The sequence below is a fragment of the Oligella ureolytica DSM 18253 genome, assembly GCF_000373745.1.
GTDB classification, from domain to species: domain Bacteria; phylum Pseudomonadota; class Gammaproteobacteria; order Burkholderiales; family Burkholderiaceae_B; genus Oligella; species Oligella ureolytica.
Window position 1 is genome coordinate 1 of sequence record NZ_KB892280.1, and the last position, 57,671, is coordinate 57,671.

A 57,671-nucleotide genomic window follows, 5' to 3' on the forward strand; every position below is an offset into this window, starting at 1 on the left:
ACTAACGCACTTTTACGCTTGGCTGTCCAACGACGATTCTCTGACTTCATCTCTGTACTCATGGTCAAATTTTCTCCATAATATCAAATTAAGACCTGAGCAGGTTTTTACTGGGTCATTACATTCTACTTCTAATTGCTATGGTTTTGTGGGAGGATTACCGGTGCAGTCCGGCACTCACATTGATCTGACTGGAAGCTACACGCCTGACATGCACGAAGCTGACGATACATTAATGGCCAAAGGTAGCATATTTGTAGATTACCGCGACACAACGATCCAATGCGTGGGTGATCTGACTCAACCGATTGCTAATGGAACCATCACAGCGGCAGATATACGCGGGGATCTTTATGATCTGGTTAATGGCTCTGCATAAGGACGAAGAAATTCTTCAGACATCACCATTTTTAAAAATGGAGGTGGCGCACATAGCTAACAAGCAATAACCCAAATGCAATAAAACTCGCACGACGGCGAGTTTTATACTTATAGATTAACAAAGCTCAAATATCAATGACGACTGATACTCAATGACTTTATATGCTTTAGCCAATCAGCTTTTTATAGAATGCCTCGTGATCTAAGACCTCACCGTCTTTGTCCATGACGCGCATCGCATCGGCTGACACTTCGTCTATAACTACGACTTGACCATCAACTAAACCAAGCTCGATTTTCATATCGATCAGGATAAGCTCTTTATCCTTTAGGTCTTTCTCAACCAGCTGGCATACTCGTCGAGTGATATCCTTAGCCTGCTCAAGATGAGCTGAACTGACAAGATCTAGAGCAACAATCGTGTCATCGTTAATTAGTGGGTCACCGCGCTCATCATCTTTGATTGTAATTTCAACAAGGTGATCAAGTGAGCGCTCAGGATTTTCTATATAGCGCTGATAACGGCGCATAAAGCTGCCCCAAGGACGAGTACGACAAACAAACTCCAATCCACCCACTCCGTCGATATCCTTACCAAGAGGTTCAGCACGACGAACTTCCATCGTAGCAGCATCAAGATCTAAGGCCACAAGATGGGTAGGAATATTGGCTGCATGCAGGCGTTGGAAAAAATAATCCGTCATGGCAAGCGACTTACGACCTTTGCCTTCAACCTGACCAATCACTGTATTAGCGCCCGGGTCGACAACACCGTCAGTACCTGTGACGTCGTCTTTAAATACAAGGAGTACATTACCGCTCGGCAAAGCGTATAAATCTTTAGTTTTACCTGAATAAATCTTTTGCTTAGAATTCATTTTTTAACTCGTTGAGAATGTCAACATCTTAATTCAAATAAGGACAGCGCACCGAATGAGCGCCCTGTCCCTCACTGCTTACTATTCCCACTCAATGGTAGACGGTGGTTTACCCGAAATATCGTAAACAACACGGCTAATACCGGCGACTTCGGTGATGATGCGATTTGAGACATGAGCCAACAAGTCATAAGGCAAAGGTGCCCATCTTGCACTCATAAAGTCATTGGTCTGAACCGCACGCAAAGAGACCACATATTCGTATACGCGAGCGCCTTCTTTAACACCGACCGACTTAACCGGCAAGAAGACGGCAAAAGCCTGCGCTGTTAGGTCATACCAGCTCTTACCGGTTTCTGCATCAATCGTATTACGCAACTCATCAATAAAAATTGCATCCGCACGGCGTAAAATATCAGCGTAATCCTGATTGACCGTCCCTAAGATTCGCACGCCCAGACCGGGGCCGGGGAATGGGTGTCGATACACCATCTTTTCGGGCAGACCAAGAGCCACGCCTAACTTACGCACTTCATCTTTGAATAAATCACGTAAAGGCTCCAAAAGTTGCATACTCAAGCTGTCAGGTAAACCGCCTACATTATGGTGCGATTTAACCGCCACGCCATTTTTATTGGCAGCGGATTCAATGACATCGGGGTAGATCGTGCCTTGGGCTAACCATTTTGCATTAGAAAGTTTGGCTGCTTCTTCTTGGAAAATCTCGATGAATTCACGGCCAATGATCTTACGCTTCTGCTCCGGATCGGTGACACCCTCAAGATGCCCCATAAACTGCTCCGTCGCATTAACATGGATGATATTAAGACCTAAATTCTCGTGCATCACATCCATCACCTGCTTAGCCTCAAAGAGGCGTAACAGGCCATGGTCAACAAAGACACAAGTCAATTGAGAGCCAATGGCACGGTGAATCAGCACAGCGGCAACTGAAGAGTCTACACCACCGGATAAGGCAAGGATAACCTGGTCATCACCGACTTCCTCACGGATACGCTCAACCATTTCATCAGCATAATCCGCCATATTCCAATCACCGGCACAATCACAAATATCAAGCACAAAGCGACCTAATAGCGCTTTGCCCTGCTTCGTGTTGCTCACTTCAGGATGGAACTGGACACCGTAAAAAAGACGAACCTCATCCGACATAGCGGCGATTTCACAATGCTTAGAAAAGCCAATTCTCATGAAACCGGCAGGTAACTCAGTCACCTGAGTACCATGATTCATACAGACATCTAATTGATTATGACCTTCAGCAGATTTGCTATCAGACAACGTTGCAAATAAAGGGCTATTACCCTTTACTGAAATATGCACCTGAGCAAATTCCTGATTACCGGAAATAGCAACCTCGCCACCTAAATGCTTAGCCATCGTATGCATGCCATAACCGATGCCCAATACCGGCACACCGGCTAAAAACACAAAAGGAGAAATCTCCATATCAGGCGCTTCGATATTGCTCTCGGCAGAACCTCCCGAGAGGATAATCCCCTTGACCCCCTTGTTTTTGATTTGATCACGTAAAAAAGCTTCATCCACATCTGCTGGATAAACCTCACTAAATACGCCAACATCACGGACCCGACGGGCAATCATTTGGGTGACTTGTGAACCGAAGTCGAGGATTAGGATCTTTTCATGCATAATGATTTACAACTCTAAAAGAACGGGATTAGTGATTAGTCAGCCCGATAATTCGGTGCTTCCTTAACAATTTGTACATCATGAACGTGTGACTCGCGTACACCCGCCGCCGTAATTTCAACAAACTGTGATTTAGTGCGCATCTCTTCGATTGATGCACAACCACAATAGCCCATTGAAGCACGGACACCACCAATTAATTGATAAATAATCGCCAATACACTGCCTTTATAAGCTACACGCCCCTCAATGCCTTCAGGGACCAGCTTATCTGTGTTATTAGACGGGTCTTGGAAATAGCGATCAGCAGAGCCCTTTTCCATGGCGCCTAAGCTACCCATACCACGGTAGGACTTATAGCTGCGACCCTGAAATAAAATCACTTCACCCGGTGCTTCTTCAGTACCGGCAAACATACCGCCCATCATACATGTAGAGGCACCGGCAGCAATTGCTTTGGCCACATCGCCTGAATAACGAATACCGCCATCAGCGATAAGAGGAACACCTGTGCCCTCTAATGCTTTAGCTACATTAGAAATGGCAGTCACCTGAGGTACACCAACACCGGCAACAACACGAGTGGTACAAATAGAACCCGGACCGATACCGACTTTAACACCATCGGCACCTGCTTCTACTAACGCTAAGGCAGCTTCACCGGTTGCGATATTACCGCCAATCACCTCAAGCTTAGGATATTTTTCCTTGGCCCAACGTACACGTTCAATCACACCTTGTGAGTGGCCATGAGCCGTATCAATGATGATCACGTCAACACCGGCAGCGACTAATTTCTCAATGCGCTCCTCGGTACCCTCACCCACGCCGACCGCTGCGCCAACGCGCAACTGACCAAACTCATCCTTACATGCATGTGGGTTTTCTGTGCTCTTGTAAATATCCTTGACGGTGGCAAGACCACGTAACTCAAAGTTATCATTAACAATCAAAACTCGCTCTAAGCGATGCTTGTGCATCAAGCTTTGAGCTTCTTCAAGGCTACCACCCTCTGACATCGTCACTAAACGATCCTTGGGTGTCATCACCTCGCTAATCTTAGCGTCTAGACGCTCTTCAAAACGTATATCACGGTTAGTCACGATACCGACTAACTGCTTGCCCTCAACCACCGGCAAACCTGAAATACCATGCTCTTTTTGAAGAGCAACGGCATCGCGAACAGTCATGCTCGGAGTTAAGGTATAAGGATTAATAACAATACCAAACTCGTGACGCTTAACGCGAGCGACTTCGATAGCCTGCTCATCGGCAGTCATGTTTTTGTGAATAATACCAATACCGCCTTCTTGGGCCATTGCGATCGCAAGACGCGCTTCTGTTACGGTATCCATAGCCGCAGAAACTAAAGGTATATTTAAGCTGATATTACGAGTAAGTTGAGTTTTTAAAGACGTGTCGCGTGGTAACACATTTGAATACGCTGGAACCAATAATACATCATCAAAGGTCAACGCTTTTTGAAGTAAACGCATGAATCTCTCCTGGCGCAAAAGAGAATTATACTACTTTCCACACATGAAATATAACAAAAAGCCAAATCCCGACAATTTATGTCAAGGTTTGGCTTTCTTTGTAAAGCCGCCGTATACGACAGCTTTTATTAAGTAATGATTAGTGTAAAAACTTAATCAATAAATACCCTAGCGTTCATAAACATACGCATCCAAGGCGTTTGATCGCCACCACTGTCTTTGGATCCCCAAGACTCAGGAGCCCAAGACATCATAGCTCGACGGACTGTGCGCTCAGGATGTGGCATCATGGCAGTAAAGCGACCATCGGCTGTGGTAACAGCAGCGATACCATTAATACTGCCGCTCGGATTAAACGGATAAGCTTCGGTAATCACACCGCTATTGCTGGCATAACGCATGGCAGAAATGACATTATCCAAATCTCCATGGAGAGAGAAATTAGCAAAACCCGCACCGTGCGATACTACGATAGGTGCCCGAGTGCCGGCCATTCCCTTAAAGAAGATAGAATTTGAATCACTCACCTCTACCATCAATAAACGAGCCTCATGACGTGCTGATTTATTTTTAGTAAAACGTGGCCAATTCTCTGTTCCCGGGATAATATCACTTAAGCTTGTCATCATCTGACAACCGTTTGATACCCCAAGTGCAAACACATCATCACGCGCAAAGAACTTACTGAACTGATCGAATAGCTTCGGATTATGGCGAATTGTTTTTGCCCAACCCTCACCCGGACCAAGCACATCGCCGTAGGTAAAGCCACCGGAAGCAACTAAGCCTTGTACATCATCTAAATCAATACGTTCCTCTAAGATATCGGTCATATGCACATCATGCACAGCGAAACCGGCCTTATTAAGTGCCCAAGCCATTTCCACTTGACTGTTTAATCCCTGCTCACGAATCAGAGCAACGGCCGGACGGCCTTTATTGAAATAAGGAGCGGCAATATCCTCTTGAGGGTCAAAATCCACCTTGGCATTCAGGCCCGGATTAGCATCCTGAGTATCGCTCCAACGCTCAAACTCAGCTTTGGCAGTAATTGGATTCTCACGCAGCTTGGCAATTTCATAGCCCACTTCGCTCCAAGCAGCACCTAACTCAGCACGTGGGTACTCTAAAACAACAGCGCCGTCACGGAATACTTCAATCGTGTCTTTGTCATTTAACGTACCAATAGCATGGCTACATAACGATAAGCCGACCTCACGCAACAACTGTAAAACAGCATCACGATCCTCTGCACGAACTTGAATGACCGCACCCAACTCTTCATTAAATAAAGCCTTGATTGTGCTCTCATCGCGCTGAACTTGAACTTGCTCCGGACGAATTTTATAGTCACCCCAGTCCTGTACAGCGCCATCAAAAGTCAGCATATCCACATTAATCGATACGCCTGTATGACCGGCAAAAGCCATTTCAGAAACGGTCGCAAATAATCCGCCATCAGAACGGTCATGGTAGGCCAAAATAGTACCTTCATCCGCTAAGCTGCGAATCACAGCAAAGAAGGTGCGAAGCTTTTCAGCATCCTCAATATCAGGCACCTGATCACCAAACTGACCTAGAGTATGAGTTAGGACTGAACCGCCTAAACGCTGCTTACCCTCACCCAAATCAATCAAAATCAACGCTGTTGGACCTTGATCAGTGACAAGCTGTGGTGTTAGGGTCTTGCGTACGTCCTCAACCTGCGAGAAAGCAGTCACAACTAATGAGACAGGAGCGGTCACCTCTTTTTCTACTGCACCATCCGGTCCATTTTCAGTCCACGCAGTACGCATGGACATGGAATCCTTACCTACCGGAATAGAAATATCTAAGGCCTGGCAGAACTCACTGGCTGCTTGCACCGCTTTGTAAAGCGCAGCATCTTGGCCCGGTGTACCGCAAGCCGCCATCCAGTTAGCGGACAGCTTAATACCATCTAAATGCTTAATATCAGCGGCAACAATATTTGTAATTGACTCAGCAATTGCCATGCGGCTGGCCGCTGCACTGTCCAAAATAGCCAAAGGTGAACGCTCACCCATTGACATGGCTTCACCGTGGAAATGCTCAAAATCAGCCAAGGTGACAGCACAATCCGCAACCGGTACTTGCCATGGTCCAACGAGTTGATCTCTCGCTGTTAGGCCGCCCACATTACGATCGCCTACGGTAATTAAGAAGGACTTACTAGCCACTGTAGGATGACGCATAACAGAAAGACCTAAGGCCTTGAGATCTTGGCCGACTACATCAACCGGTTCCACCTCAACGGCTTCACTTTGGACATCGCGGTGCATCTTAGGTGTTTTACCTAAAATGACATCAATAGGCACATCAACAGGACGCAGTGCACTTGCTGCCTGCTCACTCGTTGCGCCCTCTTCGCCCGGCAAACCCTCGCCCTCAACCACGCGTAACACGCGCTCTTCTGTCGCCACGCCAACCACCGTATAAGGGCAGCGCTCACGACGGGCAATATCATCAAACAGTGCTAGACTCTCAGGCTCAATGGCCAACACATAGCGCTCTTGAGACTCATTACTCCAAATCTCTGCCGCAGACATACCCCTGTCTTCGATGTGTACGCGCTCGAGATCAAAAATCGCTCCACGCTTGGCATCATTAACCAACTCCGGGAACGCATTAGAGAGACCGCCTGCACCCACATCATGAATCGCAATGATCGGGTTGTTTTCAAACATTTGCCAGCAGGTATTAATTACTTCTTGGGCTCGGCGCTCAATTTCCGGGTTACCACGCTGCACTGAATCAAAATCCAATGCCTCAGTGTTGGTACCGGCAGACAAACTGGACGCAGCACCGCCGCCCATACCGATGAGCATACCCGGACCACCTAATTGAATTAATAGCGCACCAGCGGGAATTTCTTTTTTGAGACACAACTCCGCATCAATATTACCCAAACCACCGGCAATCATAATCGGCTTTTGGTAACCCCAGCGGCGACCACCGACTGTCTGCTCATAGGTACGGAGGTAACCTAAAATATTGGCACGACCAAACTCATTATTAAACTCGGCTCCGCCTTGAGGTCCTTGAATCATAATATCCAAAGCAGAGGCAATGCCGCCGGGCTTGCCGTGAGAGTCCTGCTCCCACGATTCCTTGAGATTGTCCAACTGAAGATTGGCAACGGTATAACCTGTCAAGCCGGCTTTGGGATTGGCACCACGGCCTGTCGCGCCCTCGTCACGGATTTCACCACCGGCGCCAGTAGAGGCTCCTGGGAAAGGCGCCACTGCCGTTGGGTGGTTGTGCGTTTCAACCTTCATTAGAGTATGAGTCAAACGCTTTTTGCTTTGATAAACAAAACTGCCATCAGCACGCTTTGGCGCAAAGAAACGAGTCGACTCGGCACCTTCCATAATGGCGGCGTTATCTGAATAAGCGACTACCGTACCGCGGGGGTTATGTTTGTGCGTATCACGCACCATACCGAATAAGGTTTTGTCTTTAGCCTCACCATCGACAGTCCATGCAGCATTAAAGATTTTATGACGGCAATGCTCACTATTAGCCTGCGCAAACATCGTCAGCTCAACATCGGTTGGGTTGCGCTGCAATTTGACAAACGCATCAACTAAATACTCAACCTCATCGTCAGATAACGCCAAGCTCCACTCCACGTTAGCCTTTTCTAAGGCACTAGCCCCTTCTTCTAAAATGGCGACAGTACGCAAAGGCTTTGGCTCTAAATCCACGAACAATGCCTGTGGATTGAACTCATCACCCACCACGACGGTTTGACTCATACGATCGTGAACTAGCTTGATAAACTTCTGTAAATGCTCATCCTTGAGACCGCTCCCCGACCAGAAACTCTTCTCCGGTGTCAGCGCCATATAGATGCCGCGCTCGATACGACTAATACCCTCTACGCCGCAATTACGAGCAAGGTCTGTCGCTTTTGATGCCCAAGGAGAAATAGTACCTAAGCGCGGCAAAATGCGTAATTCCACATCATGCCTTGCAATCTGTATGTCTTTTAATTTGACATCACGTGTCAAGAACTCTGTCACAGCTGCTCGCTGCTGATCTGATAATGGTTCTTCGCTATACACGTAATACTCAAAACGCGTAAAAATCTTATCAATTGCTAAGTCTAAGGATTTAACTTGCTCTTTAAGACGAGCTTTAGTCGATTCTGGCAGTGCTATCGCACCTGGGACAATCATATATGATGACACGTGATTTACCTAATACAAGGATAATTAAAATAAAAGAAAGCTTCTTTAAAAAAGATCAGACTCTATTAAGGAGCTTTATTACAAACAACAGCTGTATTTTAGCCTTTTTTCGGCTTTTACTCTACGTTTCTTTTTCTAGTCTTTATTTTGTAAATGATTGTTAATTGAAAAGCGTTATCGATTAGGCTTTTAAACAACAAAAGCGACAATCTCAAAAATTACGCTTACATATCAACTACTTAAGCAATTTAAACTTGACCTACAAACACTCTTAAGAGTTTGCCCTAAGCCATTAATAAATAAAGACATTTAGTAACTCTATATGTATAATAGCTTGAGCCTATATCACAACACACTTTAATAAATATATTATGTTGACTTTGCACAAATCCTCTTTTAAGCAGCTCGGCGCGGTGATGCTTGCGCTTTGCTGCGGCTTTGCGAGCTCCGCAGCTCATGCACAGCACGCGACCGGCATCAATACAGCACCGATCATTGGCCAAGTAGACAATGGCGGAGCGATTCTTAGCTCGGAAATAGCGTTGGTCGTGAGCCTGGATGATAATCAGGTAGTTTACTCAAAAAATGCGGATGTCATCCGTCCCATTGCGTCAATCAGTAAACTCTTATCGGCTTTGGTCATTACCCGCTCGGGATTGCCGCTAGACGAGAAAATCACCATTTCCTCAGATGACATCGATCGCGTCAAAAAATCCAGCTCTCGTTTGAGTGTTGGCACCACGCTAACCCGTCGTGAGATGCTTTTATTATCTTTAATGTCATCTGAAAACCGTGCTGCTCACGCCCTAGGCCGTACCTATCCGGGTGGCATGACTGCCTTTGTCAATGAGATGAATGCTACCGCACGCCAACTTGGTATGACGCGCAGTCGCTTTGTCGAACCAACCGGCTTATCGCCAATGAATGTGTCTACCCCAAGAGATCTGGTCCGCCTGCTTCAAGCAGTTGAAAAAGACAGCACGATCAAACGCTTTTCTACAAGTGATGATTACAGTGTGATCACCAGCAACGGTCGGACAGAAAAATACCGCAATACTAACCGCTTAATTCGCAATCAAGACTGGGATATCAGTATTTCTAAAACCGGTTATATTCGTGAATCAGGTCAAAACCTAGTGATGTACACAGAAATCGACAAACGCCCAATGGCCGTTGTTTTGCTCAATGCAGATAATCGACTCAATCGTTTTGCTGACGCTGTCCGCATCCGCCATTTAGTACAAAACGACTATCCAAGCTTATTCTAATCGACACCGATTAGATTGCTTCACAAAACACGCAAGGCCTGCAGACAATTAAACTGCAGGCCTTGTTTTATGGGTCGTGCTTAAGAGTCATGCTTAAGATTAGTTAAGGCTTAATAGCGATCTTTAGCACTCCATCCTCTTGATTCATAAACATATCATAAGCAGCCACAATATCATCCAATGATCGTGTATGAGTTACTAATGACTCTAAATCCACGGCACCTGACTCAATCACATTAAGAAGACGACGCATACGCTCCTTGCCGCCCGGGCATAGCGCAGTTTTGATCGTATGATCACCTAAACCGGAAGCAAAGACATTGATCGGAATAACCACATCCTCAGAATAAACACCCAAGCTGGATAAGGTACCACCCGGTTTCAACACACGCAGAGCCTGCTCCCAAGTCGACTGCAAGCCTAAACACTCAATGCTGGAATCGACACCGCGCCCCTTGGTGAGCTTCATTATTTCATCAACCACATCCACTTCTTTGAAGTTGAGTGTCACGTGAGCTCCCATCTTTTTAGACACGGCTAAGCGCTCGTTATTACCATCAATCGCAATAATTAAGCTGGCACCACGCAAGCGCGCACCCGCTGTTGCGCATAAACCTATAGGACCTTGTGCAAAAACCGCCACCATATCACCAATCTTAATATTGGCATTTTCTGCACCAACAAAACCGGTGGACATAATATCCGGGCACATCAGTACCTGCTCATCGGTCAAATTATCAGGAACCGGCGCTAAATTAGCCTCGGCATCAGGTACTAAAACATACTCTGCTTGCGTACCATCAATCCAATTACCAAAACGCCAACCGGCTGTTGCCTTGTAACCATGGCAAGAACACGTACCGTCATCCTTGATCCAAGCACCATCCTGAGAAGGAAAACCGTCTTGGCACGGGTAAGAAATAAAGCTTGGACAAATTGCACCGGCAATCACTCGCTGCCCTTCTTGATAGCCACGTACATTACTGCCTAACTTCTCAATGATACCCACCGGCTCGTGCCCGATAGTCAAGCCCTTTTCTACCGGGTACTCACCCTTTAGGATATGGATATCAGTACCACAAATAGTTGTTGTTGTAATACGAATCAAGGCGTCATTAGGCCCCACATCAGGGATAGGCTTATCAACTAACTCAATACGACCTGGTTCAATAAATACTGCTGCTTTCATCATTGCCATACTATCTACTCCTTTTTTAGTAGATTTAAATTTTGATGCTTAGGCTAAAAAACATCAAAACCAAGAAAAATAACAACATAACAATAACTTAGAAGGTATTAACCTCTTAAAACCAGCTTAACTGAGCGCAGAAACAGAGGTCAATCAACTGTTTAGTTTACTCCTGTCTTATATCAATCTTATGACTAATAATCAGCAAAACTTCTATTTTTGCTGTATATTTATACAGCATACGATTTATTTATCCATCGTTAAAAAAGTGATTTTTGATGAAAGTAAGCTTACTTGGAAAGAGCCTAGACATAGAGCGACTGAGCACCCTCAGTCAGCATCTTCCTCTATTTTTAAGTCATGTTCCTGCAGGATTTCCCTCGCCAGCACAGGATTATATTGAGCAAAGCCTAGATCTTAATGAGCTCTGTATTACACACCCTGAAGCCACCTACTTCGTTCGTTGTGAGGGTGACTCCATGATAAACGCTGGCATCCGGAGTGGTGATATTTTAGTAGTTAATCGTGCTTTAACTGCTGCTCATGGTGATATCGTCATCGCCGCACTATATGGTGAGCTCACCGTTAAGGAGCTCCGTCTGCACCCTCGGCCTGGGCTATTTCCTCACAATCCAGATTATCAACCCATCATGCTTAGGGAGTCAGACTCACTGGAGTTATTTGGGGTCGTCACCTACGCCTTTCATGATCTACGTCGCAAACATGGTTAAACAACATGAAGCAACAGAAGCTGTTTTTGCCTTAATTGATTGCAATAGCTTTTATGCAAGTTGCGAAAAACTCTTTCGACCTGATTTACGCCACCGACCTGTCGTCGTTCTCTCCAATAATGACGGCTGTGTGGTTGCACGCTCTGAGGAAGCTAAGGCACTCGGCATCCCCATGGCCGTACCTTTTTTTAAAATCAAACCTTTAATTAAACGCCATCGAGTCAGTTTTTTCTCATCAAACTACGCACTCTATGCGGATATCAGCAAAAGAGTCATGTCCACTCTGAGCAAACTAGCACCAGACATTGAGATTTACTCAATTGATGAAGCTTTTTTAGAACTATCAAGACTATCAAGCTTGCATACTATGGAGGATTTTAATCACTACGGTCATTTGATTCGCAGACAAGTCCACCAATGGATTGGCATTCAGATAGGTGTCGGCATTGCACCAACTAAAACCTTAGCTAAACTGGCAAACCATGCCTCTAAAAAGTACCCAGCAAGTAAAGGGGTGGTTGTTTTACTAGAGTCTCAACGTCGTGAAAACCTCTTAAAAATCACACCAGTTGAAGACATTTGGGGAGTAGGCAGGCGTTTATCACAAAAATTAAAGCAACTAGGAATTAAAACGGCTTGGGATCTGTCTCGTCTAGAGCCTGAACATGCTCGCCAACAGTTTTCCGTCGTTTTGGAGCGTACTATTAGAGAGCTCAACGGTGAATCTTGTCTGGAGCTCGACAGTATACAAAGTAAAAAACAAATTATTAGCAGTCGCACTTTTGGTCGACATATCACCACCCTGAGAGAGATGGAGCAAGCAATCAGTGAGTACACAGTACTAGCTGCTACTAAACTCCGGCAACAAAATCAGCAAGCAAAACACGTGAGTGTATTTATACAAACTCACCGCTTTAATGCCGCTGACAAGTACTACTACAATAGTGCCTCTGGTGATTTGTTATTGCCAAGTAATGACACCCGCGAGCTAAATGCCTTAGCTTTACGCTTATTAAAGACCATCTGGCGTTCCGACTATCGCTATAACAAAGCAGGTGTTATGCTGAGCGACTTTTATGATGCGCAGCTTTATCAGACACAACTTTTTGATGATGAAGTGCAAAATACTCGTGGCCGCTATTTGATGCAAACTATTGATAGGTTAAATCTCCAGCAACCAGGCAGCATCCGCTTTGCTAGCCAAGGTTTAAGTCAGGACACTCAATGGACTATGCAACGTCGCTACCTATCCCCTGCCTACACCACCAACTGGAAAGCGATTCCATGCGTACGCTAAAACCTTAGCCTCTTCGACACTTTAAAAATAGCCTAATAAGCACTACGCTATAATTAAAACTTTCATCAGCTTAATTCTAGCCTCAGTGTTATAAATTACCTGATGTCCTAACTAAAACCCTCATCTAACTATTATTCGGTATCAAGCGATTATGGACAATAAAATTTATGACGTAGTGATTGTCGGTGGCGGCATGGCTGGTATATCTGCAGCCTATCGTCTTGCCCCCCACCGTTCAGTTCTGATTTTAGAGCAGGAGTCACAACCGGCATACCACACAAGCGGTCGCTCCGCTGCTATGTATATGGAAACTTACGGCACCGAGCAAATACAGGCCTTGACTCGAGCTGGTCGGCAGTTTTTTGACAAGGCCGTTAGCTCTAACTTCTCAGACACAGACATCCTGACACCACGCGGCTGTATTTATGTGGCTGCTCCTGAAGACAAAGAACGCTTACACGAGCTGTACGCCGAACTGCAAAGCAACTCACCAGATAATGTCCAACTCATTGATAAAAACAAAGTCATGCAGCTGGTTCCCTTCATGCGCCCCGAAAGAGTTGAGGGCGCAATTTATGAAGAGCATGCCGAAGACATCGATGTCCATACCCTACTACTCAGTTTTTTAAGTGGTGCTCGTAGCCATGGTGCAGAGCTCCGGGCTTCGACCTCTCTAGAGTCCGCTGAACGCATTGATGGAGTCTGGCATATTCGCACCAATCAAGGTGACACTATACAGGCTTATACACTAGTCAATGCAGCTGGTGCTTGGGTTGACACAGTAGCTGAACGCAGTGGAGTCAAAGCTATCGGCTTTGTCCCATGCCGTCGCAGTGCCTTTACCTTTGATGCTCCTGCGGAAGTTGATCTGAACAGTCTAGTCTTAGTCGTAGGCATCATGGAAAACTATTATTTTAAACCCGATGCTGGTCAACTCTTAGGCTCCCCTGCTAATGCCGATCCGACCGAAGCACATGATGTAGTCGCCGAAGAACTGGATATTGCTACCGGTATCTATCACATTGAAGAAAATACTACCTTAAAGATTCCACGCCCTAATCATACCTGGGCGGGTTTACGTACCTTCGCACCTGACAATGATCTAGTCATCGGTGAAGACCCTGAGGCTGAAGGTTTTTTCTGGTTAGCCGGCCAAGGAGGCTATGGCATCCAGTCAGCCCCCGGCGTATCTGAACTAGTCGCTTGCCTTATTCTAGACAAGCCGCTCAGTGATACTCTGAAAAATGAAGGCGTAAAACCAGAAGTCATCAATCCAGCACGCTTCAGAAAGTAAATATCATTAACAATTCCAGCCAAGTAATGACCTTACTTGGCTGGAATTAAACTCCCTTACTAATACTACCTGATTGGCTTCATACTAAATATGGCCTATGGTGGCTTTGTTGTAGACTGTTCTAGACAAAATAGCTAACACCACAGCCATACCAATATAACCAGCAAAGGGATAAATCGTACCGATCAGTGTACCAAAAGGTAATGAACCGCCCGCCATAAATAAAACACCTAAGATTATAGTGGTCAACTTGTCTACTGAATTGGGTAAAAAACGCATCAACTCATTTTTAACTAACCAGTACATCGGCGCTGCTGTCGAATAAACCCCCAGCATAATCACAATTGCAAAGAGAAAAGCAACTACTGGACTAATCGTATTGCCCAATAATAGATTCGGCACCTGAGTCCCTATAATCAGCTCATAGTTACTCAACATACTGATAACCATAAAGAGTACAGCCACCGCTAATGCCAAACCACCGAGCACCCCTGCTATGCCCGCTTCCTTAGCTGAATTCGCCTCTTTACCCAACTGAGTATAAAATACAGCGCCAGCAAGAATGTTATAACTAAAAAATAAAATTGCCGACATAAAAACATTAGCAGCTGGGCGTATTTCATATGCTTTGTCCGGCATCACATCATAAATCGGTTGTTCACCTAACAAACTAAGGTCGCGGAAAAATATCCACCCTCCAATAACGACGGTAAAAACCACAATCACTGGCCCAATTGCACCAATAATATCTACTAATCGATTTAAGCCTAGCAGAACTGTAAGAGCACACAAAACGCCCATTCCGATAAAACCAACTTCTGAAGGCAGCTTAAAGTGCTCCTCCACCAAGGCACCCGAACCGGAAATCATGATAACAACAATTCCCACTACAAAAATTAAGGTAAAAAACTCAATCAAGCGCCCTAGGACCGGACCCGTGTAGTAATGAAAAATTTGAGAAGGTAATGCTAACTGTAACTGATGCCCTTTTACCATCACGACAAAACCAAATATCGCAAATAAAATAGCAATGATAAGGACACCCCATAGGCCCTGAATCCCATAAGATGCAAAAAACTGCAGAATTTCTTGTCCCGTAGCAAATCCTGCACCAATTAAATAGGCGGCAAACGCGCCAGCCATTTTTATTACATTTTTAAAATCAACTTTTTGGTTCATCGGTGTCTCCTGATTAAAGATAGTCATTATATAAGAGACACGATGATTTTAAAATTAGAGAATACGCTCCTACGTACTACACACTACGCGTAAAACGCTACTCACCGATAAAAGCAGGACTAGCTCCAGTGTAGTTCATGAACTTAGTATGTTCACCAACGAAGGTCAGTCGCACCGTACCAATCGGACCATTACGCTGCTTACCGAGAATAATTTCCGCCACACCCTTGTCAGGGGAGTTTTCGTTATAGACCTCATCCCTATAAATGAAAATAATCACGTCAGCATCCTGCTCAATTGCTCCGGATTCACGTAAATCCGACATGATTGGACGCTTATTAGGTCTATTCTCTAAGCTACGATTAAGCTGCGAAAGCGCGATCACCGGGCAGTTTAATTCGCGCGCCAAACCTTTGAGAGAACGGCTAATCTCTGAAATCTCATTTGCTCGATTATCACTACGACTGAGGCCACTACCTGACATTAACTGTAAATAGTCAACGACGATTAAACCTAGGCCGCCATGCTTGCGACTCAAACGTCGTGCACGCGCACGCAAGTCGATGGGATTAAGACCCGGAGTTTCATCAATAAAAATTTGTGCATGCTGCAAACGATCAACCGCACGGGTCACCTTGACCCAATCCTCATTATTTAGCGTCCCCTTGCGCATACGCTGCTGATCAATTTTGCCGACAGAACCCAACATACGATGAGCAAGCTGTGCAGCCCCCATCTCCATCGAAAACACGAGCACCGGTTTTTTTTCAACCAGAGCCACGTGCTCAACAATATTCATGGAAAAAGAAGTTTTACCCATGGCCGGTCGTCCGGCCACAATCGTCAGGTCACCACCATGTAAACCGGCTGTTTTAGCATCCAGATCGACAAAGCCGGTCGGCGTACCGGTCACTTCTGAATCACTACCACGCTGTGATAGCTCCGTCAGGTTATTGATGACCTCAAGCATCGCATCACTGATCGCCACAAAATCAGCATTTTTCTTATTGCTATCTTCAGAAATGCGATAAATCTTGGCCTCAGACTCATCTAAAATCTCACGCGCAGAGCGCCCTTGGGGATTGAGCGCTGTTGTACCAATTTCATCAGATGCTGTAAGCAAGCGGCGCAAAATCGCTCGCTCACGAACGATTTCAGCATAGGTACGAATATTAGAAACCGATGGCGTGTTTTGAGCTAATGAGTTTAGATAAACTAAGCCGCCTATGTCCTTATCGGTACCCTCTAGCTTTAATGCATCATATACCGTCAAGACATCAGCAGGACGATCCATACTAATCAGGTTTTGAATATGGCGCCAAATAATTCGATGATGATGACGATAAAAATCATCCTCACTGAGGACATCACCTACTTGCTCATTAGCCAAGTTATTAAGCAATAAACCACCCAACACCGACTGCTCTGCTTCAATTGAATGCGGCGGCAAGCGTAAATTATCTAATTCTTGCGGTTCCTGAGAGCCCAAATTAAACAAATCTGTCCCTATGGCAATCTCTTGAGAGGACGGCATCACAACATCTTGGGCTGGAGCCTCCTCAAAGGGAACATCAGGATAAATATCCTCCGAAAAATTGAGATCGTGACCCTCTTCCAGGCTCTCAGCAATTTCTACGAAAGAATTTTCTTCTTTATTTGGCATAATTAAATGAGCAAAATTTCAGTGATTAAAAGCAAAATAGCAGTAACGATTATATCGCTACTGCTACTTTTTTACAGACTTGTTTAATCTTAAAATAGATTAAAACTTATGCCATTTCACCGATTACGTTAACAGTGATATCGGCAGTAATGTCTGCGTATAGATGTAATGAAACCGGATGCTCACCAACTGCTTTTAAAGCACCGTCTTGCATACGCACTTGGCTTCTTTCAACATCAAAACCGGCTTCTTGCAACAAGCGAGCGATATCGATATTGGTTACTGAACCGAATAAACGACCATCAACACCGGCTTTTTGAGTAATGTCCAGTTTGTAGTCAGCTAACTTAGTTGCTAACGTTTCAGCAGCGGCTAAGCGCTCAGACTGAGCTTTTTCCAACTCAGCACGACGAGCTTCAAACGCCTGAATAGCAGCGTCAGTAGCACGCTGAGCTTTACCTTGAGGGATTAAGTAGTTACGAGCGTAGCCATTACGTACACGAACTACGTCACCTAACTCACCTAATTTACCGATTGTTTCTAATAAAATAACTTGCATGTTAGCCACCCCTGATTATTTATGACTGTCAGTAAATGGTAACAAAGCTAAAAAGCGAGCGCGCTTGATGGCTGTATCTAACTGACGCTGGTAGTGAGCTTTTGTACCTGTTAAACGAGCTGGGATAACTTTGCCAGTCTCAGTAATAAAATCGCGTAGTGTGTCGATATCTTTATAATCAATCTCTTCAACACCGGCTACCGTGAAACGGCAGAATCTGCGACGCTTAAATAATGGATTTTGTTGTGGGAAACGACTTTTTCGGTCTCTTCCTCTTCTTCCTTGTGCCATGATAATTACCTTTAATATTGGTGGGAAATCATTCCCTAAATTCTTAAAATCAAACGATGATTGGGTTGCCACGTTGTTTTTTAAAAGCTTGGATATGAAGTAATACTCTGCGAGTATTTTTACGAGTTGTTGTCAAAAAACCTTCAATCTCTAAGTAGCTGCCTAACTCAACTAAGCTTAAGGCCTCAGCCACTTCTCCAACAGCTCTCGCTTCTAATTCAAAATCAAGTTGCCTTGGGTGTCCGGCCTCTACAACTTCCGACTGATGTGCTAAAACAACATCTAAAACACTAATGCCGGCGGGCGTATATCTGAGCGCGTGGATCTCACTTAAGATAACCTGCAACTGAACTTTATTCATAAAACAAAATGACGCAAGCGCTAAATGGCAAAATATATACCACTCAGCTTAAGGAATTACTCCTCTGCTACGCTCTCATCTTCTTCGTCTTCGCTTTCAACTTCTTGAGATGCGTTGTCATCTGCAGAAGCTACTTTACGAGCTTCATCACGCTCAACTGACTTCATCATGATAGATGGCTCAGTAACAGCGCGTTTAGTTTTGATGATTAGATTACGAAGAATCGCATCGTTATAGCGGAAAGAATGCTCTAGCTCGTCTAGAATATCCTGGCCACCCTCGATATTCATGCAGATGTAGTGCGCTTTAACTAACTTTTGGATTGGATAAGCTAGTTGACGACGACCCCAGTCCTCTAGACGATGAACTTTACCACCTTTTTCAGCAATCATGGACTGATAACGCTCAACCATGGCCGGCACCTGCTCGCTTTGATCAGGATGCACAATAAACACTATTTCATAGTGACGCATATTAACTCCTATGGATATTTAGCGGGGCTCACATATGCTAAACCAAGCCCCACATAAAAAGCCCGCCTCTACACAACATAAAGATCGAGCAAGAAACCGATAATTATATATAGGTATACATAAAAAATCAAGCGTCTATAACTATAAACGCTTGATTTATGTAGTACAAATATCTAATGTCGCTATCAGGCAGTACCTTCTAGAACGGCATAAGCTGAGTGATTATGAATCGATTCAAAATTCTCAACCTCAACACGATAAGCCACTAAGCCGGGCCACTGCTTTACGCGAAGTGCCACATCACGAATTAAATCCTCAACAAACTTAGGGTTATCATATGATGTTTCAGTGACATACTTTTCATCAGGGCGCTTTAATAGGGCCCATAGCTGGCTAGAACCCTGCTCTTCAATGGCCTTAATAAAGTCATCAAGCACATAATCCTCGGTCGCCTCTAATTTAACCGTTACATGCGAACGTTGATTATGAGCACCATAGTCAGAAATTGCCTTGGAGCAAGGACAAAGACTCATCACCGGAACAACGACCTCAGTGATAAAACGCACACCCTTTTCTTTGTCAGCCAACGCCACCCAAGTAACCTCATAATCCATCATGCTACTCACACCGCTAACCGGCGCTTTTTTAGTGATGAAATAAGGGAAAGTGACGCGAATCTCACCTTCCTCTGCATTTAACAGCGGCAACATATCGGCAGCCATCTCTTTAAAGAGCTTGGCATCCATACCCTTAGCATGATACTCATCAATCAGTCCCATAAAACGAGACATATGGGTACCTTTTTCGGAGGCGGGCAAAAGGACTGCGGTATCCCACACTCCGACTGTGCCCAGAATCGCACCTTGACCATTTTTCACTGATAATGGATGCTTTACTTGGCGCACCCCAACTCGGTCAATTTGGACGCTACGTTCATCCACACTACCCTGAACATCAGGCATAGCTGGCGTATTTAATTCAGTTGATTTCATTAAATTCCTACACAATAAGATTCAAGCGACGTTTATAGAAGATGCTATTACTAAATGAGATCTGCAAAACGCTGTTGAACAGATCGCTCAATACCTGTGGCATCTAAACCCAGCTCAGCTCTCAGAGCCTGTTGGTCGCCATGATCAATAAATTGGTCCGGATAGGCTAATTGCAAGACCGGTAAATTTATATCGCGCTGATTGAGAAATTCTATCACTGCGCTACCAGCACCTCCCATCAAGGCACCCTCTTCAAGCGTGACGAAGCCCTGATGCGAAGCGGCAAGCTCAACCAACATATCCTCGTCAATTGGCTTTACAAAGCGCATATCAACTAGACTGAGATCATATTTATCCGCAACAGAGATCGCTTCATGAAGCAAAGGACCAAAGGCTAATATCGCAACTTTTGAGCCCTGACGGCGTTTTACGGCCTTACCAAGAGGCACAGTATCTAGCGTATCAGAGACCTTGGCACCGACACCTCCCCCTCGAGGATAGCGAACGGAAGCGGGCCCCTCATGTTGATAACAGGTGCTTAACAAAAGTCGACTTTCCTGTTCATCGGAAGGTATTGCCACAACCATATTAGGGATACAACGCAAATAAGCAATATCGTAATTACCTGCATGAGTAGCGCCATCTGCCCCGACCAAACCGGCTCGATCTAAGGCAAAGGTAACATCTAAATCTTGTAGCGCAACGTCATGAATGACCTGGTCGTAGCCTCTTTGTAAAAAGGTAGAATAAATTGCCACCACCGGCTTTAGCCCTTCACAGGCCAGACCACCGGCAAAGGTTACGGCATGTTGCTCTGCAATGCCCACATCAAAATATCGCTGAGGAAAACGCTGCTCAAACTCCACTAGACCACTCCCTTCGCGCATGGCCGGAGTGATACCAATCAATTTAGAGTCAGACGCAGCCATATCACAGAGCCAATGACCAAATACCTGCGTAAAGCTTTGCTTCGCACTACTGCCGGAAGACTTAATTCCCTCAGAAGGATTAAACTTACCGGGACCATGATAGAGCACCGGATCCTTTTCGGCTAACTCATAGCCATTACCTTTTTTAGTAATGACATGAACAAACTGCAAACCACCTAAACGCTTAACATTATACAGAACCGGTAATAGAGCATCTAAATCATGACCGTCAATGGGGCCCACGTAGTTAAAACCAAACTCATCAAACAAGCTCGTACCGCCCATCAGGCTCTTAGCTTGATCTTTGACATGCCCCTTAAAGCGACGAGCAAACTCAGCCATTGGTTCGGGCATACGCTCCAACATCATCTTGCTCACATCGCTAGCCTCTTTATAAAGAGGAAGGCCACTGGAAATTAAACGACTAAAGTATTTATTTAACGCGCCAACAGGTGGAGATATCGACATATCATTATCATTTAAGATCACCAACAAGTTAATACCCTCGGTGTCACCTGCATTGTTCAAGGCTTCGAAAACCATACCGGCACTCATTGCCCCATCGCCAATCACAGCGATATGCTGACGATTGATCCCTTGGTTACGAGCAGCCACCGCCATACCTAAGGCAGCTGAAATCGAAGTCGAAGAATGAGCTGTACCGAACGCATCATAAGGCGACTCAGAGCGCTTAGGAAAGCCCGAGATATGATGCTGCTGTCTGATAAAAGGCAAGTCCTCACGACGACCTGTTAATACCTTATGGGCATAAGCCTGATGACCAACATCCCAAATCAAACGATCGTGCGGTGTATTAAAAATATAATGCAGAGCCACAGTCAGCTCTACCGTGCCAAGGTTGGACGACAAATGACCACCGGTCTTAGCGACTGATTCCAAGATATACTGGCGCAGCTCTTTGCTCAGCGCAGGCAATTGGCAGCGCGTGAGCTCCTTTAAATCGCTAGGAGATTCTATTTTGTTTAACAAACTCTTCATTACAACCTTTAGCTTTGGCGGCAAATAATCAACTCGGCCAACGTCCTCAATTTATCTGCGCGCGGTCCAAGAGGTTTTATCGCCTTCAATGCATCATTATGCAATAGCTCAGCGTATTGCTTGGCCTCTTCCAGGCCTAAAATACTTACATAAGTGGGTTTATTATCTAGCTCGTCTTTGCCCGCAGTCTTACCTAAAGCATCTGTGTCCATCGTAGCGTCGAGTACATCATCAACTACCTGATAGGCTAGACCCAACTTTTCTGCATACTTTTTAAGTGCAGAATGATCCTCATAATTGGTGGCAACAGTGATTGAACCAAGCAGCACACTGGCTTTGATTAGTTCACCGGTTTTTAACTGATGCATCAATTTTAACTGAGATTTAGAGATTTTCTGATCAACAGAGGCCAAATCCATATACTGACCACCCACCATACCCCTACTGCCCGAAGCGATAGCCAACTGCTGCATTGCTTTGACGACCAGCGCAGGGGCGACTTGCATATGGGCGAGCGTCTCAAAAGCTAAAGCTTGTAAAGCATCTCCGACCAACAACGCATTAGCCTCACCAAACTCGACATGCACTGTGGCCTTGCCGCGACGTAACTTATCATCGTCCATGCATGGCATATCATCGTGCACTAAAGAGTAAGCATGAATCAATTCAACTGCGGTAGCTGCCGCAACCAACGCTTTTTTAGACTGTTCGACCTGCTCACTAGGATGGGCCACTTCGCCCGCAGCTAACACTAACGCTGCGCGAATGCGCTTACCACCACCCAAGCAAGCATAACGCATCGCCTCATGTAAACCAGCCAAATGTGGGCTCTCATCAGCTACCATCAGCACCTGTTCTAAAGCAGACTCCAGTGTCGGCACCACATAAGAACTCAACCAGTGAGCAAAGCACTGTTCTTGACTCATCTAATCTTCCTCAACATCTTGAGACAAAGGCTTCAGTATATTATCCTGCAGCACCTGGACCTGCAACTGCGCATCATCAAGCTTTTGCTGACAAATGCGGCTTAGTAACATACCGCGTTCGTACGCCTTAAGTGCATCATCGAGTGACAACACTTGATTTTCCATCGACTGAACAATCCCCTGCAATTCCTTCATGGCATCTTCAAACTGCTCGGGTAAATCCTGCTGTTCAGTATGCAAAACTAATTTGTCGTCAGACACACTAGCCTCCTGCTAAATTAAACAATCCAACATTGTACGAAAAACCATACTTTTTGTCGCTAACTTTTAATAAATCACCGACTAAGCTCTGATCACCCTTAAAAAACAAAGCCCAAGATAAATGACCTATCTTGGACTCTATCGATTGAGATAAGTGTAAGACCACTACTAAGCAGTCATTAACTATTAATTACCGGTGGCTACCGGACGACTTGAATCACTAATCCATTCACTCCATGAACCGGCGTATAATTTAGCACCTCTTAGTCCTGCCGCCTCCATTGCGAGAAGGTTATGACACGCACTGATTCCCGAGCCACACTGCGCAACCACTTCACTGGCAGGCCGAACACCCAGTAAGCTTATAAACTCTTGGCGCAGTTTATCGGCGGATTTGAATTGAGTGCCATCGACTAAATTCTCAGTAAAGGGACGATTGACTGCACCCGGTATGTGACCGGCCACAGCATCCATTGCTCCATCATCACCACTAAAGCGAGCTGCAGAGCGTGCATCAACCACTAAAAAATCTTTTAGACGGATATTAACCTCAACCTCATCTGCATTTACCCGACCGCCCACCAATCTTGGCGCTTGCTGCCACTCAATCGCAGCACCAATAGCAACGTCTGAGCGATCTAGCTCTCCGCCCCCTGCCTGCCAAGCCTCTAAACCACCATCTAACACCTGCACCTTGGCACATCCCACCCAGCGCAACATCCACCATAGACGAGAGGCAAACATACTATTAGCAGCGTCATACACCACATAGTGATCCGTTACCTGCATACCGCGAGACGCAAGTAATGCTGCAAAATCATCTCGTTCCGGCAAAGGGTGACGACCATTAACTCCTGTTGGTGTTGCCGACAAGTCACGATTTACATCAAAAAACACAGCTCCGGGAATATGCCCTTCTAAATAGTTTCTGCGCCCTAAGTCCTCATCACGCAGATCTGAACGGACATCAATAATATGAAGCTTTTCATCATTAGACTGCTGAAGTAAATCCTTGAGTTCGTTTACTGTGATTAATGGATACATAACTACCTCCTTTACCGCTAAACATATTGGTAACAAATATTATCTATTTAGTATAGCCATAGTATAGACAAAAGAAGTCCAGAAAAATCAATTATTCATCGTTGCCATTGCCTAAAACTTATCCCCTATGTGCTTGAGCTCTTATTCACCTGGCGTACGGTCGCCCATGCGGATAAACCGCCTGCTACTATCACACCGGCAATGCCAAGCCAAACCAGTACATCCGGCACGTCCTCCCAAAACAAGACGCCCATTAGCACAGCAAAAACAATCGTCAGGTACTGCAACACAGCTGATAAAATCGGCGAACCTGCTCCATAGGCCTTGGTAATACACAGCTGCCCAACCATACCGCTAAGACCCACTGCCAATAAAGCCACCCACGCTTGAGCTGAAACACTTGAAACTGCACTCCACTCGAGGCTTACAGCACCAATCACCGTGACGACAACGGAAAAATAAAAGACCGTCAACCAAGTTGACTCCCCGAGCCTACCCAAGGAACGAAGCTGCATCATGGCCACGGCGGCACAAACGCCCGAGCACAACCCCAGAAACACAGCAACGTACTGATCATCATGAATACTCGGCCTTAACACCATCAATACACTGACAAAACCCAGCAAGCAGGTCAAAAAACGGAACCAATCTCTTTTTCCTTCGTCAGCCTTGATAAACACCCATAAACCTATAAATATAGAGGACGTGTAATTTAAAGTAGCTGCTGTCCCCAATGGCAATACGGAATAACAGTAAAATACTAAAATAAGTGCTGTTGCTCCAAACAAATTACGAAGAAAGTGTAATTTAAAACTTTTGGGCCGTAGCGAGTGTTTGGTGAGTATTGCCCAAACAAAGATGAGCAACACCGAAGGCAGGCCGCGAGCAATAATCGTCAAAGCGAGCGGTACATTTAGCTCTCCGGTAAACTTAACACCCGCCCCCATCAGAGCAAACATAAACGATGCTAATACCATCCAGAGAGACTGCATGCAGAAACCTTTTGATCACCATTTGAAACTGACATTTAACTTACAATCTACGTTTAAATTGTTATCATTAAACACAGTGCAATTATTAATTATTCTATCTCTACTCAACCACATTGGAATGAAAATCACATGATGCGCATTATTTTGTTCTTAGCTACCAACTTTGCTGTTATTTTGGTGCTATCAATTACGACCCGTATTTTCGGTTTAAACAACTGGCTTACCGCACAAGGCATCGACTACAACTCGTTGCTTATTTTTGCCTTAATCGTTGGTTTCACCGGCTCAATCATTTCCTTACTGATGAGCAAACCTATCGCTAAAATGAGCACCAGAGCCCATGTCATCGACCCCAATAATCCGGCTAATTACCAAGAAGCCTGGTTGATAGAAACAGTATCGCAATTTGCGCAGCGCGCAGGCATTGGCATGCCCGAAGTGGCTATTTATGAGGGTGCTCCAAACGCCTTTGCTACCGGCGCCTTTAAAAACGACGCACTGGTTGCCGTGTCTACCGGCCTATTACAGAGCATGTCGGAAGAAGAAGTTGCTGCCGTCTTGGGCCACGAAATAGCTCACGTCGCCAACGGCGACATGATCACCATGACCCTAATCCAAGGCGTCGTAAATACCTTTGTTATTTTCTTAGCTCGTGTTGTTGGATACGCCATCGATCGTGCTGTATTTAAAAACGAACGAGAAGGTATGGGTCCGGGTTACTTCATCACTGTTATCGTGTTAGAAATCATCTTTGGCGTGTTCGCTTCGATGATCGTCGCTTGGTTTTCGCGCCAGCGTGAGTTCAGAGCAGACGCCGGTGCCGCTCAACTCATGGGCACTCCCAGCTCCATGATTAAAGCGCTTCAACGCTTACAGCAACTGCAATCAGGCGAATTACCAAAAAACATCCAAGCCTTAGGCATTTCCAATGGTCAAAAGCTGGCTCAACTTTTTGCTACACACCCGCCATTAGAAGTACGCATTCATGCCTTAAGTAAATAATTTATTAAGGCACAAAGTTAAAAACACCGTTTCATAAATAAATGAAACGGTGTTTTGCGTTTAGTTTATAGTGAGAGTACCTATCTTATTATTCAGCGTCACTCCAATTATCGCCTACGGCCACTTCTGCCACCAAAGGCACACTTAGCTCAGCGACATTGGTCATCAATTCAGGTAAAGCCTGACGCATTAACTCCTTCTCAAATTCCGGCACTTCGAGCACAAGCTCATCGTGAACCTGCATAATCATGCGTGACTGCAGCTTTTTCTCATCAATGAAATTCTGCACCGCCACCATCGCCATTTTGATTAAATCAGCGGCAGTACCCTGCATCGGCGCGTTAATCGCCTGTCGCTCAGCGTTTGCCTTGCGTGGCCCTTTAGCGCCTTGAATTTCGGTAAACCACAAGCGACGGCCAAACGCAGTTTCTACAAAGCCATTATCAGTCGCTTCTTTTTTGATACGATCCATGTAATCTGCCACTCCCGGGTAGCGAGCAAAATAACGATCGATATACACTTTTGCCGCATCACGCGTAATATCCAGATTTTTTGCCAGGCCAAAAACACCCATACCGTAAATCAAACCAAAGTTAATCGCTTTAGCCGAATAACGCTGCTCAGCAGTGACGTTTTCGATCGCATCGACTGAAAAAATTTCAGCAGCCGTACTGCGGTGAATATCCTGACCCTCAGCAAAGGCCTGACGCAACCCCTTATCTCCGGAGATATGCGCCATGACTCGTAATTCAATTTGGGAATAGTCAGCTGCTAAAATCACCTTCCCGGGCTCAGCAACAAACGCACGACGAATGCGTCTCCCCTCTTCCGTTCGTACCGGGATATTTTGCAAATTAGGCTCGGAGGAAGATAAACGCCCCGTCACCACGGAGGCTTGCGAATAACTTGTATGAACTCTACCCGTGGCTGGCCAAACCATCGCCGGCAACTTATCGGTATAGGTTGACTTCAATTTAGCTAAGCTACGATATTCCAAAATCAGCTTAGGTAGGCGAAAATCTTCTGCTAGTTTATTAAGTGTTTCTTCGTCCGTAGACGGCGCGCCCTTGGGCGTTTTCTTAATAATAGGCAATTCCATTTTTTCAAACAGAATCGCTCCAAGCTGTCGCGGTGAATTTAAATTAAACGGTTCACCAACAATGTCATGGGCTTCTTTTTCGAGCTCCTCTAAGCGCGTGGCAAACACTCGACTCTGCTCCAACAACGCTTTTTCATCGATCTTGACCCCATTACGCTCAATGGTTGTCAACACCGGAGACACCTTCATTTCTAACTGATAAATTCGGTTAAAGCCTTCTTCTGCCGCGATCAACGGTGCCATCACTTGATATAACTGCAATGTCACATCAGCATCTTCACACGCATACTCTGAGGCTTGCTCAATAGGCACCTGATCAAAGGTAATAGCCGATGCTCCTTTACCACAAATTTCTTCGTAACTGATACCGCTACGACCAAGATAGCGCTGCATTAACTCTTCCATACCGACACGCTTAGAAGAGTCCAACACATAGCCCATAAGCATAGTGTCATGCTCAACACCCCGTAAGGTAACTCCTTCATTAGCTAACACATGCGCATCAAATTTAGCATTTTGTAATACCTTAGCTGCTTTTTCGTTTTCCAACCAAGGACGCAACCGCTCTAAAACAACCTGCTTATCCAACTGCTCATCTAACATCGAACCACTATGACCGACCGGCACATACCATGCCTGACCCGGCTTTACTGAGACCGACAACCCAACAAGACGCGCGCCCATGGAGTAAAGACCATCGGTTTCTGTATCTAAAGCAACAAGCTCCGCTGACTCCAACACTTTAATAAGGTCTTTTAACTGCTCTTCAGTCGTCACTGTTTGATAATCAATGTCAGTCGGTGCCTCAGGTATTGCGGCAACCTCCACTCGCCCATCCTGCTCCGGAATAGCGTCAGGATCGCCGGTCAACTCGCGTAACCAGGTACGAAAACCATATTTTTGAAAGATATCAATCAGGGTGTCTTTATCTTGACTCAGTGGACGCAAATCATCCGGAGAATCAATTTCTTCGGGCAAGTTACAATCTTGCTTAATGGTAACTAAACGACGAGTCATCTCAAAATTTGGGATAAATTCACGCAAATTTTTGCCGGCGACCCCTTTGATCTCGTCAGCATGAGCAATCAGATTCTCTAAAGTGCCATATTCTTCCAACCACTTCGCGGCAGTCTTGGGACCTACTTTAGGCACGCCGGGAATATTATCAGACGTATCACCCATTAACATGAGGTAATCAATAATTTGCTCCGGTTTCACACCATAGCGTGCTTTGACACCATCAATATCCATCAAGTGATTACTCATGGTATCAATCAACGTAACCCTTTCATTGACTAACTGAGCCATGTCCTTATCACCCGTAGAGATAACTGATTCAATACCATGCTCAGTCGCCTTTTTGGCCAGAGTCGCAATCACATCATCCGCCTCAACCCCTTCAACAGCAATCACAGTCCACCCCATAGCACGTATGGCATCATGAATTGGTTTTATCTGAGAGCGCAAATCATCAGGCATTGGTGGACGATTGCCTTTATACTCTTTATAGATATCGTCCCTAAACGTTTTGCCTTTCGCATCAAACACGCAAGCCATATAATCGGGATTATAATCTTGGTTTATTTTACGCATCATGTTCATCACCCCATAAAGCGCCCCCGTAGGCTCGCCCAAGGCATTTCGCAAATTAGGCATAGCGAAAAATGCACGATATAAGTAACTTGAACCATCAACAAGCAATAAGGTTTTTTTCATGTTAACCAATAAAGAAAAATTAACTGTAGACGATGATCTTACAGTAGAAGACAACACAAACGACAGCAAAACAATTAGTCGTCAAGAAATGAAGCAAGTAGAAGCCTCAAAGGCCAACACAATCAAGGGGCAAATTTCAGAAATCTCTGAAGAGCTGGCCACAGCAGCTCAGCACCTGGTTGATCTCAAAAAAGCAGTTAGTATATTTGGCAGTGCTCGCACCCCGCGCAACTCGTTTTACTATAACAAAACAATCGAAATCAGTAAATTGCTCGCCGAGGCCGGTTTCAGCATTATTTCCGGCGGCGGCCCCGGCATCATGGAGGCGGCCAATAAGGGATGCTTTGAAGCAGGTGGTCACAGTGTCGGTCTCAACATCAAATTACCTCACGAGCAGAGCGACAACGGCTACCAATCCGATAGCCTGTATTTTAAATACTTCGTATCTCGCAAAACAACTTTCTTTATGAATAGCTCGGCCTACATCATGATGCCGGGCGGCTTTGGTACGATGGATGAGGTTTTTGAAACCCTCACGTTAATCCAAACAGGCAAAGCGCATTATGCGCCCATTGTTTTTGTCGGTCGTGAGTTCTGGGGCGGTTTAGTGGATTGGATCAAAGATCAGCTACTGGGCTGTAGCTATATCACTGAAGCCAACCTCGATCTATTTATCATTGAGGATGATCCGCACAAGATCTTACAATACATCCAAGAAAAGCATGAAGAACATTGCTTTGATGACAACTGCTTTGGCTTAAAATAACTTGCTTAATACAGACGGCTTGGACAAACAGCCTAACAACTCGACCACACCTTAAGCTGCGAAACAAGCAAAGAGCAGCTTAAGGAATGTCATAACGTGATATCAATCACTTTTTTCATCCTCGGCATCAGCCGGTGGACGGCAAGTAACATGCACCGATCGCGCTTGACCTCCCTGCCGCTTTAACTCGGCTTTGAGCTGCTCACTAACATAACGCTCTCTGGCAATATCCACATCCACCACCACGCCTTCATACTCAGCACAAGCCGCGCGCATACGCTCTTGGCACGCATCACCCTGTTCTGTACAAGTCACCTCAAAATGTATATCTCCCTCGGTATACATAGGTGTAGTCCGGCAGGCACTAAGCGCTAAAGCTAAGATAGCAGCAAAAGAAATAAGAGAAAATGTTTGGGCACGGTGCGTCTTCATAGGTTTAAGCAATGATTTTCCTAGCCCCTAGTTATGATTAAATCTCAGCTCAATCAGGGGTATAATGGAGCGTTTACATCAAGAATAAAAATAGTATCCTTAGAAAAGCAACAATAACTCACGATCACTTTTTTTATTCTAATAAACTCTAATTTTTATCACTATTATCTTTAGAAGTCTATCTATGCAAGAACAATATCATTCTTCTGTTGTTGAGAAAGAAGCACAGAAAATTTGGCGAGAACAAGACGTTTATCGTGTCGTAGAAGGTGCCAAAAATGCCGACGGTGAAGAAAAGCCAAAGTACTATGCATGTTCCATGCTGCCTTACCCAAGCGGCAAGCTACACATGGGCCACGTCAGAAACTACACGATCAATGATGTGATGACGCGTCAGCTCAGAATGCGCGGCTACAATGTCTTAATGCCAATGGGATGGGATGCCTTTGGTATGCCGGCAGAAAATGCGGCAATCAAATCTAAGGTGCCGCCTGCAAAGTGGACTTATGACAACATTGCTTATATGAAAAAGCAAATGAACTCCATGGGATTGGCTATTGATTGGTCACGCGAGATGTGTGCCTGCGATCCCCAATACTATCGTTGGAACCAATGGCTCTTTCTAAAGATGTTGGATAAGGGTATTGCTTATCGCAAAACCCAGACTGTTAACTGGGATCCGGTAGATCAAACCGTTTTGGCCAACGAGCAAGTCATTGAGGGACGCGGTTGGCGTTCAGGCGCTCTGGTTGAAAAGCGCGAAATCCCCGGCTATTACTTACGTATTACAGACTATGCCGAAGAGCTCTTGGATTACACTCAAAACCACTTAGAGGGTTGGCCGGAGCGAGTCCGCCTCATGCAAGAAAACTGGATCGGTCGCAGTGAAGGTGTACGTTTTGCCTTTACGCATGACATTCATGATGCCGATGACCAGCTTATCCAAGACGGCCGTATGTATGTATTTACCACGCGTGCTGATACGATCATGGGCGTTACTTTCTGTGCTGTTGCGCCTGAGCACCCCATCGCTACCGAAGCTGCCCGTCGTGATAAAAAAGTAGCCGCTTTTATTAAAGAAGCGATTAAGGGTGGTACCAGCGAAGCAGATTTAGCGACCAAAGATAAGGAAGGTATCGCTACTGGTCTTTATGTGACTCACCCGATTACCGGCCAACAAATTGAAGTCTGGGTCGGTAACTACGTTTTAATGACTTATGGTGATGGTGCTGTCATGGCTGTACCCGGTCATGATGAGCGCGACTTTGCCTTTGCCCTTAAGTACAAATTACCCATTATTCAAGTGGTTGATATTAATGGTCAAAGCTATTCTGACCAAGAGTGGCAAGACTGGTATGGTGACAAAGAAAACGGCAAACTTATCAACTCCGCTCAATACGACGGATTGAGCTCATCAGAAGCCATCGACAAAGTCGCTCACTTTATGGTTGAAAAGCAATTAGGCGAGAAAAAAGTCACTTGGCGTATCCGCGACTGGGGCATTTCTCGTCAGCGCTATTGGGGTACTCCTATCCCTATCATTCATTGCCCTGATTGCGGCCCGGTGCCTGTACCTGAAAAGGCTCTGCCCGTGGTGCTGCCGGAGCATCTAATTCCTGATGGCAGTGGCAACCCACTCAATAAGTGCGAAGAGTTCCTTCATACTCAATGCCCTTCTTGTGGAGCCGATGCTCGTCGCGAGACCGACACCATGGATACCTTTGTTGATTCATCATGGTATTTTATGCGCTATGCTTCTGCTAACAACAACGAGGCGATGGTCGATGAGCGCAACAACTACTGGATGCCGATGGACCAGTATATTGGTGGTATTGAGCATGCCGTCATGCACTTGCTTTATGCCCGATTCTGGACCAAGGCAATGCGCGATATGGGTCTTTTAAACTACGATGAGCCATTTGTAAAATTGCTGTGTCAGGGCATGGTTCTAAATCATATTTACTCTCGCCGTAACGAACTTGGCGGTATCGAGTATTTTGCCCCGAGTGAAGTAGATAACATTCTTGACAGCAAAGGCAATATCATCGGCGCTAAGCTTAAAGCCGATGGTTCCGAGATTCAATACAATGGCATTGGCACAATGTCCAAATCCAAAAACAATGGTATTGATCCTCAGCAGTTAATTGATCAAATGGGTGCTGATACTGCTCGTTTATTTGTTATGTTTACCAGCCCACCGGAGCAGACCTTAGAGTGGTCTGGTAGTGGTGTAGACGGCTCAAACCGTTTCTTACGTCGCCTGTGGAGTTATTGCTTTAAGCATCAGGAGCAAATCCGCCAGGGTCAGGATAATTTCGACTGGTCTTCTGCTGAAGGGCTAGATAAAGCCATTCGAGATCTTCGCCTAGAGACTCACGCTTTATTAAAGCAAGCCAACTACGACTACAACCGCATCCAATACAATACGGTCGTTTCGGCCAATATGAAGCTGCTAAACGTCCTTGAAGCAACGAAGCTTCCCGAAGGTGATGTCGCCAATCACGCTATTCGTGAATCTGTCTCTATTATGTTGCGTATGCTCTACCCGGTAGTACCTCACATTACTTGGTACATCTGGCGTGAACTTGGCTTTGTTGATGTTTATGGTGATCTGCTTGACGCCCCTTGGCCTGAGGTGGATGAAAATGCCTTAATCGCTGATGAAGTTGAATTAGTTCTTCAAGTCAACGGCAAGCTTCGAGGTGCGATTACAATCCCTAACGATGCAGATAAAGAGTATATTGAAGCCACGGCAAGAGCACATGAAGCGGTTGAGCGCTTTCTTGACGGTCGTCCTATCAAACGCGTGATCATAGTCCCTGGTCGCCTCGTTAACGTGGTTGGTTAGTTATGATACTTAATAAGGTATTTGCTGCAAACAGCACAACACAGCACTCTAAATTACAGCAATACGCTGTGTTATTATTGCTTTTATTGATCGTAGTGAGTCTTACTGCGTGTGGTTTTAAGTTGCGTGGCGCAACACCGCTACCATTTAACTCTCTCTATACAAACATCAACAGCCAAAGCCCTTTTGGGGCACAAATCATTCGAGGCATTAGAGCTAACTCACCCAATACTCGAATTGTTGACGAAGCAAGTGAGGCTGAAGTACGCCTAGTTCAGATTTATAACCGACGCACTCGCAAGGAAATGTCCTTGACTATCGATGGTAAGGTTGAAGAATACGAATTGGGTCTCTATGTCAGCTTTACCTTAGTCGACCAGGCCGGCAATACCTTATTAGCACCGACGACCTTATCAAACTTGCGTCTATTACCTTATGATGAAGACAACTCAGCTGCAAAAGCAGCTGAAATGCAGCAACTTTATACTGATATGGAGCGAAATATCGCCACCTCGATATTGCAACGCATTACGTCTGACGATGTCATTCAGCGCTATCATCAGTTACGTGGAAATTAATGACTAATATCAACCTTGACACGATCGATCGTCAACAAGCGCCTGCGCCACTATATTGCATCGTTGGTGATGAATTGCTGTTGAGAATTGAAGCAGTTGATACACTTAGGCAATGGGCTTATGAACATGACTACTCAGAGCGCAGTTCATTAAGCCTCACTGCCACTGACGATTGGGGCGTGATTGAAGAATTCACCCAAAGTTTATCTCTATTTGCCGAGCGCAAGTTATTAGAGTTAGTCATTCCCAGTGGCAAACCCGGACGCAAAGGTGGCGATGCGTTAATCTTATTAGCTGAACAAGCCAAACAGGGGCAGCTTCTTGATACGATTGTTGTCATCAGCCTGCCTGAGCTTGATTGGCAAACAAAAAAAACCAAATGGTGGCAAAGCCTTTCAACTGCTGCGCAGGTAGTTGAGTTGCCCAAAATTACGCGCGAACAACTACCCAGCTGGATTAGCCAACGACTCAAGCGACAAAAGCAGTCAGTTGATAGAGAAACACTTCATTGGATTGTTGACAAGGTGGAAGGTAATTTATTTGCTGCTCACCAAGAAATTCTTAAACTGGGTCTTAGCTACCCGGAAGGCAATATCACTTTTGAAGCGATTCAGCAATCCATACAAGATGTTGCGCGTTATGACGTGATGTCGCTAATGTCTGCTATGCTTGAAGGTGACGCTAAACGTACTCGTAAAATTCTTGAAGGTCTTGAAGCGGAAGGTGAAGCCCTCCCTCCTCTTCTTGGCTTTATGATGATTGATATTCGTCATTTGTACAATCTAGCTGTCGCACGCCAAAAAGGACTAAACCCTCAGGGACAGATGCGCTCAATGTACATAAGAGCACCCAAATCAGATTTGCTTTTGGCGGCGCTTAATCGCCTAAGCTTCATGCAAATCATGGGGATTATACAGCACGCTCATGATGTCGATCGCATCCTCAAGGGTATGCCGGTTGAGGGTCGCTTAAATGACCCATGGCAAGAATTACTACGATTAAGTCTTAAAATAATCGACCCCAACTCACTATAAGCGTTTTAATGTTTAATGCTTAATAATTAATACTTTTTAATATCGCTATGAATACTACACAGTCGACGCTCACTTCTGAGCTATCCTTACAAGATTATTTGCAGCAGTTAGGTCACCGGGCTCGTGAAGCTTCACGCATCCTAATGCGCACCACCGATCAGCAAAAATCAGCCGCTTTACTCAGTTTGGCAGATTTAATCAATCGCAATAAAGAGTTTTTACTCGCTGAAAACGCAAAAGATTTAGCAAACGCCAAAGAAAAAAACTTAGATGCACCGCTGCTCGATCGCTTAGCCTTAAGTGACAAGTATTTAGATATTATGCAGACCGGCCTGCGTCAGATTGCTGCCATGCCCGCACCTATTGGCTCATTGTCAGCGACCAGCGTTCGTCCTAATGGCATGAAGTTGGCACAAATGCGTGTACCGATCGGAGTCATCGGTATTATTTACGAGTCACGCCCTAATGTAACAGTTGACGCAGCCGCACTATGTTTAAAATCAGGTAATGCGTGTATTTTACGCGGTGGCAGTGAGGCTTTTTACTCTAACCAAGCGTTTGCCAAGCTTATTTCAGAAAGCCTAAAACTCAATGGGCTGCCAGACTCTGCGGTACAGGTCATTGAAACCACCGATCGCGAGGCCGTCAGTGAATTAGTACGTTTAACCGATTATGTCGATGTGATTATTCCTCGCGGCGGCAAGTCCTTATTATCACGTTTAGCCAAAGATGCTCGTGTCCCAATGATTATGCACTTAGAAGGCAACTGTCATATGCATATTGATGAGTTTGCCGATATCGACATGGCCATTGAAACTGCCTTTCACGCAAAAACCCACCGCTACGGTATTTGTGGTTCACTAGAAACCTTATTGGTGGATCAAGCCGTGGCTGAACAAGTGCTCCCCGAACTTGGCAAGCGTTTCCAAGCACATGGTGATGAAATGCGTGTTTGTCCTAAAACAAAAGCTATTTTAGCCAGTACAGGCCTACAGTCTAATGAGCAAGCTGCCATCAAGGACGCCACGGATGAAGATTGGGAAACCGAGTTTTTAGGACCGATTATTGCGATCCGCATTGTTGACTCACTTGAAGAGGCCATTGACCACATCGCACAATACAGCTCAGGCCATACCGAGTCAATTATTACTAACAATATTCAGCGCGCTGAGCAATTCCAACTCTGGGTCGATTCCAGCTCCGTTTACGTCAACCTACCAACGGTCTTTGCTGATGGCTTTGAATATGGCCTAGGAGCTGAAATCGGTATTTCAACCAACCGTTTACATACTCGTGGCCCGGTTGGCCTAGAAGGACTAACCACTTACAAATGGGTAGTCCATGGCAATGGTCAAAAACGCGGTTAATATGAGAGGTTAGTAATGAGTTATCTTTGGTACAAGGTTCTACATATTGTCTTCTTCGCTTCATGGTTTGCCGGATTGTTTTATTTACCCCGTATTTATGTCAATATGGCGCAACTATCATTTGGCTCTGAAGGCTACACGCTTCTGTTAGGCATGGCTAAGCGTTTATTACGCTTTATGACCATCATTGCCATCGTCAACCTAGTGTTTGGATTATTACTAATTAGTAAAATCGGAATCCTTCATGGCTGGCTACACTTTAAATTACTGTTAGTGTTTTTTGTTTTTATTTATCATTACTCCTGTTACGCCATATATAAGCGCTTCGAAAACGGCACTAATAACAAAACACATTCTTTTTACCGTTGGTACAATGAAATCCCAGTGGTACTTATGCTTGTCATTGTTTATTTAGTTATTTTCAAACCTTTTTAAAATAACTCACCACTATGTCAGAACAAGATTCTTCAAAAAGAAGCACTTTAAAATTAAATCCCAGTACTAAAAAAAGTGCTTCCAACTCACGTAAAGCCACGCCGGTACGTACGGGCCCTCGTGCCCGCCGTCTTGAGCAATCCGCTTACGAACATGGCCAAGGCAAGATCTCAGCACGAACTTTAGCTCGCACCGGTGTCAGTATCGATAAGCTTAAAGAAGATAAAAATCTCTCTTATCGACTGTCTAAAACAGGCATGACTGAACAACGCTTAGCCAAGCAAGCAGCAGAAAGAGAAGCGGCTAGACCTCAGCGCGATAGGCCTAGCGTCCCGTCAGATGCATGGAATCCACGCCGTCGTGATGACTCGCGTGATAGTACGCATGGCGCGCGAGGTGGGCGCGATAATTTGCGCCACGATCCTCATTACCGTGCGGATTCACGCAGTCCGTCTCGCCACCAAGCCAAAGACAGCAGACGCAGCGCACCACGCTTAGACCCTAGACCTAGCCGCCCCGCACCACAAGGGCTTAACTACAACCCTGACAATCCTCAGCAAGCAGCGACAGTCTTTGCAACATGCCCTCAAGGTTTAGAAGAGGTTCTTACCCAAGAATTAAAGCATCTTGGCTTCGCAGAGGTAGAAAGCAGTCGCTCAGGGGTTTATTTTAAGACAGACATGCTAGGCGTCATGAAAGCAAACTTATATAGTCGCTTAGCGACTCGTATTTTGCTTCAAGTTGCTCAAGCTGAAGTTCATAGCGAAGACGATATTTATCAATTAGCGCTTGCCACCGCATGGGAGCATTATTTTGGTCCGGAGCATACCCTACGCGTAGACACTTCCGCCATCAGAAGTCCTATGCAAAGCCTGCACTTTTGCAACTTAAAAGCAAAAGACGGTATCGTCGACCGTATTCGTGACATCGAAGGTGAACGCCCTTCCATTGATACGGTACGCCCCGACGCTAAAGTACATATGTTCCTTTATAGGGATCAGGCCACCCTGTATTTAGACACCTCCGGGGAGTCCTTATTCAAACGTGGTTGGCGTTTAGACAAAGGCTCCGCTCCACTGCGTGAAAACTTAGCTGCCGGCATGTTGGCACTCGCCGGTTGGGAACCAGGTCAAACACTACTCGACCCATTTTGTGGCAGCGGTACGATACTGATTGAAGCCGCGTGGTGGGCTCAAAATGTACCTCCCGGACTACACCGCTCTTTCCAGTTTATGCGCTTAAGAAACCATCAAAAGCAGCTTTGGCACGATCTAAGAGATGAAGCGTTTGCCAATATCAAACCAAGCTTAGATACGCCACTTTTCGGCTCCGACATTTCTCCGGCCGCGATTGAAGCTGCTCGTGCCAACATGGAAAGAGCAAACATCAATGCCAGCAGTATCCACTTTGAAGTCAGCAATGTGCTTGACATAGAAGCGCCGGCAGAGAGCGGTATTATTATTACTAACCCACCCTATGGCGAGCGCTTAGATACTGGGCAAGATTCTATTTGGCACCCTTTATCAGGCCACCTCAAAAAAGAATTTGATGGCTGGCGCGTCAACATCATCACCAGCGATCTCGAACTGCCTAAGAAAATGCGCTTAAAAGCACAGCGTCGCATTCCACTCTATAACGGCAATCTGGAAACTCGCATGTTTGTATTTGACATGGTGCGCGCAAGCTTTCGAGAACAATAAACTTAGTAAGTAAAATGACTCAAGAAGAAACAAAACAGTTCACTGCAAAAAGTGGACAATTCGGTCACCCGACACGTTTAAAAGTTTTTGCCAGTATGATGTACGAGGGTATGTTGTTGCTCGGCTTATGCTTCACAGGCGCCTACATTTTTGATTCCTTGACCCAAAGTCATGATGCCGACCGATTTATGTGGCAACGCCAATTAGTACTCTTTCTGTTGGTCGGCTTATATTTTATCATTTGTTGGCGCAAACAAGGTCAAACATTACCTATGAAGACATGGGATATTCTTATGCGCAGTAAACTCGGCAAGCAAATTACTTGGAAGCAACTCATAGGACGCTACTTATTAATGTGGGTTTTACCGCTCCTAGGCGCTTTTATAGTTTATCTGGTTGCGACAGCGATGGACTGGATGTCCATCAATCTATTTATTGTGTTTTGCCCATTTTTAAACCTAGTGCCTACCCTCTTTAGAAACGATCGCCAAATGCTACACGACGTCCTTGTTGGTACGGAACTCGTCAACTTTAAAAAATAGGGACTGGATTAATATCCTAAAAATGTTAAAATTAGGCTATTCTTGCCGAAATGTTACAAAACTATCGACATTTCACAGTAATTAATTCACTTCTTATACTATGACTGATCAATACCAAGACCTATACCAGTCTTATCGATGGTTGGTGCCACAGCACTTTAACATTGCCGATTATTGTTGCCACCGCTGGGCTGCCAACCCTCAAGAAGTGCGCCAACAAGCCGCCATTTTCTTTGAGGACCAGGTGGGTCAACTGACGATGTACTCTTATCGTCAACTCTCTGAGCGTGTCAATAAACTAGCCAATGGCCTGGTGCGCATGGGTGTACAGCCCCAAGACCGTATTATTATTACACTACAGCACTCAGCCGATAGTGCAGTCGCTACACTGGCTGCACTAACCGTAGGCGCTATTGTAGTACCCTTAACTGCCGGTCTTAGCAGCTATCAATATGCTCCGCGTGTTGTTGACAGCCAAGCCAAAGTGGCCATTATTGATAAGCATACCCTAGCGCCATTTATGGCGTCGCTCGACAATCAAACCCTAGTTAAGCAAATCATCGGCGTCGATACACAAGATGAGCGTATGATTGCCCTAGAAACATTATTAGCTCGTCAACCGAGCCAATTTACAGCAGTCAACACCGCCTCGGATAGTCCGGCGATCATGGTATACCCACAGCCGGAACCAAGTACCGAGCCTTTGGATCGCAAAATCAAAAATGACATTCCCTTTGATCCGGATCTCAAAGCAACCATCTTGACACATCGTAGCTTAATCGGTGCGTTACCTGGCTTTGTGGCTTCCCAAGACTGGTTCCCAAAGAAAAATGATGTCTTCTGGTCATCCTATGACTGGAATAGTGGTCCCGGGTTAATCAACTCATTATTACCGGCTTTATATTTTGGCCACTCAATTGTGGGCTGTCCGGCCGGTCGTACGATTCCACGGTTATTCACGCTATTAGAGCATTATCAGATCAGCAATATACTGACAACCGCTGATGAGTTAGAACGTATTCGTGAGTATACTGAACCACTTCCGGAATTCGAGCTGTCAATCCGCTGCATTACCATTCCTGAACATCAAAAGACCACTGAGCTTCAAGCATGGGTCAAAGAACGCTTCAATGCTTCTCTCAACGGTGTTTACTCGGATGTCGGTTTTGTTTACCTGGCAGGCGACAGCGCACATAAATGGCCAGATCGCCCAGACAGTATGGGACATGTATTTCCGGGACGTCGCTACAGCATTATTGACGATGAAGGCATGCCTGTGAGTAGTGGCACTAAGGGTTTATTAGCAGTCGCTGCCATTGATTACCACGGTCACGATGACCCTGGCTTAGCGACTCACTATTGGCAACAAGCCCAAATTCATGAAATTGAAACCATTGACGGATGGTACAGTACCGGCATTAATGCATATCAAGACGATGATGGCTATATCTTCCGCGTTTAATCTCTCACGAAGTTGTCGCAGTTGTTAATTTAATTCGTTGTTTAGCTCGTCACTTAAGCAGTCTTTTAAGATCATTTATCAATTTCACCGGAGACAATATGGCAATCTTTCAATTGGCTGATCTAAGTCCCAACATAGATCCTAGTGCTTTTGTATTTGACGGCGCTATTCTGATTGGACAAGTCACTTTAAAGGCAAATGTCAGCATTTGGCCTGGCGTGATTATTCGCGCTGATAATGACACGATCACTATCGACGAAAATAGCAACATACAAGAAGGCTCTGTGCTTCACATTGATGCAGGCACTCCTCTTTATGTTGGTAAAAACGTTACTGTAGGCCATAAAGTCATGCTTCATGGTTGCACCATTGGTGATGGCAGCTTAATTGGTATGAGTGCAACGATTTTAAACAATGCCGTTATCGGAAAAAACTGCATCATTGGTGCCGGCGCCCTTATCCCCGAGGGCAAAGTCATCCCCGACAACTCAGTCGTCGTGGGTGTTGCTAAAATTCTGCGTGAAGCGACCGCGGAAGATCTTGCGCGTAGTCATCAGGGGACTAAACACTACGTAGAACAAGGTCAATTTTATCGCCAACAATTAAAGCGTATTGACGCTTAAATTCCTATCGTCCTTTTCACTTGAAAAAGCGACGATAGGACATATATAGAGCCTTTAATCCATAAAGAAAAACTCTTATTTTCTCAAGATTTCAACCATCTGGTCATCGTCACAATTTCATGAACGACTTATTAAAAAAATACTTATTTGCCGATCGCAGCATCCGCATTCAAAGCGCCAATCTAAGCCAAACATGGCTTGATGGTCGTGAACACCAACACTATCCTAAAGTAATAGAAAATCTCTTAGGTGAGCTTTGTGCCGCCTCCGTATTATTATCCTCAAATATTAAATTTGATGGCAGCCTAGTTTTACAAATTCAAGGGGATGGTCCCATTGCTCTATTAGTGGTTGAATGTGATTCTGAGCTACGCGTTCGCGCTACCGTCAAGCTACGTCAAGAATTTGCTATCAAAGAAAACAGCAGCTTCCAGGAGCTGGTTAATCCCAATCGTAGCGGTCATTTTATGGTGATTTTGGATCTCAATGATCGCCAAGAAGGCCAACAAGCTTATCAAGGGATCGTTGCACTCGAAGGTAATAGTGTTGCCGAAGTATTAGAAAACTACATGCGCAACTCCGAGCAATTAGATACCTATATTCGTCTTGCTGCCAATGATGACAAAGCGACCGGGATTTTATTGCAACGCTTAGCCGTTACTGGTGGAATAGCCATTGACAAAGACAAAGCAGAAGAAAACTGGCAAAAAGCAGGTCATTTTGTTCAAACGATTACTCACGATGAACAACTTAAACTTTCCGAAGATGAATTAATTCATCGTTTATTCTGGGAAGAGCAACTTCTTAAAACCGAGGAAGATCATCCTATCCAATGGTACTGCAGCTGCAATCGCGAACGCGTTGCCGATATGCTTCGCATGTTAGGCACCGCCGAGATAGAATCCATTCTGAGCGAACGCGAAGAAATTGACGTCAGCTGCGACTATTGTGGCAAGCCATATAAATTTGATGCCATTGAATGCGCTCAACTTTTTGTCGATAAAAACAAGTTAAGCACACAAGAAAGCTCGTCTGAGCATTAAGAATTTAATGTATTCACCATAAGAAAGCCGAATCTTTAAGATTCGGCTTTTTTGTGGATGATTTGTCTGTATTTCTGTGTATTGTCTAAGCAGACATCAAACCTCATACTAAGCGTATGAAAAGAACACAGCTTCCCTCCTCTCTGCACTCACAACACGGCAGTGCAATTATTGAGTTTTTAGTTACTGCATTGCCGGTACTACTCTTAGGTTTAGGCGCCACAGAAACCGCTCGCTGGTACATACACAAACAACACATACGCTTCGCCTTGCATGAAGCACAACGTATTGCTGCCGTCACACATGCAGAGCCAACCCAATTAATTACCGCTTTTGAGGAAGCTCTAAACCCTTTATTTGCTCCGGCAGGCCCATACGAGACTACCGAAGCTAGACGAGCGGCCTACCTACAAAATGTCAGCACAAGCACATCAATGCCGCCATGGCGCATTAGTATCATCTCACCTAATGCTAAGCACTTCGAAGACTTCCAACAAGCTGATCTCGAAATTACTCAAAGCACCGGCTTTGCAGCAATTAACAATAACTACCAATTTGAACAGCACCAAGAAAAGGCACTCGGTATACACTCTCAACAAACAATTTACCAAGCAAATATATTGAGCGTTCAATTGATTTACCCATACAAACCCTTGGTACCGGGAGTGAGCTCGTTGATGAAGCAGCTAAGCACATCAAGCAACTCAAGACTTAAACAATCCTATTATACTCATGGCTATCTACCGCTGGAGTTGACCGCCCACATCTCAATGCAGTCGCATCCTGTCATGTGGCCTGCAGAATCAAGTGCAAAAATTGTCTATCATGAGCAGCTCATCGATAGTGATAACGCCAGCAACAGCCCTACCGCACCAGCAGACGGCAATGACCGCTGCGCAGGACTTTGGTGTATAGAAAGTAGCAGCGAGCAGCATACCGGAGGAGATTTAGGCGGGCACACCGAATCACCTTCAACACAAAACCCCTACGAGTCGTATCAGCCGCCACAAAGCTCATCGCCACATGACACAAACTCTCCTAGCGACCAGCAAAATGCATGGGCTCCTGATAACACGGACAATGATCTGACTGATGACCCTCTGTGTGATACCAGCTTATGCTGTACTTAATAAAAATAGTGATACGTCCCTACTAATTAACCTGTATAATTCACTATCCTAGTCCAATACGACACGTACTATCTAGCATCTTCCATACACATATATCCAAAGACATACCTTGATTTACATCAAAAATCTTAATTCTTTGTTAAAATAAGCTTACGATATATCAAACTAGTGATAACTAGTTTTTACAATAGGTGTGTCATGTCTAAAACCATTCTTCTTGATGACAAGTCGGTGCATTGTGATCAATGCATGAGCAATCATCTATGTATGCCCGCAGGTTTAAGCGCTCAAGAAACCGAAAAACTCACCGAGCTAGTAAAAGAACGTATTCGCATCTCTAAAAATCAGACTCTTTTTACCTCAGGTTCGCCTTTTACTGCGATTTACAGTGTTCGCTCAGGTTCTATGAAAACTCAGCTTGAAAGCGAGGACGGTCATATTCAAATCACGAACTTCTCACTTCCCGGTGAGTTGGTCGGTTTGGATGGCATTGCTACACAAGTTCACTCTTCTTCTGCTGTCGCTTTAGAAGACAGTGAGGTCTGTGTGATTAGGTTAGAGGACTTAGATAAGCTTTCAAAATCCATTCCTGCCCTACAGGCACAATTACGCCATTTGATGGGTAATGAGATTAATCGCTCTCACCGTATGGCTCTTACTCTCGGCTCTTTAAAGTCTGAGCAGCGCGTTGCCGCATTCATTCTAAATATGGTTGAGCGCCTTGGTCAATTAGGTTATTCATCAACCGAGTTTGTCCTGCGGATGACTCGAGAGGAAATCGGTATCTACCTAGGGCTTACACTAGAGACAGTCAGCCGACTACTCTCACGCTTTGCACGCGAGGGACTCATTGAGATCCAACAAAGAGAAGTAAAAATACTGGATCGTAATGGCCTACAAGCCTTAGTTAAAAAAGTTGAAAGTTAAAAGTTAGAATTAAATAAATAAAGACCTTTTAGTTTCATAAACTAAAAGGTCTTTATTTTTATTCCTTATCCTGCTTAAACTGCTCTCGCAAATGCTCAGGAATCGGTCTATCGACAGCTGGCTTAAAACTAGACTGATCGATTGCGCCACTTCGTGTCGTCATTAAGCCTTGACGATTTTGCTGATTCACTAATGGCGTATCTTTGTGCTGAGTAAAGGCAAGATAAATAGTAATGGCACAACCAACAATGACAATCGCCGGACCGGCCATCAGTAACCATGGCCAACGATGCTTATACCACGGTCCACTGGTGTCCTGTTCTGTAGAGTTTGATTGACTTACTTCTTTTAATGACATAAAAACACCTTAACTATTTGGGCACAAAGAAACTACTTGATTTATCAATGGTTAGCTCTTTGCCTTCGTCAATGCTGCGAACATTAAAGTCCATATCATAGCGACCGACATCATTACCCTCTACGGGTGTACGTACAACCACTGGAATCCACTGATTAGTTCTTGGCGATACCATGGTGATATTTGAACCAGAGTTATCAAGATCCACTTCTAGAGAGCTTAGACCATCAGCTTCTGCATCAATCGCAAACTGGCGTGTCTCAGGACTCATATTAACCAATAACACACGATAAACGTTTTCGTAGTAACCACCCGGCACTTCTCGTCCTAAGGAGTTACGGTCGCGAACCACATCGAAACGCAATTCATTGCGTAAAGCAAGAGAGGTAACAATACCCGTAATGAAAATCACTAGCAAGGTTAAGTATACTAAAGTGCGTGGTTTAAATAAACGCTTGCGCTCTTCTTTTTTGCTTAAACCCATTGAGATACTATTCTCAGACGTGTAGCGAATTAGGCCTTTCGGATAATTCATCTTTTCCATAACATCATCACAGGCATCAATACAGGCTCCACAACCGATACACATATACTGTAAACCATTACGAATATCAATACCGGTCGGGCAAACTTGGACACAGAGCGTACAGTCTATACAATCACCAAGCCCTAACTCGGTTGGGTCTGCTTTTTTAGAACGCTTACCTCGAGGCTCACCACGCTTCTGATCATAGGTAACAATCATCGTATCAGCATCCACCATCACACTCTGAAAGCGTGCATAGGGGCACATATAACGGCACACATTTTCTCGTAAGAAGCCGGCCGCAATCCAACAGAAACCGCCATAAAGGAAGATCCAAAACCATTCCCAGAAGCTAAGTTCTAATTTCAAGAGACTTGGGAAGAGCTCACGTATTGGCGAGAAATAAGCAACAAAAGTAAAGCCTGTCCAGAAACCGACCAAAAGCCATAAAACGTGTTTGGTCGTTTTAATGCGGAATTTACGGGGGCTCATCGGTTCTTCGTCAAGGCGCATACGCTGCATGCGGTCACCCTCAACCCACTTCTCGATATGCATAAAGATTTCGGTATAAACCGTCTGCGGACAGGCGTAGCCACAGAAAAGCCGCCCTGCTATTGCGGTAAATAAGAAAAGCCCGTAAGCCGAAACAATTAAAATAATTGCCAAATAAAATACGTCTTGAGGCCAAAGAACAAGACCAAAAAAATAGAACTTACGCTCTACTAAATCAAAAAGAACAATTTGACGACCATCCCAGTTTAACCACGGCAACCCATAAAAAAGAATTTGTGTAAACCAGATCATAGCAACGCGCCAGTTATTAAATCGGCCTTTAACCGAGCGCATATAAATCTTTTGTGATAGGTCGACAAACTCGATTTCATTTTCATCGAGACTTGTTGGAATATGGCCTGCCGCGACTGTTTTAGGTTTAGGCCTAGGTCTTGTTTGATCTATTTTTTTTGTGGGTTGTGGCGGCTGCCATTCAGGTGCTTCCTGAGAGTTTTCAGGAATGCTAGGAGATTTTTTTTCGCTCATAATATATCACTCGAAATTATGAAATTATGTATAACGTATACATTATTTATTATAAACGCATATATCATGGATTACAAAGACATACATCACAGATCAAAAAGCATACATAATAAAGCTAAAAAGCATACATCAAACACTACATGCACATACAATATAAATGTGTACACCACATATTATAACAGCCCAACTCTCCTAATGGACAATTGGGCTGTTGATGAGATCCGCTGTTTTAAACACAACCGCGTCAAGTTAAGACACTAACTTTTATCAGAGTCATTAAATTAAACTACATAATGAATCATTTATTGTTAGATAAACCCCAAACATAAGCGGTTAAAACATCAATCTGTTCAGGTGTTAAATAGTCTTTTTGTGGAGGCATAATATTCATACGACCTTCCATAATGGTGCGAACAATTGCGGCATGAGACGAACTACCTAACCAGATATCATCAGTTAAGTTAGGAGCACCGAGCATCTGATTACCCTTAGCGTCCACACCATGACAGGCCACACAAACAACGCCAAACTGCTGCTGTCCCTTGGCAATAAGCGTGGCATCAGCACTCAATCCCGACAATGAACGAACATAATGAGCAATCGCATTAGCGTTAGCATTTTGTTCGCCGGCAGTGTCACCTAGAGCACCACCTAAAGGCGCCATGATACCTACACGTCCATTAGTAATGACATTATGAATATACTCAGGCGTATCGCCACCCAACCAATCATTGTCGGTTAAGTTAGGAAAGTCCGTTGATCCTCTAGCATCAGAACCATGACACTGAGCACATGTATTTAAGAATAAACGCTCACCAATTAAACGAGCTTCAGGATCTTTTGCAAGGTCCTCAGTAGTCATCCCCTCAAAACGGGCATAAACCGGCGCAATCGCTTCACGTAATTGTTGCTGGTTTTGGACGACCTGCTCAGCCGCACTCCAACCTCTTAAACCGCCCCAACTACCCAATGCCGGGTATAAAACCATGATACCAATACCAATGACACTAAGGCCTAGGTACATAACAATCCACCAACGAGGTAGCGGATGGTTTAGCTCCCTAATACCATCCCATTCATGTCCGGTATCTTCGGTAACAACAGTTTTTTGCCCTAGCCATGAACGCTGAGTCCATAACAACCACAGTACAAAAACTACACCTAAGATTGAAATGATCGTGACCCAGGCACTCCAGCCACTATTAACAAAATCACCCATGATCCTTGTCCTTGCGCTGTTCATCAGCGCTTAAATTTATTTCGTCCTCTAGACTAAACGGTAGTTGAGCCGCTTCGTCATTATCTTTGCGGCGTTGCTTAGAAAAAGCCCACCATACAATTCCGAAAAAAACAATGATTGCGAGAATAGTCGCAATACCGTTAAGCGTGCCCAACATCTGTTTAGCTCCTATCCCAATTACTCTGCATCAGCGACAGTATCACGCTGACGCCATGCATTCATATAACCAACACCTAAACTCTGAAGATAGGCAACAACCGCATCTTCTTCAGTTTTACCGACTAAAAGATTTGGTGCGTTAGCAATCTCTTCTTCGGTATACATAGGCTTATTATCGTGGTGATTACCTAACCAGTTAAGCGCTCTCATACGAGCCTGAACATCGTGGTGCTCTACACTCTTGTGCTGCAACCAAGTATAGGCAGGCATATTAGACTCAGCCACAACATCACGGGGGTTACGTAAATGAACACGATGCCATTCGTCTGAATAACGACCTCCAACACGAGCTAAGTCAGGACCCATGCGACGAGAACCCCATAGGTGAGGATAATCATACACAGTCTCGCCCGCCTCAGAGTAAGGACCATAACGGTGCACATCAGAACTAAGCAAACGGATTTGCTGTGTATGACAGCCTACACACCCCTCTTTGATGTAAATATCACGACCGATCAACTCTAATGGTTGGTGAGGTTTCACACCTGGCGAAGGCTCGGTCGTTGAGTGCTGGTGGAACAATGGAATAATTTGCACTAGACCTGACACTGCTACCGTTAAAAAAGTACAAGTAATCAGTAGCGGCAGATTTCTCTCAAGCATCCCATGAGAGAAAAACTTAACTTTTTTATCATCAGACATTTTTAAAAACCCTTTATCTTTATATTATGCTTTCGCTGGTTCGGCTGCAGGAGCAGACGCTGTATTGCTGTAACCAGGCATAGGAACCGGCGGATTAACACCAACACGACCACGAATGGTAGCTATGGTATTGAAGAGCATAATGACAATACCCGTCAAGAATAAGCCACCACCAATAGCACGCATAATTAATAAGACTTTCTTAGAAGCCAATGCCTGAACAAAGCTATAAGTTAACGTGCCGTCAGCTTCGATAGAACGCCACATCAAGCCTTCCATCACACCAGCAATCCACATAGAGGCAATGTATAAAACGATACCAATAGTAGCCAACCAGAAGTGCAACTCAACTAATGATTTTTTGTACATGCCGTCACGACCCCATAAACGCGGAATCATGTAGTAGAGAGAACCAAAGGAAATCATGGCAACCCAACCCAATGCACCTGAATGCACGTGCGCTACTGTCCACTCGGTATAGTGTGATAGTGCGTTAACCGTGCGAATTGCCATCATTGAACCTTCAAAGGTAGACATACCGTAGAAAGATAATGAAACTACCAAGAACTTCAAGACTGGGTCTGTTCTAAGCTTATGCCATGCTCCAGACAAGGTCATAATACCGTTAATCATACCGCCCCAAGATGGTGCTAATAAGATTAAGGAGAACAACATACCTAAACTCTGCGTCCAGTCTGGTAATGAAGTGTATAACAAGTGGTGAGGACCAGCCCACATATATGTAAAGATGAGAGCCCAGAAGTGAACAATCGATAAACGATAAGAGTAAATTGGACGTTCAGCTTGTTTAGGAACGAAATAATACATCATCCCTAAGAAACTGGTCGTTAAGAAGAAACCTACTGCATTATGACCATACCACCACTGTGCCATCGCGTCTTGAACACCGGCGTAGTAAGAGTAAGACTTGGCTAAACTCCAAGGCACCTCCAGGTTGTTCACAATATGCAACATAGCAATGGTAATGATATAAGCACCGTAGAACCAGTTTGCCACATAAATATGCTTAGTACGACGCTTAGCGACGGTACCGAAGAACACAACAGCATAAGATACCCAAACAATTGTAATGAGAATATCTAATAACCATTCTGTTTCAGCATATTCTTTTGTGGATGTATAACCCATCGAAAAAGAGATAGCAGCAGCAGCCCAAATAAACATCCAAGCCCAGAAGGTGAATGCAGCTAATCTAGGTGCAAACAGCGTCGTGTGACAGGTACGCTGAACCACATAGTATGAGGTTGCAAATAGCGCGCTACCACCAAAAGCAAAAATCACCAAGTTTGTATGAACAGGACGCAAGCGACCATATCCAAAAAACTCATTGAAACTTAACTCCGGAAATACCAGTTGGGTAGCGATAAAAACTCCCATCCCCATACCTAGTACACCCCAGATAACCGTCGCGATCGTGAACTGTCGAACGACCTTATAATTAAAGGTTTCCGACCCAATCACATTTTGAGTACTCATAGTACCTTCCTCTTTAAAAACAAAAACTTATTACTGCTATGTAAATCGTATTGTGAACTTATCACGTCAAAGCTAGCTTAATAAGAGCGAAACAAACTGCTTTGTAACAAAAATTTAGTGTTAATTACCACTTATATTACTACAAAAAAGCTGCTTTTTGTAGATTGCTTTCCGCCCCAAGCTGAGCAAATCAATCATTTGAACGTGATATTAACTCAAATAGAAATGACTTTTATTTTATTTTTCATTGAAAGTTGATTTAATTCAAATCACTTTATTATTATTTTATGTTTTAACGAAACATCGCTAAATTACTTATTTGCCTGCTCATCACGCTCATTGCTAACCAAATGACTTGTATTGTCATCATCCAACAGAATTGAATCACCTTTTTCATCAATATCATCATATTGGCCCTTAAAAATAGCCCAATATAAAAAATAACTGATAAAGGCAATAAAGCCCACAGCGAGCGAGCCAAGAATCATATAGATTTTCATAGTGCTTTTACCTTTGGTGTTCGTACTTTTTAGGCAACAGTCAGACGCTCGTCATTGGATAAACGCAGCTGAATCACCTCAAGTTCTTTACGGAAACGCTTATACAGACGCAGTCCCATCAAACCGACCCACAATGAAGAAACAAACATAATAATAGCGGCTAACCAAGGCGAAACAATACCTATCATTGCGAAAGGTGCCATTAAGAGATGAAAGACAATCGAAACATTTAGACAAAAACGTGCCGTTTTTCTGGTGCGTGCCAATACAGACTCAGAAAACTCTAAATCAATCTCAGTATCTTGTCGGTGATTTAATAAAATAGTACGTGCTGCAGCGTAGGCCGTAGGTACCGACATCGCCATTGCACACGGACAGCTCATAACAAACAACGATACCGTCACCGCGAGCGCATGGGATTGATCAATATAAAAATACCAAACTAAGCCGCTGATAACCGCTAAAACTATTTGCAATATAACAAAATAAAATGCGTATCTGTCAGAATGTGCTGTATCTAGGCTACGGTACTGATTAATTTTGTCCAACAAAGCACTGTCATTTGATATATAAGAGGATTGAACCGCAATATACTCTAAATACCTTGCCGTTAATAGAAAAGCAATAAACATGGCGATCGAGTCATAATAAACTTCACCATGGTGATAAAGCGTTGTGTGCACACTGGGTATAAAAGCAACAATGATACCCAAGGTCACAGGTAAATTCATGTTAATCATGCCATGACGATGACTAAAATCACGATCCGCACCAAACAAGCCCTTCCAAATTGGCATAGCACAATACAAAAGAATAGGTACGGTTAACAACAAACCAACCCAGTTTAAGAAAACCAAGGCGACCTCTAGAGATTCCTGAATATCAGTCCCTACATACCGATGCTTAAAGTAACCCGGTGCTGCAAACATCATGACTTGCATCATAATTAGCCACGCCAAACCTAAGCGCAATACCATACGACGACGCTCGAGGCGATCTTCTTCAGGTAAATCCTTAGGCATAGCAAAGATAGAGACTGATTTCATTACTACTTACTTATAAAAGGTCAACCAAAATTAATTAAAAACGCCATCAGAAAGATAACGATCCCCTCTATCGCAGACAATAAATACCACCGTACCACGCTGTAACTTTTGGGCTGTGCGAATCGCTGCAACTAAGGCACCGGCGGATGAAATACCGCCAAAAACACCCTCTTTAGCAGCTAAATCACGAGCCATCTGCTCAGCTTCCTCTTGCTCAATTGCTTCAAACCCATCAATTAATTCAGGTTGATAAATGGCAGGCTGATATTCTGGAGACCACTTACGGATACCTGGAATAGACGCACCCGGAGCCGGCTGCGCGCCGATCAATTGAATGTCTGAGTTTTGCTCTTTTAAAAACTTACCGGTCCCCATCATCGTACCTGTAGTTCCCATGGCGCTGACGAAATGGGTAATTTGACCTTGAGTCTGCTGCCAGATCTCAGGACCTGTCGCTTCATAATGAGCTAGAGGATTGTCCGAATTAGCGAATTGGTTAAGAATAAGTCCCTTGCCCTCTTTTTCCATTTGCTCAGCTAAGTCACGCGCATACTCCATACCCCCCTTAGAGGCATCTGTAAGGATTAATTCAGCGCCATATGCCTTCATAGACGCTCTACGCTCAAGCGATAGATTGTCAGGCATAATTAAGATCATCTTGTACCCTTTAATAGCCGCCACCATGGCTAGGGCAATACCTGTATTACCACTGGTTGCTTCAATTAAGGTATCACCCGGCTTAATTTGGCCACGCTCCTCGGCTTCTGCGATCATCTTTAAGACCGGGCGGTCTTTAACCGAACCGGCGGGATTACTTCCCTCTAACTTAGCAAGAATAACGACATCATCGGCAATACCAAATAGCTGGGGTATGCGCTGTAAACGCACTAGAGGCGTATTTCCGACAGTTTGGTCTATGGTGGGGTAACTAACAATTTGTTGAGACATATACTGACAACACAAAATAATCTTAAAAAGTAGAATGTAAAATGTTATTTTAACACTTTCCACTCATCGTGCTGATTAAGTTTTTCACAAACAAACGTAGGATTAATCAATCATAGTTGAACTACTTTATTTTAAGCAAATAAGGTCCTGAGCCAGAAGAGGAGCTGCTATCTTTAAAATGCTTTTTAACCGCTGCCACCTCTTGGGACACAACAGAAGGCTTAGCCGTATGCTGTGTTTGTTTGTGACTAAAAACAAGCCCGTCTTCCACCATTTTATCAGCCCTCTTTTTACCCAAGCCTTTGATACGAATGGACAGATCTTCCGCTGACTCAAAATCGCCTGCTCGCGCTCTCTCATCGATAATGCGTTGGGCTGTCTTCTCACCAATTCCCTTAATGCTTTGCAACTCTACACTGCTAGCAGTATTAATATTAACCGCTTGCGCACTCATAGATGGTAGCCAGAATAATGCTAAGCTAAGCGATACGCGAACAAATGCTTTAGAAGTGAATAAAAAAATAGACATAAAATTTCCTCATAATAAAAAGCACTACAGTGACTTATTATGAGGAAACAAGTGACTCAAAAACACGATAAGGATTTTTTTATCCTACCTAGTTTGCAACTACATATTAGGTAGGTAATATCTAAAGAGACTTAGTATTTAACAAATACTGCACATACTCAGATACGTCCTCTTGAACCGTTTTAAAATTTTGCTCATATCGACCATCATGTCGAAGCCTGTCAGTATTAGCTTGTGTAAAGCTTTGGTACCTGCCCTTTAAGTCATCCGGAAAATCAATGTACCTCAATAGTCCTTGCTGTACCTGCTCATCAAGACTCAAAGGTGCTTCATCACGTGATTCACGCACCGTATTAATGACGGTATGAGCAATATCATTAAAAGGTTGTGCTCTACCCGTACCGCAATTAAAAATCCCACTAATTTGCGGTTGCTCCATAAAATGCAGATTAACCTTAACTACATCTTCGACATAAATAAAATCGCGCACCTGTTCACCGGCTTCATAACCATCATAGCCACCAAAAAGCTGGACAAAACCCTTGCTTTCAAACTGATTAAAATGATGGAAAGCAACTGAAGCCATACGTGCTTTGTGCTGCTCATGCGGGCCATACACATTAAAATAACGTAAACCTACAATTTGCGACGTACTATTAACTAAACGGCGGCGCACCACTTGATCGAAAAGAAACTTTGAGTACCCGTACACATTTAACGGCCCCTCAGAGGACAGCTCTTCGGTAAATGCCTGCTTAGCGCCATAGGTTGCCGCAGAAGAAGCATAAATAAATGGAATACCTTTTTGTTGGCAATAATCCAACAACTCTAAAGAGACTTGATAGTTATTATCCATCATGAATCGACCATCACGCTCAGTGGTATCAGAGCAGGCCCCCTGATGAAAGATCATACTAATCGGGGGTAATTTATCCCCTAACAACTCTTGTCTAAATAAATCTTTGTCCTTGTAATCGGCAATTTGACAGTCGCGTAAATTGATAAACTTATCACCTTGTTGCAAATCATCAACGGCTAAAATATTATCAAAGCCATGCTCATTTAAGCCCTTTATGACTGCCAATAAACCCTGCAGCACCCGTTACAACGATCATAATAACTCCTCTGCACTCACGATTGATGTGCCCACCTTACCGACAACGATGCCGCCTGCTTTATTTGCCCACTTAATTGCTTCTGGCCAAGGGACACCGGCAGCTCTAGTCACCGCCATCGTTGCCAACACAGTATCTCCGGCACCCGACACATCAAAAACTTCTTGTGCCTGAGCATTCACATGGTGAGCCCCATCGTCAGAAAATAGCGTCATGCCTTTTTCTGATCGTGTTACTAATAATGCTTCTAACTGCAATTGTTCACGCAACATTTGAGCTTTTTCGTATAACTCTTCCTCAGTATTCCAAGGGCCAACTGCCTGCGACATTTCCAACTGGTTTGGTGTTAGGAGATTGGCGTGCATATACGCTTGATAATTATCACCTTTAGGATCGACCAGTACTTGCAATCCGTGCTGTTTTGCGACATTAATAATCGAATCAACGTGCTTTAAAACACCTTTTGCGTAATCTGATAAAACAACGATATCATGCGCCGGTATCAACTCTTCCAAATTGGCATATAAATCTTTCAAGCTATGCTCAGTTGGCTCATGCTCAAAATCGACACGTAGCATTTGCTGCTTTCTACCTAAAATACGCATTTTTAATGTCGTATTAATCTGCTGATCCAGGCTCAATGCCGTATTAATACCCACCTCATCTGCCAGGCGTTGGATTTTCTCACCGCCCTCGTCAACCCCAACGATGCCGGTTAAGGTCGCTTGAGCACCCAGACTAATGACATTACGTGCGACGTTACCCGCACCACCTAAACGATCTTCTTTTTTGACAACACGGACTACCGGCACCGGTGCTTCGGGAGAAATTCTACTCACATCACCAAACCAATATCGATCCAATATCAAATCACCAATCACAAGAATTTTTTTATCTTGGATTTGTTCTAAAGGATAAGAGCGCATATTACTTTCCCTCTAAGCGCTGTGTAGAATACGTTTCCCACTGATTACAACCGGGGCACTGCCAATAAAATGATTGCGCTTGGAATCCGCAGGCGCGACACTCTCGACGATCCAAACGCTGCGCATGTTTATGGATAATCTTGTGTAAGTAATTAACATCTAATATTTCAGCAAGTGCCGAAGAGCTTGTTGATTCAGACGTATCTGCTATATCTTGACTCTGAATTTCAGACTCTAAAAACTTACTCAAACCAAGCAATGTGGGATGCTCTCTTAGTACATCTGCAGCGAAACGGCGGGCCGCTTCATCATCCTCATCAAGACGATAATGCCTTAAGAGAATCACAAAAAGATCTAATGAAAAGTGCTCTTTAAAATGCTGAGCCAACAGGTGCAACCCCTTTGAGAGCTCACCCGCTTGTTGGTAATTTTTTAATAGCTTTTCTGCCACCAAGCTACTATAAGTAGGTGCTTCTTGCAAAACATGCTCAAGTTGTAAGCGCTGATTTTCAGGTTGACCTTGCAGCACAGCAATGTCAGCTCGTAACATAACAATACGAGCGATGGACGCCTCGCTATGCTCATCCAAAGAGTTGTATTGCAAGGCATGTTCTGCTTGATCTAAATGCTTGATAGCTTCAGCCAAATTAGCAGGTTTTGCTTGTAAAGCCTGTTCAGCCAACTCGCAATGATAATGTATCAACGCAGGCACTGATTCATTTAAAAGTGCTTGAAGCTTAGTCACCGCTTCGATTGCTTTTGGCCAGTCATGCACCGACTCATAAATACGGATGAGATTGCGTGTCGCTGCGACACTATAAGACTGACTATTCATCACCTTCTGAAAAGCCTCTTCAGAGCGATCAAACATCCCGGCTTTAAAGAAATCCTGACCAATTTGATAAAGTGCCTGCTCTTGATCCTTGAGCGGCAAATCAGCTCGATTTAAAAGACTCTGATGCACACGAATGGCACGCTCAATCTCACCGCGCCGTCTAAACAAATTGCCCAAGGCAAAATGCAGCTCGGTTGTCTCTGTGTCTAACTTAGCCACCTCAATAAACGCATCAATGGCTTTGTCATGATCCTCATTTAATAAAAAATTCAGACCTCTAAAATATGAATCCGGCAACTGCTTAGTCTCTGACAGCATCTGCCTAAAATCAACTCGCGCAGCTATCCATCCCAATGCAAACACAATGGGAATAAGAATAAGCCACCAAACTTCAAAATCAACACCTACTTCCATCGTTATATCTTACTGCTTTGGTTGTAGAGAAATAAAAATATCGGGACCATCGGTGCTACTGTCTTTTGCATTGTGCTGCTCCTGTACTTTTTCGCGCACATGCGTAGCCGCCTGTCTATGTAAACTTGCAATTTCATCCTTAAGCTTGGCTTGTCTGTACTTTCCGCGAAAATAGGCAGGTGCCATCAGAAAATAGGCAAATATGGCGCCCAATATAAACGCTATCAATAAGGCAAGAACCAGAGGAATGCTCTTGGCCTGAAGATCTGCAAAGAAATTGACATCAACCAGATGCGTATTATTAATTGCAAACAATAAGACCAGAACAAAAATGATTATACGTACAATCCAAACTAGATACTTCATCGACTTCATCCTAGGAACGTTAACTATGCCCTATTGTAATAGGAAACAAGAAAAAACTTAAGCCTTTAAGTTTTGAATTTATTTTAAACAATAGAAAAAATAAAACCCGAATTCAGATAATAATCTTAAATTCGGGTTTATATAAACAAAGCGTTAAAGCGTTGAACTAATTAACCGATAGCTTCTAATTGACAATCGTCATGATTGGCTCCGGAAACATCCGTAGAACCTGACGCGCCTTCTTGGAATGTCGCATCAACTCGCTCACGCAACTCCTTACCTGCTTTAAAGTGAGGGACCTTTTTGCCAGGAACCATTACTCTTTCACCGGATTTGGGATTGCGACCGACACGAGGGGCTCTTTGCGACAATGAAAAACTTCCAAAACCACGCACTTCAATACGCTTACCTTCAGCTAAGGCATCAACCATCGCATCTAGGATCGTATTGACTGCAAAATCAATGTCACGAGCTGGCAGCTGTGGAAAACCAGCTGCCAAAGCCTCAATTAACTCAGATTTAGTCACTTTTACTCTTCGTCTTTAGCTTCGTCAAGCTTAGCTTTAAGTAAAGCACCTAAGCTTGTCGTACCGGATTGAGCAGCAGAACCCTTAATGCTCTCAAGTTTCTCAGCAGTTTCAGCGTTGTCACGAGCCTTAATAGACAACTGAATTGAACGCTGCTTACGATCAACATTAAGAATTATTGCTTCAATCTCATCGCCCTCTTTGAGTGCGGTTGTAGCGTCTTCTACACGACCAGTAGAGATTTCAGAAGCACGTAAATAGCCCTCTACGTCTACAGATAGAGTAACAACAGCACCTTTAGGTTCAACTGACTTAACAGTACCCTTAACTAAAGCACCCTTGTCATTGGTAGAAACGTAGTTATTGAATGGGTCGCCTTCTAACTGCTTAACACCTAAAGAAATACGCTCTTTTTCAGTGTCAATAGCTAAAACAACAGCCTCAACTTCGTCACCTTTCTTGTAGTTACGAACAGCTTCTTCACCCGCTTCATTCCAAGATAAATCAGATAAATGAACTAGGCCATCGATATTACCCGGTAAACCGATAAATACGCCGAAGTCAGTAATAGACTTAATAGCGCCTTGTACCTTGTCACCACGATTGAAGTTAGCAGAGAAATCTTCCCAAGGGTTAGAACGACACTGCTTCATACCTAGAGAAATACGGCGACGCTCTTCATCAATTTCGAGAACCATCACTTCGACTTCTTCACCTAGGCTAACTACCTTGCGTGGGTCAACATTTTTGTTGGTCCAATCCATTTCAGAAACGTGAACTAAGCCCTCAATACCGGACTCAACCTCAACGAAAGCACCATAGTCAGTTAAGTTAGTAACCTTGCCGAATAAGCGAGTACCTTTAGGGCAGCGACGTGATAAACCGATCCATGGGTCTTCACCTAACTGCTTAACACCTAGTGATACACGATTTTTCTCACGGTCAAACTTAAGAACCTTAGCATCGATCTCTTCACCAACAGTAAGCACTTCGGATGGGTGACGTACACGGCGCCATGCCATGTCAGTAATGTGTAATAGACCGTCAATAGCACCTAAGTCAATAAACGCACCGTATTCGGTAATGTTCTTAACAGTACCTTTGACCACTGCACCTTCTTGTAAGGATTCTAGTAGTTTCTCGCGCTCTTCGC

General features: G+C 44.4%; 52 protein-coding genes and 2 pseudogenes (1 of these 54 running past the window's edge). 19 read left to right on the plus strand and 35 right to left on the minus strand.

All coding sequences use genetic code 11. The features are described from left to right. Positions 1-379 (plus strand): annotated as a pseudogene (locus B092_RS15685) (hypothetical protein); the annotation flags it as partial. 169 nt (positions 380-548) lie between these two features. Here B092_RS15685 and B092_RS0100700 read toward each other — a convergent pair. The 4 genes from B092_RS0100700 to purL all read right to left on the minus strand — a co-directional run bounded on the left by B092_RS0100700 (position 549) and on the right by purL (position 8,640). Beyond that, positions 549-1,259, minus strand: a complete 711-nt coding sequence (locus tag B092_RS0100700) for a phosphoribosylaminoimidazolesuccinocarboxamide synthase (RefSeq protein ID WP_018573322.1) — start codon at positions 1,257-1,259, stop codon at positions 549-551. A gap of 81 nt (positions 1,260-1,340) precedes the next feature. After that, entirely contained in the window at positions 1,341-2,933 is a 1,593-nt protein-coding gene (gene guaA / locus B092_RS0100705; RefSeq protein ID WP_018573323.1) for a glutamine-hydrolyzing GMP synthase, read from the minus strand. Between the two features lie 35 nt (positions 2,934-2,968). After that, positions 2,969-4,429, minus strand: coding sequence for an IMP dehydrogenase (gene guaB, locus B092_RS0100710; RefSeq protein WP_018573324.1), 1,461 nt, complete (start codon positions 4,427-4,429; stop codon positions 2,969-2,971). A 152-nt stretch (positions 4,430-4,581) separates the two neighbouring features. Continuing rightward, positions 4,582-8,640, minus strand: coding sequence for a phosphoribosylformylglycinamidine synthase (purL, locus tag B092_RS0100715; protein WP_026253503.1), 4,059 nt, complete (start codon positions 8,638-8,640; stop codon positions 4,582-4,584). A 371-nt stretch (positions 8,641-9,011) separates the two neighbouring features. On the opposite strand from purL, the gene B092_RS0100720 reads away from it, so the two are divergent. Beyond that, positions 9,012-9,908, plus strand: coding sequence for a serine hydrolase (locus B092_RS0100720; RefSeq protein ID WP_018573326.1), 897 nt, complete (start codon positions 9,012-9,014; stop codon positions 9,906-9,908). A 103-nt stretch (positions 9,909-10,011) separates the two neighbouring features. Here the strand turns inward: B092_RS0100720 and B092_RS0100725 are convergent, their stop codons facing one another. Continuing rightward, positions 10,012-11,106 (minus strand): NAD(P)-dependent alcohol dehydrogenase, encoded by a 1,095-nt coding sequence (locus tag B092_RS0100725; RefSeq protein ID WP_018573327.1) that lies wholly within the window; start codon positions 11,104-11,106, stop codon positions 10,012-10,014. A 269-nt stretch (positions 11,107-11,375) separates the two neighbouring features. Here B092_RS0100725 and umuD point away from each other — a divergent pair, with 269 nt between their 5' ends. From umuD to B092_RS0100740, 3 genes are all read left to right on the plus strand, one after another. Continuing rightward, entirely contained in the window at positions 11,376-11,828 is a 453-nt protein-coding gene (umuD, locus tag B092_RS0100730) for a translesion error-prone DNA polymerase V autoproteolytic subunit (RefSeq protein ID WP_018573328.1), read from the plus strand. Continuing rightward, complete coding sequence (gene umuC, locus B092_RS0100735) at positions 11,821-13,125, plus strand: translesion error-prone DNA polymerase V subunit UmuC (RefSeq protein ID WP_026253505.1); 1,305 nt, start codon at positions 11,821-11,823, stop codon at positions 13,123-13,125. The genes umuD and umuC overlap by 8 nt, the downstream gene beginning before the upstream one ends. A 151-nt stretch (positions 13,126-13,276) precedes the next feature. Next, positions 13,277-14,419 (plus strand): NAD(P)/FAD-dependent oxidoreductase, encoded by a 1,143-nt coding sequence (locus B092_RS0100740; RefSeq protein WP_018573330.1) that lies wholly within the window; start codon positions 13,277-13,279, stop codon positions 14,417-14,419. A gap of 84 nt (positions 14,420-14,503) precedes the next feature. On the opposite strand, the gene B092_RS0100745 is transcribed toward B092_RS0100740, so the two are convergent. The 12 genes from B092_RS0100745 to B092_RS0100800 form a co-directional block, all read right to left on the minus strand. Next, entirely contained in the window at positions 14,504-15,598 is a 1,095-nt protein-coding gene (locus tag B092_RS0100745; protein ID WP_018573331.1) for a YkvI family membrane protein, read from the minus strand. Positions 15,599-15,695: 97 nt separating this feature from the next. Continuing rightward, the gene (dnaB, locus tag B092_RS0100750) at positions 15,696-17,132 is read right to left on the minus strand and encodes a replicative DNA helicase (protein ID WP_040607962.1); all 1,437 of its coding nucleotides are present in this window, start codon (positions 17,130-17,132) and stop codon (positions 15,696-15,698) included. A 235-nt stretch (positions 17,133-17,367) separates the two neighbouring features. Continuing rightward, a complete protein-coding gene (gene rplI, locus B092_RS0100755; RefSeq protein WP_018573333.1) occupies positions 17,368-17,820 on the minus strand; it encodes a 50S ribosomal protein L9 in 453 nt (150 codons plus the stop codon). A gap of 15 nt (positions 17,821-17,835) precedes the next feature. Then, a complete protein-coding gene (gene rpsR / locus B092_RS0100760; protein ID WP_018573334.1) occupies positions 17,836-18,111 on the minus strand; it encodes a 30S ribosomal protein S18 in 276 nt (91 codons plus the stop codon). Between the two features lie 49 nt (positions 18,112-18,160). Then, entirely contained in the window at positions 18,161-18,472 is a 312-nt protein-coding gene (gene priB, locus B092_RS0100765) for a primosomal replication protein N (protein ID WP_018573335.1), read from the minus strand. 56 nt (positions 18,473-18,528) lie between these two features. Then, the gene (gene rpsF, locus B092_RS0100770) at positions 18,529-18,945 is read right to left on the minus strand and encodes a 30S ribosomal protein S6 (RefSeq protein ID WP_018573336.1); all 417 of its coding nucleotides are present in this window, start codon (positions 18,943-18,945) and stop codon (positions 18,529-18,531) included. Between the two features lie 185 nt (positions 18,946-19,130). Further along, positions 19,131-19,937, minus strand: a complete 807-nt coding sequence (gene folE2, locus B092_RS0100775) for a GTP cyclohydrolase FolE2 (RefSeq protein WP_018573337.1) — start codon at positions 19,935-19,937, stop codon at positions 19,131-19,133. 50 nt (positions 19,938-19,987) lie between these two features. Further along, positions 19,988-21,865 carry a 1-deoxy-D-xylulose-5-phosphate synthase gene (gene dxs, locus B092_RS0100780; protein WP_018573338.1) on the minus strand — a complete coding sequence of 626 codons (1,878 nt, stop codon included), beginning with the start codon at positions 21,863-21,865 and terminating at the stop codon, positions 19,988-19,990. Between the two features lie 8 nt (positions 21,866-21,873). Further along, positions 21,874-22,791 carry a polyprenyl synthetase family protein gene (locus B092_RS0100785; protein WP_018573339.1) on the minus strand — a complete coding sequence of 306 codons (918 nt, stop codon included), beginning with the start codon at positions 22,789-22,791 and terminating at the stop codon, positions 21,874-21,876. Further along, positions 22,792-23,052 (minus strand): exodeoxyribonuclease VII small subunit, encoded by a 261-nt coding sequence (locus B092_RS0100790; protein ID WP_018573340.1) that lies wholly within the window; start codon positions 23,050-23,052, stop codon positions 22,792-22,794. Positions 23,053-23,238: 186 nt separating this feature from the next. Continuing rightward, positions 23,239-24,096 (minus strand): sulfurtransferase, encoded by an 858-nt coding sequence (locus B092_RS0100795; RefSeq protein ID WP_018573341.1) that lies wholly within the window; start codon positions 24,094-24,096, stop codon positions 23,239-23,241. Between the two features lie 125 nt (positions 24,097-24,221). Further along, complete coding sequence (locus B092_RS0100800) at positions 24,222-25,088, minus strand: DMT family transporter (protein ID WP_026253508.1); 867 nt, start codon at positions 25,086-25,088, stop codon at positions 24,222-24,224. 129 nt (positions 25,089-25,217) lie between these two features. Here B092_RS0100800 and htpX point away from each other — a divergent pair, with 129 nt between their 5' ends. Continuing rightward, the gene (gene htpX, locus B092_RS0100805) at positions 25,218-26,090 is read left to right on the plus strand and encodes a protease HtpX (protein WP_018573343.1); all 873 of its coding nucleotides are present in this window, start codon (positions 25,218-25,220) and stop codon (positions 26,088-26,090) included. Positions 26,091-26,178: 88 nt separating this feature from the next. On the opposite strand, the gene polA is transcribed toward htpX, so the two are convergent. After that, positions 26,179-28,905 carry a DNA polymerase I gene (gene polA, locus B092_RS0100810; protein WP_018573344.1) on the minus strand — a complete coding sequence of 909 codons (2,727 nt, stop codon included), beginning with the start codon at positions 28,903-28,905 and terminating at the stop codon, positions 26,179-26,181. On the opposite strand from polA, the gene B092_RS0100815 reads away from it, so the two are divergent. Continuing rightward, entirely contained in the window at positions 28,904-29,671 is a 768-nt protein-coding gene (locus tag B092_RS0100815; protein ID WP_018573345.1) for an LOG family protein, read from the plus strand. The two genes, polA and B092_RS0100815, sit on opposite strands and share 2 nt — an antisense overlap. A 102-nt stretch (positions 29,672-29,773) precedes the next feature. Here the strand turns inward: B092_RS0100815 and B092_RS0100820 are convergent, their stop codons facing one another. Continuing rightward, positions 29,774-30,115, minus strand: coding sequence for a hypothetical protein (locus B092_RS0100820; RefSeq protein WP_147277856.1), 342 nt, complete (start codon positions 30,113-30,115; stop codon positions 29,774-29,776). A gap of 172 nt (positions 30,116-30,287) precedes the next feature. Between B092_RS0100820 and leuS the strand changes: the two genes are divergently transcribed. The 12 genes from leuS to B092_RS0100880 all read left to right on the plus strand — a co-directional run bounded on the left by leuS (position 30,288) and on the right by B092_RS0100880 (position 43,792). Beyond that, positions 30,288-32,951, plus strand: coding sequence for a leucine--tRNA ligase (gene leuS / locus B092_RS0100825; RefSeq protein WP_018573347.1), 2,664 nt, complete (start codon positions 30,288-30,290; stop codon positions 32,949-32,951). A gap of 2 nt (positions 32,952-32,953) precedes the next feature. After that, entirely contained in the window at positions 32,954-33,529 is a 576-nt protein-coding gene (locus B092_RS0100830) for an LPS-assembly lipoprotein LptE (RefSeq protein ID WP_018573348.1), read from the plus strand. Continuing rightward, the gene (holA, locus tag B092_RS0100835) at positions 33,529-34,563 is read left to right on the plus strand and encodes a DNA polymerase III subunit delta (RefSeq protein WP_018573349.1); all 1,035 of its coding nucleotides are present in this window, start codon (positions 33,529-33,531) and stop codon (positions 34,561-34,563) included. The genes B092_RS0100830 and holA overlap by 1 nt, the downstream gene beginning before the upstream one ends. Positions 34,564-34,610: 47 nt before the next feature. Next, positions 34,611-35,930, plus strand: coding sequence for a glutamate-5-semialdehyde dehydrogenase (locus tag B092_RS0100840; RefSeq protein WP_018573350.1), 1,320 nt, complete (start codon positions 34,611-34,613; stop codon positions 35,928-35,930). A gap of 15 nt (positions 35,931-35,945) precedes the next feature. Next, on the plus strand, positions 35,946-36,365 hold the full coding sequence (locus tag B092_RS0100845) for a CopD family protein (RefSeq protein WP_018573351.1): 420 nt from the start codon (positions 35,946-35,948) through the stop codon (positions 36,363-36,365). Positions 36,366-36,379: 14 nt separating this feature from the next. Further along, positions 36,380-38,065: a THUMP domain-containing class I SAM-dependent RNA methyltransferase gene (locus B092_RS0100850; protein ID WP_018573352.1), complete on the plus strand. Its 1,686-nt coding sequence runs from the start codon at positions 36,380-36,382 to the stop codon at positions 38,063-38,065. A 14-nt stretch (positions 38,066-38,079) separates the two neighbouring features. After that, positions 38,080-38,607, plus strand: a complete 528-nt coding sequence (locus B092_RS0100855) for an RDD family protein (RefSeq protein WP_018573353.1) — start codon at positions 38,080-38,082, stop codon at positions 38,605-38,607. A gap of 100 nt (positions 38,608-38,707) precedes the next feature. After that, on the plus strand, positions 38,708-40,069 hold the full coding sequence (locus tag B092_RS0100860) for an AMP-binding protein (RefSeq protein ID WP_018573354.1): 1,362 nt from the start codon (positions 38,708-38,710) through the stop codon (positions 40,067-40,069). 98 nt (positions 40,070-40,167) lie between these two features. Continuing rightward, positions 40,168-40,692, plus strand: coding sequence for a gamma carbonic anhydrase family protein (locus tag B092_RS0100865; RefSeq protein WP_018573355.1), 525 nt, complete (start codon positions 40,168-40,170; stop codon positions 40,690-40,692). A 119-nt stretch (positions 40,693-40,811) separates the two neighbouring features. Continuing rightward, entirely contained in the window at positions 40,812-41,735 is a 924-nt protein-coding gene (hslO, locus tag B092_RS0100870) for an Hsp33 family molecular chaperone HslO (protein ID WP_018573356.1), read from the plus strand. A 116-nt stretch (positions 41,736-41,851) separates the two neighbouring features. Continuing rightward, positions 41,852-42,865, plus strand: a complete 1,014-nt coding sequence (locus B092_RS0100875) for a TadE/TadG family type IV pilus assembly protein (RefSeq protein WP_018573357.1) — start codon at positions 41,852-41,854, stop codon at positions 42,863-42,865. 198 nt (positions 42,866-43,063) lie between these two features. Continuing rightward, on the plus strand, positions 43,064-43,792 hold the full coding sequence (locus B092_RS0100880; RefSeq protein WP_018573358.1) for a helix-turn-helix domain-containing protein: 729 nt from the start codon (positions 43,064-43,066) through the stop codon (positions 43,790-43,792). Between the two features lie 58 nt (positions 43,793-43,850). Here the strand turns inward: B092_RS0100880 and B092_RS13420 are convergent, their stop codons facing one another. From B092_RS13420 to rpsA, 16 genes and pseudogenes are all read right to left on the minus strand, one after another. After that, positions 43,851-44,150, minus strand: a complete 300-nt coding sequence (locus tag B092_RS13420) for a FixH family protein (protein ID WP_018573359.1) — start codon at positions 44,148-44,150, stop codon at positions 43,851-43,853. 13 nt (positions 44,151-44,163) lie between these two features. Beyond that, positions 44,164-45,714 carry a cytochrome c oxidase accessory protein CcoG gene (gene ccoG, locus B092_RS0100890; RefSeq protein WP_018573360.1) on the minus strand — a complete coding sequence of 517 codons (1,551 nt, stop codon included), beginning with the start codon at positions 45,712-45,714 and terminating at the stop codon, positions 44,164-44,166. Positions 45,715-46,012: 298 nt separating this feature from the next. Continuing rightward, on the minus strand, positions 46,013-46,933 hold the full coding sequence (ccoP, locus tag B092_RS0100895; RefSeq protein WP_018573361.1) for a cytochrome-c oxidase, cbb3-type subunit III: 921 nt from the start codon (positions 46,931-46,933) through the stop codon (positions 46,013-46,015). Continuing rightward, positions 46,926-47,111, minus strand: a complete 186-nt coding sequence (locus B092_RS0100900; protein ID WP_018573362.1) for a cbb3-type cytochrome oxidase subunit 3 — start codon at positions 47,109-47,111, stop codon at positions 46,926-46,928. The genes ccoP and B092_RS0100900 overlap by 8 nt, the downstream gene beginning before the upstream one ends. Positions 47,112-47,131: 20 nt before the next feature. Further along, entirely contained in the window at positions 47,132-47,815 is a 684-nt protein-coding gene (gene ccoO / locus B092_RS0100905) for a cytochrome-c oxidase, cbb3-type subunit II (protein WP_018573363.1), read from the minus strand. A 24-nt stretch (positions 47,816-47,839) separates the two neighbouring features. Further along, positions 47,840-49,312, minus strand: a complete 1,473-nt coding sequence (ccoN, locus tag B092_RS0100910; protein WP_018573364.1) for a cytochrome-c oxidase, cbb3-type subunit I — start codon at positions 49,310-49,312, stop codon at positions 47,840-47,842. A gap of 311 nt (positions 49,313-49,623) precedes the next feature. Continuing rightward, on the minus strand, positions 49,624-49,812 hold the full coding sequence (ccoS, locus tag B092_RS0100920; RefSeq protein WP_018573366.1) for a cbb3-type cytochrome oxidase assembly protein CcoS: 189 nt from the start codon (positions 49,810-49,812) through the stop codon (positions 49,624-49,626). 29 nt (positions 49,813-49,841) lie between these two features. Beyond that, positions 49,842-50,858: a P-type ATPase actuator domain-containing protein gene (locus B092_RS0100925; RefSeq protein WP_018573367.1), complete on the minus strand. Its 1,017-nt coding sequence runs from the start codon at positions 50,856-50,858 to the stop codon at positions 49,842-49,844. A 30-nt stretch (positions 50,859-50,888) separates the two neighbouring features. Beyond that, positions 50,889-51,806 carry a cysteine synthase CysM gene (cysM, locus tag B092_RS0100930; RefSeq protein ID WP_018573368.1) on the minus strand — a complete coding sequence of 306 codons (918 nt, stop codon included), beginning with the start codon at positions 51,804-51,806 and terminating at the stop codon, positions 50,889-50,891. A 121-nt stretch (positions 51,807-51,927) separates the two neighbouring features. After that, the gene (locus tag B092_RS0100935; protein ID WP_018573369.1) at positions 51,928-52,335 is read right to left on the minus strand and encodes a ComEA family DNA-binding protein; all 408 of its coding nucleotides are present in this window, start codon (positions 52,333-52,335) and stop codon (positions 51,928-51,930) included. A 121-nt stretch (positions 52,336-52,456) separates the two neighbouring features. Next, a pseudogene (gene rfaD, locus B092_RS13425) lies at positions 52,457-53,450 on the minus strand (ADP-glyceromanno-heptose 6-epimerase). Next, entirely contained in the window at positions 53,447-54,376 is a 930-nt protein-coding gene (gene rfaE1, locus B092_RS13430) for a D-glycero-beta-D-manno-heptose-7-phosphate kinase (protein WP_018573370.1), read from the minus strand. Before rfaE1 ends, rfaD begins: the two are co-directional and overlap by 4 nt. Before the next feature lies 1 nt (position 54,377). After that, positions 54,378-55,625 carry a lipopolysaccharide assembly protein LapB gene (gene lapB / locus B092_RS0100950; protein ID WP_018573371.1) on the minus strand — a complete coding sequence of 416 codons (1,248 nt, stop codon included), beginning with the start codon at positions 55,623-55,625 and terminating at the stop codon, positions 54,378-54,380. A 9-nt stretch (positions 55,626-55,634) separates the two neighbouring features. Continuing rightward, complete coding sequence (locus B092_RS14615; protein WP_051077692.1) at positions 55,635-55,991, minus strand: LapA family protein; 357 nt, start codon at positions 55,989-55,991, stop codon at positions 55,635-55,637. Positions 55,992-56,161: 170 nt separating this feature from the next. Beyond that, on the minus strand, positions 56,162-56,518 hold the full coding sequence (locus tag B092_RS0100960; protein WP_018573372.1) for an integration host factor subunit beta: 357 nt from the start codon (positions 56,516-56,518) through the stop codon (positions 56,162-56,164). A gap of 2 nt (positions 56,519-56,520) precedes the next feature. Beyond that, positions 56,521-57,671, minus strand: the 3' portion of a protein-coding gene (gene rpsA, locus B092_RS0100965; protein WP_018573373.1) for a 30S ribosomal protein S1. 565 nt of this gene lie beyond the right edge of the window; only the last 1,151 of its 1,716 coding nucleotides appear in the window; its start codon lies beyond the right edge, outside the window — the gene reads right to left on this strand; its stop codon occupies positions 56,521-56,523.

Bases quoted from the DNA above. Each gene is read 5' to 3' on its own strand.
- B092_RS0100700 (WP_018573322.1), bottom strand. From the start codon at position 1,259: ATGAATTCTAAGCAAAAGATTTATTCAGGTAAAACTAAAGATTTATAC.
- guaA (WP_018573323.1), bottom strand. From the start codon at position 2,933: ATGCATGAAAAGATCCTAATCCTCGACTTCGGTTCACAAGTCACCCAA.
- guaB (WP_018573324.1), bottom strand. From the start codon at position 4,429: ATGCGTTTACTTCAAAAAGCGTTGACCTTTGATGATGTATTATTGGTT.
- B092_RS0100720 (WP_018573326.1), top strand. From the start codon at position 9,012: ATGTTGACTTTGCACAAATCCTCTTTTAAGCAGCTCGGCGCGGTGATG.
- B092_RS0100725 (WP_018573327.1), bottom strand. From the start codon at position 11,106: ATGGCAATGATGAAAGCAGCAGTATTTATTGAACCAGGTCGTATTGAG.
- umuD (WP_018573328.1), top strand. From the start codon at position 11,376: ATGAAAGTAAGCTTACTTGGAAAGAGCCTAGACATAGAGCGACTGAGC.
- umuC (WP_026253505.1), top strand. From the start codon at position 11,821: ATGGTTAAACAACATGAAGCAACAGAAGCTGTTTTTGCCTTAATTGAT.
- B092_RS0100740 (WP_018573330.1), top strand. From the start codon at position 13,277: ATGGACAATAAAATTTATGACGTAGTGATTGTCGGTGGCGGCATGGCT.
- B092_RS0100745 (WP_018573331.1), bottom strand. From the start codon at position 15,598: ATGAACCAAAAAGTTGATTTTAAAAATGTAATAAAAATGGCTGGCGCG.
- dnaB (WP_040607962.1), bottom strand. From the start codon at position 17,132: ATGCCGTCCTCTCAAGAGATTGCCATAGGGACAGATTTGTTTAATTTG.
- rplI (WP_018573333.1), bottom strand. From the start codon at position 17,820: ATGCAAGTTATTTTATTAGAAACAATCGGTAAATTAGGTGAGTTAGGT.
- rpsR (WP_018573334.1), bottom strand. From the start codon at position 18,111: ATGGCACAAGGAAGAAGAGGAAGAGACCGAAAAAGTCGTTTCCCACAA.
- priB (WP_018573335.1), bottom strand. From the start codon at position 18,472: ATGAATAAAGTTCAGTTGCAGGTTATCTTAAGTGAGATCCACGCGCTC.
- rpsF (WP_018573336.1), bottom strand. From the start codon at position 18,945: ATGCGTCACTATGAAATAGTGTTTATTGTGCATCCTGATCAAAGCGAG.
- folE2 (WP_018573337.1), bottom strand. From the start codon at position 19,937: ATGAAATCAACTGAATTAAATACGCCAGCTATGCCTGATGTTCAGGGT.
- dxs (WP_018573338.1), bottom strand. From the start codon at position 21,865: ATGAAGAGTTTGTTAAACAAAATAGAATCTCCTAGCGATTTAAAGGAG.
- B092_RS0100785 (WP_018573339.1), bottom strand. From the start codon at position 22,791: ATGAGTCAAGAACAGTGCTTTGCTCACTGGTTGAGTTCTTATGTGGTG.
- B092_RS0100795 (WP_018573341.1), bottom strand. From the start codon at position 24,096: ATGTATCCATTAATCACAGTAAACGAACTCAAGGATTTACTTCAGCAG.
- B092_RS0100800 (WP_026253508.1), bottom strand. From the start codon at position 25,088: ATGCAGTCTCTCTGGATGGTATTAGCATCGTTTATGTTTGCTCTGATG.
- htpX (WP_018573343.1), top strand. From the start codon at position 25,218: ATGATGCGCATTATTTTGTTCTTAGCTACCAACTTTGCTGTTATTTTG.
- B092_RS0100815 (WP_018573345.1), top strand. From the start codon at position 28,904: ATGTTAACCAATAAAGAAAAATTAACTGTAGACGATGATCTTACAGTA.
- polA (WP_018573344.1), bottom strand. From the start codon at position 28,905: ATGAAAAAAACCTTATTGCTTGTTGATGGTTCAAGTTACTTATATCGT.
- leuS (WP_018573347.1), top strand. From the start codon at position 30,288: ATGCAAGAACAATATCATTCTTCTGTTGTTGAGAAAGAAGCACAGAAA.
- B092_RS0100830 (WP_018573348.1), top strand. From the start codon at position 32,954: ATGATACTTAATAAGGTATTTGCTGCAAACAGCACAACACAGCACTCT.
- holA (WP_018573349.1), top strand. From the start codon at position 33,529: ATGACTAATATCAACCTTGACACGATCGATCGTCAACAAGCGCCTGCG.
- B092_RS0100840 (WP_018573350.1), top strand. From the start codon at position 34,611: ATGAATACTACACAGTCGACGCTCACTTCTGAGCTATCCTTACAAGAT.
- B092_RS0100845 (WP_018573351.1), top strand. From the start codon at position 35,946: ATGAGTTATCTTTGGTACAAGGTTCTACATATTGTCTTCTTCGCTTCA.
- B092_RS0100850 (WP_018573352.1), top strand. From the start codon at position 36,380: ATGTCAGAACAAGATTCTTCAAAAAGAAGCACTTTAAAATTAAATCCC.
- B092_RS0100855 (WP_018573353.1), top strand. From the start codon at position 38,080: ATGACTCAAGAAGAAACAAAACAGTTCACTGCAAAAAGTGGACAATTC.
- B092_RS0100860 (WP_018573354.1), top strand. From the start codon at position 38,708: ATGACTGATCAATACCAAGACCTATACCAGTCTTATCGATGGTTGGTG.
- B092_RS0100865 (WP_018573355.1), top strand. From the start codon at position 40,168: ATGGCAATCTTTCAATTGGCTGATCTAAGTCCCAACATAGATCCTAGT.
- hslO (WP_018573356.1), top strand. From the start codon at position 40,812: ATGAACGACTTATTAAAAAAATACTTATTTGCCGATCGCAGCATCCGC.
- B092_RS0100875 (WP_018573357.1), top strand. From the start codon at position 41,852: ATGAAAAGAACACAGCTTCCCTCCTCTCTGCACTCACAACACGGCAGT.
- B092_RS0100880 (WP_018573358.1), top strand. From the start codon at position 43,064: ATGTCTAAAACCATTCTTCTTGATGACAAGTCGGTGCATTGTGATCAA.
- B092_RS13420 (WP_018573359.1), bottom strand. From the start codon at position 44,150: ATGTCATTAAAAGAAGTAAGTCAATCAAACTCTACAGAACAGGACACC.
- ccoG (WP_018573360.1), bottom strand. From the start codon at position 45,714: ATGAGCGAAAAAAAATCTCCTAGCATTCCTGAAAACTCTCAGGAAGCA.
- ccoP (WP_018573361.1), bottom strand. From the start codon at position 46,933: ATGGGTGATTTTGTTAATAGTGGCTGGAGTGCCTGGGTCACGATCATT.
- B092_RS0100900 (WP_018573362.1), bottom strand. From the start codon at position 47,111: ATGTTGGGCACGCTTAACGGTATTGCGACTATTCTCGCAATCATTGTT.
- ccoO (WP_018573363.1), bottom strand. From the start codon at position 47,815: ATGTCTGATGATAAAAAAGTTAAGTTTTTCTCTCATGGGATGCTTGAG.
- ccoN (WP_018573364.1), bottom strand. From the start codon at position 49,312: ATGAGTACTCAAAATGTGATTGGGTCGGAAACCTTTAATTATAAGGTC.
- ccoS (WP_018573366.1), bottom strand. From the start codon at position 49,812: ATGAAAATCTATATGATTCTTGGCTCGCTCGCTGTGGGCTTTATTGCC.
- B092_RS0100925 (WP_018573367.1), bottom strand. From the start codon at position 50,858: ATGAAATCAGTCTCTATCTTTGCTATGCCTAAGGATTTACCTGAAGAA.
- cysM (WP_018573368.1), bottom strand. From the start codon at position 51,806: ATGTCTCAACAAATTGTTAGTTACCCCACCATAGACCAAACTGTCGGA.
- B092_RS0100935 (WP_018573369.1), bottom strand. From the start codon at position 52,335: ATGTCTATTTTTTTATTCACTTCTAAAGCATTTGTTCGCGTATCGCTT.
- rfaE1 (WP_018573370.1), bottom strand. From the start codon at position 54,376: ATGCGCTCTTATCCTTTAGAACAAATCCAAGATAAAAAAATTCTTGTG.
- lapB (WP_018573371.1), bottom strand. From the start codon at position 55,625: ATGGAAGTAGGTGTTGATTTTGAAGTTTGGTGGCTTATTCTTATTCCC.
- B092_RS14615 (WP_051077692.1), bottom strand. From the start codon at position 55,991: ATGAAGTATCTAGTTTGGATTGTACGTATAATCATTTTTGTTCTGGTC.